Raw genomic sequence first — 57671 nt, forward strand, 5'->3', positions numbered from 1 at the left:
CACTATACGCATAAACCCTGCTAAAAGTGCTGCGTTGTCGTTCTGCAATGGTAACAATGCGTAATATTAAGCCCAGGTAAATCAGCATCAGCAAAGTGCTGCCCCAAAAACCAAAATTTTCGCCAACGGATGTAAATATAAAATCTGTATGTTGCTCGGGTACAAAATCTCCCTGTGTTTGCGTGCCTTTTAAAAAACCTTTACCTGCCAAACCTCCTGAGCCAATAGCAATTTTTGACTGCTTTACATTGTAATTCTGCTGATCATTCTTCTTTTGCTTTGCCTTTTCATCGGCTGTATTAACCAGTTCTCCAGTGTTTTTACCGGCAAAAGGGTTATCAACGCCCACCATACTAAATATACGGTCGGCCTGGTATTTTTTAAATATATGTTTAAATGTAAATGGAACAATAACCCCTACAAACAAAATACAAAAAGCCCAACAGCCAATGATCATCAGCAACAATCCATTGTTACGCCTTATTTGTTTTTTATTTATAAAAAGTGCCAGCACGCCCAATGCGCTGAAAGCAATCAGCAATGTTTTAGTACTTAACAATAGCGAGGCTACTAACAATACTGCCATCGCAGCGCCGACTATCAGGTATCCCGGCGGCAATCCTTCGCGGTACATAGGGATCAGAAAAGAAAAATATACGAGTGCCAATCCGGTTTCTCCCTGCAGTATTGACAGTGCTGCCGGCGTAAAAGAAATTGCAGCAGCCACCAGCTGTGCCGCCGGCCTGGTAAAATTAGTTTCCGTCATCGACAGAAATTTTGCCAGTGCCAAAGCCGTAAATATTTTACATAATTCAACCGGCTGCAGATTCATAAAACCCAATGGTATCCAGCTTTTGGATCCTTTAATCTCCTTTCCTACAACAAAGGTGGCCAATATCAATGCAATACCTATCAGGTAAGATAAATTGGCAGTGGCGGTAAATAACTTACTGTCGGTTAACAAAATAAAAGAAGCGAGTATTATACAGGCACCAAAATAAAACAATTGCTTACTATAGTTTTTTTTAAACCCTAAAAAACTTTGCAATACTCCGTCTCCATTCCGGTATTCTACAGAAAAGATACACAACAGACCTATGGCCACCAACGTGGCGTACAGCCATATCAACAACCAGTCAACTCCTTTTCCTATTTCCGGACTTTTCTGATACATTTCATTTTAATTTTTTACGGTGTCTTTCGGCTCCGGCTTTCTTTTTTCGTTGGGCAAAACTGCATCTGTATTCATTCCCGGGAAATTATTGTTGCTGTCTTTTTTAGGCAATTCTTTTTTTGTGGTACTGTCAGCATCTTTCTTGATTTTATCCAATAAATCTGATTCATCGTCCTGCTCCAGTTCCATGGTATCTTTTATCCCTTTAAGATAGCCTTTTGCAACCATGTAAGCTGAATCTTTCAAATGCCGCAATGAGTCCTGGGTTTTTATAGCAGCATAAATGCGGGCAGGTATCAAATTAAGGTTGGACAACTGTTCAACTTGTGCCAGCCTTGCTGTGCCAGTAATAGAGTCTTTTAAATATTTTTCAATCATCAACCCGACAATTGGCGCTGCATAAGTGCCCCCAAATTTTCCGCTGTTTTCTACAACACACATTATAGCAATTTTGGGATTATCTCTTGGGGCAAAGCCACAAAAGAACGCATGGTTAGGTTGTTTCACCAAACCAATATAATTTTCAACTGTACCCGTTTTACCACAAATGCTAATTCCTTCTACTTTGGCGCCTAAACCTGTACCTCTTTCAACCACCCCCTCCATTCCATCATGAACTGCCTCGAAAACACTATCTGGAATATCAATGGCGTTGTGCTTTTCTTTAAAGGTCGCCAACATATTAAATTTGTCACCTCCTTCAATGGAATCAACTACATGAGGAGTTTTATACCACCCTTTATTGGCAATGTATGCCATCTCGTTGGCAACCTGTAAGGGAGTAACATTTACCTCGCCCTGCCCAATACTCACAGAAACAAAATTGCAATAGTTCCATCTTCCTTCTCCATATCTTTTTGGACTGTTGAAATAATCCGCCGTTGGAATAAATCCCTTTTTTTCTGCGGGCACATCTACACCCAATCTATGTCCCAGACCAAAGGCATACATATACCTGTCCCAGTTGGAAAGACTGCTGTCGATAGTTGGGTATTTGGGATTGTTGATCACTTTTTGCATAACTGTGGCGAAATAAGTATTATCGGACACAGTTATAGCCCCGCGCAGATCAAAAACACCTTTGTCTAAGCATTTTGGCTTCCCTGTTCCGCAACCATAAAAGGCTCCGGAGCAGGCTACTTTGAAATGGGTATTGATAACACCTTCATGCAGACCTATCAATGCCTGAAGCGTTTTAAAAGTTGAACCCGGGGAATAGGTTGCCCCCACAGTTCTGTTTAACAATGGAAGGGCCGGGTTCAAAAAAAGTTCCGAAAAATGCTTCCGCCTCTCACTGCCTGAAAGAAATTTCGGCTTGTAAGTTGGAGCACTTACCATTGCCAATATACCTCCGGTTCTGGGGTCGAGGGCTACGATAGAACCTAGTTTATTTTGCATCAGTTTTTCGCCCAGTTCCTGCAATTCAATGTCAATGGATGTATGCATATTCTGGCCTGCAATTGCTGCTGTGTCAAACTTTCCATTCTCTAATTTTTCCGTCAGACGGTTTTTATTATCTCTTTTCCAATATTCAATGCCTCTTACTCCCATCAATACTTTTTCATAACTGCGTTCAATGCCCGTCATACCGGCATAATCGCCGGATACATATCCTTCATCCTTATGTTTTTTTAAAAAATTAGTATCTACTTCTGCCGTATATCCCAGCACATTGGCGGCGGCATCGTACGGATAACTTCTTACAGACCGTTCCTGCAAATAAAAAGCCGGGGCGAATTTGTACATCACCTCATTGAGCATAGCCATCTTGGAATCGCTTAACAGCGGTTCAAAAACAGATGGCCGGGTTCTGCCATTTTTAATAATTAGCTCCACAACTCTTTTGTTAAACTGGGCTGTATCTATATCCAATATTCTGCACATGGCTAAAGTGTCAACGCCTTTTAATTTATTAGGTGCCAGCATTAAATCATAAATGGTAGTATTTTGTAACAGTACGTTATTATGGCGATCGTATACTATTCCCCTGTCAGGATAAACTACCTTGCGGAATTTTCCCTGGTCATCGGCCATAATTTTGTATTTGGATGAAATCACCTGCAGGGAAAAAAGCCTTGCGATGATCACCACAAACATAACAGCAAAGGTCAAGCGAATTACGTTCTGGCGGGACTGGTTAAAAACAGACAATTTTTATGGTTTAATTTATTCTTAATTGAATTTAAATGCCGGCGTACTTAACCAAATTTAAACTATAGTAGGGCCATTTAAACAAACCTGAAGCATTATAATTCAAATAGTGTTGGTACGGAATTTTTGTTTTCTTGAAAACAGCAATTCAGCGATTATAATAAGTAGCAGGCTGATGAGTGTAGAAAACAATGTTTTTACGATAAATTCCCAGAAATTCCCAAATTGCAGGGCTTCAAGCATAAAAAGCCAGCTATTATGCAGCAGGGTTAGTACGCCGGCATATACTATATAGGGTATAAAACCGCCCATGCTTTTCAGCGATGGTTCTTCGTAGTTGGTATCTGCGCCTTCATGCGGCAACATAATATTTATTATAAAGGGCCGCACATAGGCTATCAGTACACAGGCTGACGCGTGAAAACCGGGATTATGCCGGAAACTGTCCAATGCAAAACCAAGTAAAAAAGCCAGCACCATTTGCAGGGTGCGGCTGAAATTAAAGGGCATCCAGAAGATAAATAAAATGTAGATATAGGGCGTTACCATGTAACTTAAATGCACCCTGTCCAGCACAAAAAATTGTACCAGTATCAGTAAAATAAAACGTAGAATATTTTTAACCAGAGTACTCATCGATGCCGCCGCTGCAATTAATTATTAATTTTAGATTTTGCTTTTTCCACCAATTTATTAATCTCTTCCCGCTGATAATTATCAATAGCATATACGTGCTGAAGATTATAAAAATTGGCTGTTGATTTTATTTTGATGATGTAGTTATTGGAACTTTTTTCCGGTAATACCTCTTCCACTGTGCCAATCATTAATCCATAAGGAAAAGTAGTAGTGATGCCGCTTGTAACCACTGTATCTCCTTTGGCTACTTTTGCACTCTTTCTTACATTGATCATGGACAGATAATTTGGTTCCTTTCCATCCCAAACTATGGTACCACCTCCCTGCGGATCATTCTTTAGCAACGCATTGATGCGGCTGTCTTTATGCAGCATGCTCATAACTACGGCGAAATTGTCACTTACATCCGTTACAATTCCCACTACGCCATTGTTTGTATCTATTACGCCTTCGTCTTTTTTTAGTTGCTGTGCGGCACCCCGTCCTAAAACAATAAAATTACTTTGTGACGTAACAGAATTTGATACTACCTTGGCCGCCTGGTAAGCCCATTTACGGTGATTGCCAAGTGTGTCATATGGAATTGAATCAGTTACGACTTTTACTGAGGTATCCGGTGTTTCAAAATCTGCTTTAGCCGTATTGCGTAGCCGCTCATTTTCTTTTACCAGTTGCTGATTTGCTTTCTTTAACTGCAGATAATAATCTACTTTATTGTATTGTTCATTTACCCGGCCTGTTACTTCATTTACGTACACAGAAGCTATCGCATTGTGGTAACGGTTATAATGAACAATTAAATAAATGCAAAACACCTGTAGCAACAGGAAGAAAATGAAATTAAAATACCTGCGAATGAAAAGAAAGATATTACGCATGAAGCAGTCCTCCAAATCTCTCAAAGGGAGAGCAACTTGAGTATATGATATGTAGCACAGTTTTCAAAACAAAAGAACTTAACGCACGAACAATAAAGAAGATAATTCAGGCAAAAAGCTGTGCCGTGGCTATCGCATTACAAAAGGATATTTATCATAATTTTTTAGTGCGATGCCTGTGCCTCTTACCACACTTTTCAGCGGATCGTCTGCGACGTGTACCGGTAATTTTATTTTCGCGGCAATGCGTTTATCCAGCCCACGCAGTAAAGCGCCGCCACCTGTAAGATAAAGGCCACGACGGTAAATATCGGCAGCCAGTTCCGGAGGTGTTGTTTCCAATGCCTTTAGTATAGCCTCTTCTATTTTAAAAATACTTTTATCTAACGCTTCAGCCACTTCCTGAAAGCTTACCATCACCTGCTTTGGAATACCTGTTACCAAATCACGTCCGTTTACAGGGATGTCATCCGGTGGATTTTCGAGATCTTTCATTGCTGCACCCACCTGTATCTTAATCTGTTCTGCAGTACGTTCGCCAATCAGCAGGCTATGGTAACGGCGGAGCGCTTCCATAATATCAGCTGTAAATTCATCACCAGCAATACGAATGCTTTGATCACACACTATACCCGCCAATGCAATTACAGTAATACCGGTAGTACCACCGCCAATGTCAATGATCATATTTCCAACAGGTTCTTCCACATCTATGCCAATACCCAACGCAGCCGCCATTGGTTCGTGCAAAAGATAAACTTCTTTGGCCCCGGCTTGTTCAGCACTATCACGCACCGCACGCTTTTCAACTTCAGTAATACTGCTGGGTATACAAATCATCATGCGCCAGCTGGGCGCAAACAGTGGTTTCTTGGGATAGATCATTTTAATCATTTCCCGTATCATTAATTCCGCAGCATTAAAATCGGCAATTACACCATCTTTTAACGGTCGTACCGTCCGTATACTTTCATGGGTTTTTTCATGCATCATCAATGCCTTTTTACCCACCGCTAAAATATTTTTAGGATTGTTTCTGTCTAGGGCAACAATGGAAGGCTCGTTTACAACAACTTCATCGTTAAAGATTATCAGGGTATTTGCAGTGCCCAAATCCATGGCAATTTCCTGTGTGAAAAAATTAAAAAGACCCATAAATTATTTTAGAGAAAAAAGAATGTGAGATAATGAACGCAAAGTTGAACTAATTTATTTGAATTAACAATGACAAATACTTTATTTTCAAACAATTTACAGAATGGTTTTAACTAATCACCAAAGGATGAAAACCGTGCCTGCAAAGTGTCCTGCTAATTTTTTTAGTTGTTGTTATAAACCTCTCCGCCCGGGTTACTTTACCTGATAGTTTTATTACAAGAATGATAATAGATACGGTACAGATTACCTGAATTCAAATCCAATATCTTCCCTGAAATACATGCCATCAAAATGTATCTGCTCCAGCATATAATTCGATTGCTCTGCAGCCTCAACAAGATTGTTTCCAAAGGAAGTTACGGCTAAAACTCTTCCACCGCTGGTTACTACCTGATCACCATTCAGCCTGGTTCCGGCATGAAATATCATTGTGTTATCGAGCCTTGTATCATCAAGACCATTTATCACTTTGCCTGTTTCATGATCATTGGGATATCCCCCGCTAACCGCCATCACTGTTACCGCACTTTGTTTACTGGTAATGATTTCGATCTCGTTTAACCGTTGTTGTGCGGTAGCGGATAAAACTGCTATCAGGTCATTTTCAATCCGCGGAATAATTACTTCAGTTTCCGGATCTCCCAGGCGGCAGTTGTATTCTATCACGAAAGGTTCTCCCTTTACATTAATCAGGCCAATAAAAACAAATCCTTTATAATCGAGTGCTTCTTTTTGCAAACCTTCAATGGTAGGCCTGATAATTTTTTCGGTAACAGTCTTCATGTAAGCAGCATCAGCAAATGGCACCGGACTTACAGCACCCATACCACCGGTATTAGGACCGGTATCCCCAACGCCAATTTTTTTATAGTCTTTGGCCTCAGGCAGTACAACGAAATTTATACCATCAGTCAGTACAAAAACGCTTAGTTCAATACCATCCAGAAATTGTTCTATTACCACCCTTTTACCAGCTTCGCCAAATTTTGACTGCTGTATCATTAACTGAAATTCTGCCAGGGCCTCGATGTGGTTATTGCAAATAAGTACCCCTTTTCCGGCTGCAAGCCCATCTGCCTTTAAAACAATTGGTAAGGGATGATTGCGGATATAAGCAATACCTTCCTCATATGAAGTGGAATCAAATTCCTTGTATGCAGCCGTTGGAATATGATGCCGCTGCATAAATGCCTTTGCAAATGCCTTACTGCCTTCAAGCTGTGCAGCTTCTTTTGAAGGGCCAATCACTTCAATATGTGCGGTATCAGTGCGGTTTTTAAAATAATCGTAAATGCCTTTTACCAATGGCTCTTCCGGTCCTACTATCACCATCGCTACGTTATTGGCAAGGCAAAAAGCGGCCTGTGCTTCAAAATCAGTTACGGCAATTGGCACATTTGTTCCAAACTGTGGCGTACCTGCATTGCCGGGAGCAATAAATAACTTATCACAAAGCGAACTTTTGTTTATTTTCCAGGCCAATGTATGCTCTCTTCCCCCACCGCCCACTAATAATATATTCATGTAATTAATTTAAATGTTGGTGAAATCTATGGGCTGCGAATTTAAAGCAGCCACCACTGTAAACCATAATTTTTTTAATCGCCATGGTACTGCGAATTTTATTTTTAGAGAAATAATTGCACGGCTTGTCTTACTTAAAAGAAATTAGCTACTTTGAGCGATAAAAATCAATGTTCACCAGCAAAAAAAATATATGACTGAACAGGTAAAAACCACAGGCCACCCAAAAGGATTGTATGTACTGTTTGCAACAGAAATGTGGGAGCGCTTCAACTTCTATGGTATGAGGGCAATGCTTGTACTGTTTATGACCAAGGCTTTACTTTTTGATGATCATTTTTCATCCAACCTTTATGGTAGTTATATCGGTTTTATTTATCTATCTCCTTTATTGGGTGGGTATATTGCCGATCGTTTCTGGGGTAATAAAAGATCCATTTTGGTTGGTGGGCTAGTGATGGCAATAGGTGAGTTGATTTTATTTTTTTGCGGGTCTGTTTATGCTTCTTCACCGGGCTTGTCGCAGGTTCTTTTTTATTCCGGATTGGGCTTTATGATTGCTGGTAATGGCTTTTTTAAACCAAATATTTCTTCGCTGGTTGGACAGCTTTACCTGGAAGGTGATAATCGTAAAGATGCTGCATATACTATTTTTTACATGGGCATTAATGTTGGAGGAATGGTAGGACCACTCATTTGCGGACTGGTGGGACAGACCGGCAATCCGGCAGATTTTAGATGGGCTTTTTTGGTTGGATGTGTAGCAATGTTATTGAGCCTGCTGATCCAAAAATTGTTTCATGATAAATATGTAAAATCTCCGGATGGAAATATTCTTGGATTAACCCCGGGAACTACAAAGGTGGTTGAAGACCCTTTAACACATGTTGATCACAAGTTGGCTAAAAAACCATCAGCTACCTGGCTTAACCCAGCTTTTATTGCAATAGGTACTTTGCTATTTGCTGCAGTTATGATTGGCGCCATGTATCTTGATACAAAGTGGAGCTATCTTTTCTATCTTCTTTCGGCTAGTTTTCTATTTATTATTATCCTCATTTTTTCTGATAAGAATCTTACGGCTCATGAAAAGCAGCGGATATGGGTAATGGTAATTATAGCAGTCTTTGTTGTTTTCTTTTGGGGTGCTTACGAGCAAACCGGTGCTTCATTGGTATTTTTTGCAGATCGGCAAACCAATCTCAATTTATGGCCTGGCTACTCAATGCCTTCCAGCTACTTTCAGTCTTTTAACTCTGCTTTCATCATTATATTAGCGCCCATTTTAGCGTGGATCTGGCTGAAAATGGGAAAAAAACAACCCTCTACTCCTGCTAAAATGGGCTTAGGTCTTATTTTACTTGCTTCCGGTTATTTATGGATCGCTTATGGCGTAAAAGATGTGCAAGCCAATGTACAGGTGAGTATGATTTGGCTTACAGGCATGTACCTGTTACACACGTTAGGCGAGTTGTGTCTCTCACCGATCGGTCTTTCATTGTTCAATAAATTGTCGCCGCTTCGTTTTGCTTCACTGTTGATGGCAGTATGGTTTTTGGGGAATGCAGGTGGTAATAAACTGGCTGGTGTTTTAAGTTCACTCTATCCCTCAGAAGGAAAAACAACTTCTTTTCTTGGATACCAGATTTCAAATCTTTATGAGTTTTTTATGTTGTTTGTTGTAATGGCCGGAATAGCGGGCATCATTCTTCTTTTGTTATCTAACCGCCTAAAGAAAATGATGTCCTTGATTGAAGAGTAATCTTAAAAAAGTTTTATCATGAGCGATCAAAAAGTATTTAAACCTTTTGTGAGTGCCGATACCAACATGAAAGAGTTTACTGTAAAGGCGTTGGTAATGGGCAGCATTTTCGGAATTTTATTTGGTGCTGCCAATGTGTACCTGGCATTGAATGCAGGACTAACCGTATCTGCTTCCATCCCAATAGCAGTGCTGGCGATAACACTTGGCAAGCGCTTGTTCAAAACAACTATTCTGGAGAACAATATCATTCAAACAACTGGCTCAGCCGGCGAAAGTATCGCATCCGGCGTTGTGTTTACGCTGCCGGGGTTTTTATTTTTATCGGCAAAAGATTCTGCTCAGTACTTCGATTATGTCATTATCCTGGTGCTGGCCATTCTGGGCGGTCTGCTTGGAACGTTAATGATGATACCGCTTCGCCGCTCATTAATTGTAAAAGAACATGACACGCTGCCTTATCCCGAAGGAACCGCATGTGCGGCGGTTTTAAAAGCCGGGGAAAAGGGCGGTGCGGTTGCCAGAACAGCTTTTTATGGCTTAGGCGTTGCATTTGTTTATGCCCTGCTGCAAAGAGCATTAAAAGTAGTTGCTGAAACGGCTTCATTTGCAACAAAGGCTACCAATAAAATTTTCCCATCAGCAAATGTAGCTGCAGATATTACTCCTGAATACCTCGGTGTGGGTTATATCATTGGTTTTAGAATCGCAGGCATTTTAGTGGCCGGAGGGGTATTAAGCTGGCTGGTATTTATTCCCCTGTTATCTTCATTAATTCCCGACCAGGTAATTGCCTTACAGCAGATAAAATTGGGGTTCATGATCGATCTTACTCATGCAACCAAACACTATGGCAATTGGGATCCGGTTACAAACACCTTTGCAGATAAAGCAGATGCCATTTATCGGGCATATATACGGCAAATAGGTGCCGGCGCTGTAGCTGCCGGAGGCATGATTACACTAATAAAAACTATACCCACCATTATTTCTTCTTTTAAAGAAAGCATTGCGTCTGCAAAAAATAAAACTACCGGCGTTGTAAACAGAACTGACAAAGATTTGAATGTAAAAGTCGTTTTGTTCGGTAGCATCGCCCTGGTTGTTTTAATGGCTGTACTGCCAATTATTCCCGGCAATAATATTTTTAATAAGGCATTGGTTGGCGTACTGGTAATTGTATTCGGCGCTTTTTTTGTAACCGTGTCTTCCCGCATTGTTGGTTTAATAGGATCATCTAACAATCCAATTTCCGGAATGACAATAGCAACAGTGATGATTACCTGCTTAATTTTTATAGCTGTAGGATGGAGCGGACAATCTTACGAACCAATGGCTCTTATTGTTGGTGGAATGGTTTGTATTGCAGCCGCAAACGCTGGCGCCACCTCGCAGGATTTAAAAACAGGTTATCTCGTAGGCTCCACACCCAAATACCAGCAACTGGCTCTTTTTATAGGTGCTATCGTTTCATCTATTGTAATTGGCATCACCATAAAAGTACTCGATACACCAAGTACTGCAATGGCTGCACAAGGCATTACCCATGCCATCGGAAGCAAATACAATGCGCCGCAAGCCACGCTGATGGCTACATTGGTTAAAGGCATATTGTCTTTCAACCTTGATTGGAATTTTGTATTGGTCGGAGCAGCATTGGCATTGGTGATGGAATTGTGCGGTGTTAAGTCGTTGAATTTTGCGATCGGTGTTTATCTTCCTTTGTCAACTACGTTGCCGATATTTATTGGTGGTGCCATTCGGGGTATGGTTGATAAAGTAAAAGAAAAACAAAAAAACACTTTAAAAGAAGGTGAAGAAGATTTGCAAACAGGCAATTTGTTTGCCACAGGTTTGGTTGCAGGGGGATCTTTAATGGGCGTAATTTTTGCTTTTTTAGGCGTGAACGAAGCCATTGCTGCCGGTATGGACAAAATAAGTCTGCAGGGCTGGCTGATAAAAACATTCAATGAAAATGGTTATTACCTGCTGGGTGCTTTTTTGTTTGGCTTGATGGGCTGGATGTTGTATAAAACTGCGATGAAAAAAAGTGAAATTGAGATGGAGTAGTGACTGACACGATCTTCACAAGCCTTATGCAAGCGCACAAATGTTGATATCTAACGACGTGCAAAAGCATAATTTATAATCTTAATTAATATATTTACCTGGAACTTTTTTAACCAAACTTTAATCATGAAAAAAATTAGCTTTTACCTCTTATCAGGCGTTATGTTTTTTGCATCCTGTACTAAAGTCGATAATCAAAAGCCTGCAGCCATTAATGGCGAAGCTGTGGCAATTGCATCACCATTACAGGGGCGTACCTGTGGTTCAATGGAAGTTTTGCAAGCAAACCTTGCAGCAGATCCGGGATTGCGCAAACGTATGGATGACATTGAAAACTTTACCAGCAGAATAATGGCCAGCCCTGATGCGGCCAGGTTGCTTGCAGATGGAACCATTGAAATTCCCGTGGTAGTAAATGTATTGTATAGCTCTGCGGCTGAAAATATTTCTGATGCGCAAATTAACTCCCAGATTACTGTTTTGAATGCAGATTTTAAAGCGATGAATTCGGATTATGGTAATACACCGACATTATTTCAAAGTGTACTTTCTGGCAATGTGGGAGTAAGTTTTGTATTGGATAAAATCATTCGTAAAGCAACTACGAAAGCAAGCTGGAGAACGGATGATGCAATGAAAAAAAGCAAACGTGGCGGTATTGATCCTACCAACCCAACCACTGAATTAAATTTATGGAGCTGCAACCTCAGCGGCGGTATTTTAGGTTATGCGCAATTTCCTGGTGGCAGCACAGCAACCGATGGCGTTGTAATAGACAACAATGCTTTTGGCAATACCGGCACTGTTACTGCACCTTATGATAAGGGAAGAACGGCTACCCACGAAGTAGGGCACTGGATGAATTTGCGCCATATTTGGGGCGATGCCAATTGCGGCAGCGATTTAGTAAATGATACGCCGACCCACAATGCAGCCAATTTTGGTTGCCCTGCGTATCCACATTACAGTACCTGTACAGGCACACCTGTTGAAATGACTATGAACTATATGGATTATACTGATGATGCCTGTATGTACATGTTTTCTGCAGGACAAAAAACCAGGATGCAGGCTGTATTTGCAACTGGAGGACCAAGGGCCGGCTTTAGAGTACTTTGATAAATCTTACTGTCATAAAAAAGGAGTTTGCTAATGGCAAGCTCCTTTTTTATGATTTACATTTCGTCTTACCGAATTATGGCATTGCCATAATATGCATGCAGTACAGGTGGCAATTCAATGCCAGCATCGGTTTGATTGTTTTCCAGCAGGCAAGCCACAATTCTTGGCAGCGCCAGGGAAGAGCCGTTTAAAGAATGCAGCAATTGAGTTTTACCTTCGGCATTTTTGTATCTTATCTTCATCCTGTTGGTTTGAAAACTTTCAAAATTACTTACAGAACTTACTTCCAGCCATTTTTGCTGGGCAGCGCTGAATACCTCAAAATCGTAGGTGAGTGCACTGGTAAAACTCATATCGCCGCCGCATAAACGCAGTATGCGATAAGGCAACTGTAAATGGTTCAATAATGTTTCCACGTGCTGTACCATTTCTTCCAGTACCTCGTAGCTTTTATCCGGGTTTACCAGTTGGATGATCTCTACCTTATCGAACTGATGTACCCGGTTGAGGCCACGTACGTCGCTGCCGAAACTGCCTGCCTCTCTTCTAAAGCAAGGTGTATAAGCCGTCATTTTTACCGGCACATCTGCCTCCTTTACTATTTCATCACGGTAAATATTTGTTACCGGTACTTCAGCGGTTGGTATCAGGTAAAACCCGTCGGCCGTAGCGTGGTACATTTGTCCTTCTTTGTCAGGCAACTGACCTGTACCATATGCACTGGCTTCATTTACCATGAGCGGAGGCAAATATTCTGTATATCCTGCAGTAGTATTGTAGTCTAAGAAATATTGTATCAGGGCACGTTGCAGTTTAGCTCCCTTTCCTTTGTACAAGGGAAAACCGCTGCCGGTTATTTTAGCGCCTGTTTCAAAATCAACCAGGTCGTATTTTTTTATCAGTTCCCAGTGCGGTACTGCATTTGCCGGCAGCGAAGGTTTTGAACCGCCTTCCCGTACGATTTCATTTTCTTCCGGCGTTTTGCCAAGTGGTACGGATACGTGCGGCAGGTTAGGAAATAATATAATCGTCTCCTGTAATTGTTTTTCGGCTTGGCTCAACGATTCGCTGAGTTGCTGCAGCGTAGATTTATGCTGGATTACTTCCTGCTTTTTCTGTTCGGCCTGCTCCTTTTCACCTTTGCCCATCAACAGGCCAATGGCTTTGCTGGCCGCATTCATTTCTGCCTGTAATGTTTCAGATTCAACCTTCAGTTTGCGGACCTGTTCATCCAGTGCTATCACTTTATCTACCAGCAATACATCGCCAAAATGTTTAACGCTAAGCCGTTCTTTCACCAATGCTGCGTTCTGACGTATAAATCCAATCTGTAACATGTTTAAATTTTTGCCAAAGATAGAACACTGGTGATACCGATTAAGTGGATAAGTAGAGATTTTTAGTGACTGGTTATAATAAGATTTTACAAATTTGTCTTCAATTGATTTGTTCGGATAATGTTTACCGGTGTAAATCAGCTTAACAGTGTTATCCTGGGTTCATCACCAATCGCATTTTTAAATTTATATTTGCCGGATGGAACACGCAAAAGAGGATTTACAGGTAAGGTGGTTAAAGCTCCGTATTTTTTTAAAAGAAAAATTTGCCATTAAGCCGGATATGGACGGCATACTTTTTTTGATTGGCGTGCAGGAACTTGGCACAGGCAAACAGGTATACACCAAAGAACAAAAGCAAGACCTGATGCACATTGCCGTTTGCACAGTTTTGTCGCAGAGTGGTTATTATGTGATGGAAGGATTGGATGACGAAGGCTGGCCGCATTTTAAACAATTAAAGCCATTGCCTGAATTCAATGTTTTTGAACAGGAGAATTTTTTAAAGGACCATGTTTTACTTTACTTTGAACAGATTTATAAAAAAGAAGATTAATAATGAAGTTATTTTTAAGGCTAAGTTTGATGATGGTATTATGTGCCGCTGTTTGTTTGTCTTATGCGCAGAACAAAAAGAAACCGGTTAAAAAACTCCCTGTTCGTACAACAAAAACAGTTGCTGCCGTTGCAAAAAAAACTATAACCGACAGTGTAAAAATTGCGATGCCTGTAAGAATTAAAATAACCACCAGCGTGGGTGAGATTATAGTTAAACTGTCGGATAAAACACCCTTACACCGGGATAATTTTGTAAAACTGGTGAACAGCCATTTTTACGACAGCCTGCTTTTTCACCGTATTATTGCTGGTTTTATGATACAGGGCGGCGACCCGACAAGTAAAAATGCGGCGCCGGGCATATTGCTTGGCAACGGCGGTGCGGGATACACCATACCGGCTGAATTTGATTCTACGCTGTATCATAAAAAAGGCGCATTGGCGGCAGCCAGGGATAATAACCCCCAAAAAGCAAGTAGTGGTTGCCAGTTCTATATTGTACAGGGAAGAAAATATAGCAACAGTGAACTGGACGTAATTGAAATGCAGAAAGGCATTTATTTTTCACCTGCTAAACGAATGACCTACTCAATGAATGGTGGTACGCCCAATTTAGACATGAACTACACAGTTTTTGGAGAAGTGGAAAGCGGGATAGAAGTAGTAGATGAAATTGCACAATCGCCAAAGGATGGTAATAACCGCCCGCTTACCAATATCAGCATGAAAATGGAAGTGATAAAAGAAGATGGAAAATGATTTAATTTGCAGACCTGAAAAAGGTATCAAGTATCAAGTATCAAGTATCAAGTATCAAGTATCAAGTATCAAGTATCAAGTATCAAGTATCAAGTATCAAGTATCAAGTATCAAGTATCAATTTCAAGTATCAATTTCAACACCTAAAATATACATCATGAATGTTCCTTCAAATCTCCGCTACACAAAAGACCATGAGTGGATTTCGTTAGAAAATAATATTGCCACCATTGGTATTACAGATTTTGCACAGGGCGAACTGGGTGATATTGTGTACGTAGATATTGCTACAAAGGGAAAGGCATTGGCCGCCGAAGAAGTTTTTGGTACCGTGGAAGCCGTGAAAACCGTGAGCGATCTTTTTTTGCCTGTTGCTGGAACAATCACTGAAATCAATCCCAAGCTGGAAGCAGCACCGGAACTGGTTAACAGTGATCCTTATGGTGATGGCTGGATGATAAAAATGACTGTTGATAACACCGCCGATGTGGAAGCTTTGCTGACTGCGGAAAATTATACTGCCTTGGTGGGTTAATTTATAACCCGAATTTTTCATTTATTTCTTTTCAGAAATCAGTAACTCCTTACCGATGCAGGCAGTAAATAAAGTAGCTTTCAAAAAATTTATTCCGGGTATTGTTTGGCTGGGCGTGGTATTAGGCCTGGTGATGATACCCGGAAAACAATTGCCTGAGTCAGAATTTTTATTTGAAATAGATTTTGACAAATTTGTGCATGTGGGCATTTTCGGTTTGCTGGCTGTTTTGTTCTGCTGGCCATTTTATAAAACGGATACTCCCCGAAAAAATAGGATCATTTATTTTATCGTTATTGCTTTGCTTACGAGCGCCGTGGGCTATTGCACTGAGCTAATGCAAAAATATTGGGCCGAAGGCAGAAGCTACGATTTAATGGACTGGCTGGCTGACAGCACGGGCGCCCTGGGTGCATTTATCTTTAGCAGGATTGTTTTTTTAAAGAAGTAACCCGGCTTATTTACAGTTTTTACGGAACTATCTTAATTGTAAACACACGTTAACTACGCAGGCTTCGTTCCCAATAGCTAAAAAAGTACAAGTGTGCGACGCAACAATTGATCAGGAATGCTTCCCTCTGCCCGGACAATAATTCATTTTTCCGGATTTAATTTTTATGATACAAAAAACATTCATTAATTGCTGCTTGCGGCAGTTTTTAGTACATTTGCCTATATGATGAACGTAGAGAATATGGAATACAATACCACACGTAGTTATTTAACGATGAGGGAGTATGGCCGCCATATACAAAAAATGGTCGATTATTTATTGACCATTGAGGATAAAGAGAAGCGGCAGCGCAATGCAATGAGCCTGATTGAGCTGATGGGATTTTTGAATCCGCATTTGAAAAATGTGGAGGATTTCCGTCATAAATTATGGGACCATTTGTTTTTAATCAGCGACTTTAAACTGGATGTAGAAAGCCCTTATCCAATCCCAACCAGGGAAACATTAAAGGCAAGGCCGGAACCATTAAAATATCCTAAAAGATATCCCAAGTTTAATCATCTGGGAAAAAATATTGAAGTGGTTATCAACAAAGCTTTAAAAGAAGAAAATCCTGAAAAACGCCAGGGATTTGCCAACGCCATTGCTTATTACATGAAGCTTACTTACAGCAACTGGCATAAGGAACTGGTGCATGATGATAATATTCAGTCCGAGTTGCAGAGTATTACAGGTGGTCAGCTTGAGTTTAATAACCGGCCATTTGTAAAACATCGTACCGACAACAGGCCAGACCGTGATGATTACAGAAGCACCGGTACAAGCACAGGCGGTTATCGCAAGAACTTTACAGGAAGAAACAATAACACCAACGCAGGCAGAGATAACAGGGGCAGCAATGCTGGGCGTGATAACAGAACCGGCGGCGGAAACAGTAACAGGCCGGGAGGCGGAGACAACAGAAATAATAACAGGAACTTTAAAAAGCGGTTTTAAACGCTTTCATATTGCATAAAAAAACCGCTTCAAATGAGGCGGTTTTTTTTGTGTTGATCAATTACCAATTAGTTTGCAGCAGTCATTTTTGTTTTACCGCAGCTTTTGCCTGATTTTGAACAGCAGGACTTGGTGCATTTTTTCTTTTTGCCATTGTCGGCAAATGTTACACCTGATATCATAATAAATGCGGTTGCTAACAAGAATACTTTTTTCATATTTTATTTTTTACTTCAACGTAAATGTAACAAGAATATTATTTTTAACCAAACGCGTAATGTTAAGGTTTAATCGCTTTGTAAAGTAGCAATTACGGTTACACCACCTTGTACCACCTGGTTGAGTTCTACATTTATTTTTGTCCCTATGGGCAACAGCAAATCTACCCGGCTTCCAAATTTAATAAAGCCAAATTCCTGCGCCTGGCTTACCTTTTGGCCTACCTGCAGGTAATTTACAATTCGTTTTGCCAGGGCACCTGCAATTTGTTTTACCAAAATTTCTGTATTGCCTTTTCTCAACACAACAGAGTGCCGCTCATTATCAGTGGAAGATTTAGGATGCCAGGCCACCAGGTATTTACCATTGTGATATTGATTGTACACTACCGTGCCGCTAAGCGGGTTTCGGTTAACATGCACGTTTGCCGGGCTCATAAAAATAGATACCTGCAGGCGTTTATCTTTAAAATATTCAGGGTCAACTGTTTCTTCTATAACCACTACTTTGCCGTCAGCCGGTGCTATGATGGCATTTTCATTGATGGTCAATTTACGGTTGGGAATACGAAAAAAAGAGATCAGGAAAAGCAACAGGAAAAGCGTAGCAAAAAAAATAATATACCCCAGCCAGGCATTGCTGGCGCTGAAAAAATAAAAGTAGATTAAATTAATGGCCCCGAAAATAAGTGTTCCGATGGCAATCGATTTATAGCCTTCCCTGTGAATCGTCATGCGTTAGAATTGAGACGGCAAATGTACGTTGCAGAAACACAAAATTTTACTTTTGGATAAGAAGTTTTATGAAAGACTAATATGCTCTGTCTGAATATTCAGTGAATTCAAACAAATAATTTTACATACACCCACACAAAAGGAACGGCTATCAGCAAGGAATCAAAACGGTCTAAAAAGCCGCCATGTCCGGGCATAATGGAGCCGCTGTCTTTTACATCGGCCATGCGTTTTATTTTACTTTCGAGCAAGTCGCCCATTGTGCCGAATACTGCGCAAATGCCTGCAATGATAAACCAGGTTTGTTTTGGCACCGAAGGATAGAAATATTTATCAGCCACCAATGGAAATAAAAATCCAATCACCAGCACACATAATATCGCACCGCCGCCGGTTCCTTCCCAGGTTTTTTTGGGAGATATTTTTGAAAACGGAGTTTTGCCAATCAAAGAACCCACGAGGTAAGCCATGGTATCATTTATCCAGATGGAAAAAATAATGGCTATTGGTATTATATTTCCAAAATCAGCATTTCCTTTAAATCCCTCCACATCATTCCATATATTCATTAGATCCATTAGCATTAAAATGGGCAAGGTTATATAGATTAAACCCAACAAACAATATTTCAAATATTGTTCACCATATATCTTCTTCATCAGCTTTACAAATTCGTACCAGCAGCCAAAATGAATGATAGTAAACAAAGCGATAAAACTCCATTGATTCCATAGCAAACCGGTTAGCATAACCGCTACAAAAACTACCGCCGTTAGCGCACGGGTTTTTAAAACTTCAACATTTATTGCCATTGATCAGGATTGATGAGTGTCGCCAATATTTTCTGAATTGGCTAAAAAAGGATTATTGGTATCAATATAACCGGGTATCAGCACTTCTTCTCCCGGCCGGTCAATATCATTTTTGCTTATTTTTTCAAAATATTTAAACAACCAGTACACCAATGCAATACCTACCACACCAAACCACAATGGAAAATGATCATCTATTTTTGAAGGGTCCGTTTTTGCTCCTGGCTTGGTTGAAATGAACAGCATCGTAATTGCAAAAGCATTATTAAAAAAATGCCCGATGATGTTTAACCAGATATTGCCGGTGCGGTAATACACCCAGCCGAGCACAAAGCCCAGGGCGAACCTGCTTAAAAACCCCAGGTACGATCCGTGTATTGCACTAAAAATAATGGACGTAACTATGATGGCTAAAATGGGCTTTTTAAACCAGCGGGACAATAAATTTTGCAAACCTCCCCTGAACATTGTTTCTTCAAAAACAGCCGGTAAAAAAGCGATCATTACTACAGACACCAGGTAATCCAAAAAATTATCCATCCTTGCGATAACGGCCACCTGTTTATTGTAAGCATCTTCTGCTTCTTTAAACTGCTGCAGCGTTGCCTTTGACCAGGGTATTAGTTCAGTCAGTTCCTGCAAGGCGCCAACAATTGGCAGGCTTGCAAACATAACCAGTATTACAACTCCTGCCTGCTTTACATCTACCTTATGTGTAAATCCCAGGTGCAGCCATGGCTTCCTGTGACATAACAAAGCGTAAAAAAAAGGCGGTAAAAAAAACAAAAATAAAGTGCTGATAAATTGCATCCATCTCAATGCAGTCGCATTTTCAGGTACCAGTATTTTATCCATAATTGCTGCAGAAGATCCACCTGAAAGATCTTTCAGGTGGATTTTACCAATCAATGGAATCAAACTGATAAAGCCGCCAAAAATGAGCCCCACCCCGCAGAAAACGGCTAAAATACCCAGCTGGCCCCAGTAATTATAACGTTTGGTAGCAAAATGCGCCATAGTAAATGCTTATAAGTGCGTAAATTTACAGCCTAAAAGTTTACAGTTTGCAGTTTATTACTTCCGTTACTTTATAAATCATTTTAAACAGTATCCCGGTAATCTGCAACATCAACAGCAATTAATATTTATGCCTTCTATCGGTAACATACAACTTCCGGAATTTCCTTTATTGCTTGCGCCTATGGAAGATGTAAGCGACCCGCCATTCAGGGCCGTTTGCAAAGACAAGGGTGCAGACTTAATGTATACCGAATTTATCTCTTCGGAAGGATTGATCAGGGATGCGATCAAGAGCCGGCAAAAGCTGGATATTTTTGATTACGAAAAACCGGTAGGCATTCAAATTTTTGGTGGCGACGAAGAAAGTTTGGCGATGGCTGCAAAAATAGTAGACGTAACCAACCCCGATCTGCTGGATATCAATTTTGGTTGTCCTGTAAAGAAAGTGGCAATGAAAGGCGCCGGAGCAGGTGTTTTAAAAGATGTGGACCTGATGGTTCGCCTGACTGCGGCTGTGGTAAAATCCACTTCACTGCCGGTTACGGTTAAAACACGGCTTGGCTGGGATGATGAACACCGGAATATTGAAGAAGTTGCGGAACGCCTGCAGGACGTGGGTATACAGGCGCTGGCCATACACGGCCGTACCCGTTCACAAATGTATAAGGGCAGCGCCGACTGGGAACTGATTGGAAAAGTGAAAAATAATCCGCGGATTAAGATCCCGATATTCGGCAATGGTGATATTGACAGTCCGCAAAAGGCATTGGAGTACAAAGATAAATTTGGCGTGGATGGTATTATGATTGGCCGTGCAGCAATTGGTTATCCATGGATATTTGATGAGATAAAACATTTTCTTAAAACAGGTGAAACTTTACCATCACCCACTATTGAAGACAGGGTGGAAGTATGTAAAAAGCATTTGCATAAATCGTTTGAATGGAAAGGCCCTTTGGTTGGTATATTCGAAATGCGCCGGCATTACGCCAACTATTTAAAAGGACTTCCCGGTATAAAAGACTACCGTTACCAGCTGGTAACGCTGAAAACAGTCGAAGAAATTGATGCTGTGCTGGATGAAATTGTTATAAAGTACGCCGGCTACCAGTTTGAAAAAACGCCGATAGAATTAATCAATTACCACGAAAAATGTCCGCTGTAGTTAGCACCGTGCTTCTTTCTTTTTATTGCCCGGTTTGCCCATGCTGATTGCCTTGTTGATGTATGTGATGGCATCAGGTTCCTTACAGGCTGTATCACCCATATTTACTGTAACCAACCCAATTTCTTTTGCGGCTTCTTTTGCTTTATTGCCAAGCGGAACAACATAAGATCCTGTCGCAATCACGAATTGATTCATAGTATGCTTTACCCTGTTGGCTGATGTATGAATCTTTTTTGTGACTGTTTTTAATAGCTCTTCCAGCTTTTTAATATCAAGTAAATCGTCAGGTTGTATAGCAACAAAATTGGCGAACGTTGCCCAGCCCGAAGCTGTTATCTTTTCAGTGGGTGATTCAATCCATTCCAACGCTAGCTCCCAGGCATGCTTACTTTCAGCAGCAATCCACGCAACCGTATATTCGCTGATCATAGAATAATTGGCGTTTTTAACCCAGGCAGCAAAATCTTTTTTTGTCTTTTTTGATTCATCTGCAATCAGTCCTGCAAAGTATTGGGCATCGGCATTTCCGGTAGCAAACAGGTCTACAGCGAGTGAATAATTCTTTTTAATTTTTTTCTGAATTGGTTTCATATCACCCACCTTTACGCCAAAGACAGGCTCCTTTGCACCATGGCGTATAAATGTTTTTTTGGTTTGTTCGCTGCCAAGGGTTGCCAGCGTTTTCATCACTTCATCTTTTGTCATTGGATAACTACTTAAGTTGATCAAGATAAGTTTGAAGACCCGTTGTATATTGATATGCTCTTTTTTCAGCAATAAAATCTGCTCCTAAACTGATGGCGGCTTCAATGGCCAGCGCCATTCCAAGTCCTGCCCAAAAAGATTTTTCTGTATAGTTCCGAAAGTAAAAAAAAATGCCGGCTCCTGCAAGCAACAGCGCAATTTCTGTAAAGCGGTAAATAACAAAATTTGCATTCACCTTTTGCATGCGGGGGATTTCATTGATTTTTAAGTCGCCTGGATTCATATCATAAGCGTATACATTTCTTTTACGGTCAGCATCACATCTTTTATACACTGTAAAGCCAATGGTTAAATGCATCAGCCCCACGACTAAAAAAGGGATTGCAAACCCTTTATGCCAATTGGTTTTAAGATAAAAGAAAAAAATCAATGCCAGTAGTATAGCCGTTATACCAATGATTATAAACAGCAGACTTTCGGATTTTTCTGCGTCAAAATATTTTTCAATATCCGCCTTTGTAAACATAGATTTATTTGATGGGTAAGATATACAATAAAAGGATTTATCCAATGGCTGCCAGCATCTCTGCGCCAAGCGGCGATATGGAAGGATCAAAATAATGAGTTAGCACGCCCTGTTCATCCACCAGGTATTTTGAAAAATTCCAAACAGGAGCCAGATTATTCCAGCCATTTTTATTTGCATCGCTTAGCCAGTTAAAAACCTGGTTTTGATGAGGACCTTTAATGACCTGGCTCTTTTTCATCAAAGGAAAACTTACGCCGTAATTTATTTTGCAGAAGGATGCAATCTCTTCATCAGTACCGGTTTCCTGTTGTTTAAAATCATTCGCTGGAAAAGCCAGTATCACGACTTTATCTTTAAATTTTTCATAGAGCGCTTCCAACGCTTCGTATTGCTGAGTATATCCACAATCGGATGCAGTATTCACCAGCAGAATTTTTTTTCCTTTTAAATCATTCAGCAAAAGCAACTCGTTATTGCTTTTTAGCACATTCAACGTGTAGATAGAAACTACAGGCTGCGTTTTTGTGCGATTGATTTTTATGCGATCCTTTTTAAGGCCGCTTAATTTCATCAATGCAGGGTAGAACACTTTTAGTAACTGTTGTTTAATAGTCATACTTTTTTTATTGGTACCGGGAATTACTTCATCAGCCATTTGAATATATTTAGTTTGCCTTTATAAGATGGGTATTTCATTTTAGGATCAAACCAGGTGGGTGTTTTTAAAATCCCCTTCCTGTGACTGAATGTATCAAAAGAAAATTTGCCATGATAATTGCCTGTACCGCTTGTTCCCCGCCCGCCAAAAGGCAGCTGGTGGTTGGTTAAATGCAAGGCCGCATTGTTAATACAGCCTCCACCAAAAGGAATGGCATTAATCCATTCCTTCTCTTTTTCACTGCTGCAAGTAAATATGTAAAATGCAAGGGGGTTGGGATTTTTTGCAATTATATCCCTGGCTTCCTGCATGGTTGTAAAACTTATAACCGGCAACACAGGTCCGAATATTTCTTCCTTCATAATGGGCATATCCATTGAAACCTGATCTATTAAAGAAGGTTCAATGTATAGGGCGGACCTGTCTGTTTTACCACCGGCCAGCAAATTCCCCTGCGCCAGGTAAGTCACAATCCGGTCGAATTGTTTTTCATTGATGATCCGCCCATAATCATAACTATCTTTCGCATCCTGCCCCATAAACTGAGTCAGCGCTTTTTTTAGCGCTGCTATCAATGCTTCCTTTTTCGAAGCATGTACCAGTACATAATCCGGCGTAACACACATCTGCCCTGCGTTGGAAAACTTAGCCATTGCAATGCGTTTAGCCGTAACCGTTATATCAGCATCAGCCTCTACTACGCAGGGGCTTTTACCGCCCAGTTCAAGGGTAACCGGCACTAAATTTTTGGCGGCCATCTGGTAAATAATTTTACCAACTGCAGTACTGCCTGTATAAAAAACATGGTCAAATACAAAGTTGTTCATCATCTCCGGAATTACGGTGGCGCCATCCCCTTCTGTAAATAAAACATACTGCGGGTCAAAAGTTTCAGCAATGATCTGCTTCATCAATGCCGCAGTTGCCGGGGCAAATTCAGATGCCTTTAAAACAACACAATTACCAGCAGCAATGGCCCCCGTTAGCGGAGTAAACAATAGTTGCAGCGGATAATTCCAGGGGCCAATTATTAACACCGTACCCAATGGCTCTTTTACAATAAAACTTTTTGATGGAATATTTAATAGATTGGTACCTACTGATTCCCGTTTCATCCATTTATTTAGATGATTTATAGCGTAGCTAATTTCTGATAACAAAAAGCCTGTTTCTGTTACCCAGGTTTCTTCGGGACTTTTTTTAAGGTCTTTGTAAAGTGCTTCCTGAATTGATTGTTCGTATTTTAAGATGGTTTGTTTTAACCTCGTAAGTTGTTCTTTTCTGAATGCAAATGATTTTGTAGCGCCGGTTTCAAAATATTGACGCATCTTTAAAAGATCATTTATTACTGGCATGCTGATAATTTTGCAGCAAGGTAATTAAACCATTTGTATGACGGATGAACAGTATATGCAGCAGGCTCTAAAGGAAGCCCGGAAAGCTTTTGATGAAGGCGAAGTACCAGTAGGTGCTGTAATTGTAATGAATGACCGTATTATTGCAAGAGGTTATAACCAGGTAGAAAAATTAACTGACAGCACAGCTCATGCAGAGATTATTGCATTGACCGCAGCCTTTAATTTTTTAGGCAGCAAGTATCTTCCGGAGGCTATATTGTATGTAACTGTGCAGCCTTGCCTCATGTGCAGTGGCGCTTTATACTGGAGTAAAATCGGGCGGGTTGTATATGGGGCCGAAGATGAAAAAAATGGTTACAAAAGGGTGGCGCAAGATGTCTCCCCGTTTCATCCTAAAACAACTGTCACCGGTGGCATTTTGCAAAACGAGTGCGCACAACTAATGAAAGATTTCTTCAAACAAAGACGGTAACATGCAATGGCTGATCATGTGGGCCGACTAAAATATCACGAGCTTTTTCTTTACCACTTTATCTTTTTGATTGATTGAAATAAAATAGATCCCCGGCATCAGCGATAAAAACATAGCAATTTCTTCCTGCCCGTTTGTGAGTAAACGGTTGTCCTGCCGGCATAACTTTCCTTTTGTATCCGTAATTTTTACCTGGGCTATACCGGGCTCAAAACCCTGCACCTGCAATGAAATTTTATTTTTAGCAGGATTGGGATAAATCTTCACTGACGTATGGTCTTCGGTTTTCACTATTTTTTCCGGAATGGTATTTACAACGGCAGTAGTGGGAATACTGTCGGACAATTGCAAAGACTGTGCAAAACAACAGCACGTAGAAAAGCAACAAAAAACAAACAGAAACGGTTTGAACATAGAATTTAATTATGGGGTATTGATGGGAGCAATTACCATGTCAATATTTCATAACAGTTTCTTAAAAAATGAAACGGCATTGTATTTGACATCTCGCTATAAGGCCACTAAATTTGTAAAAAATAACAGGTTACGCGTTATCTTAAATAAGTATTTACATTAAAATCAATCTATAAACAACAATTATGGCATTTACATTACCGGCACTACCATATGCGCACGACGCATTGGAGCCACATATTGACACTTTAACCATGCAGATACATCATGGAAAACATCACCAGGCTTATGTTGATAATTTGAACAAGGCGCTTGCTGGAACACCCAATGAAGGCAAGACGTTGGAAGAAATTGTAGCTGTTGCAGGAACCATCAGCGCCCCCGTTCGTAACAACGGTGGCGGTCACTGGAACCACAGTTTTTTTTGGGAAACTATGGCTCCTAACGCAGGCGGCACGCCGACCGGCGCATTGGCGGATGCGATTACCGCGGCCTTCGGATCTTTCGATGCATTTAAAGAAAAATTTGCAGCAGCAGGTGTTGGCCGTTTTGGAAGTGGCTGGGCATGGCTGATTGTTAAAGATGGCAAGCTTGAAATTTCTTCAACACCCAACCAGGATAACCCGTTGATGGATGTTGCCGAGGTAAAAGGTAAACCTGTTTTGGGAGTAGACGTTTGGGAACATGCTTATTATTTAAAGTACCAGAACAAGCGCCCTGATTATTTAGCCGCATTTTGGAATGTTATCAACTGGAAAAAAGTGGCTGAGCGTTTTGAGGCTGCTTCAAAGTAATACAGGATAATTTTTTTATAGCTGCAGTAGAAATACTGCAGCTTTTTTTTTGCGGGCATCTTAACCTGCAAGGCGAAGAAATTTCTACATAATACGGCACCAGAGATAATAATACAGCTTGTATCTTACTGGCAACATTGTTGATATAGTTATCAGGTAACTATATTGTTTCATTCTTAATTTTATTATTATGCCATTTATAACATCCAATCAAAACAATGCCGAACCTGTAAATATTTATTATGAAGATTGCGGAAAAGGTAAGCCTGCGGTTTTCATTCATGGCTGGCCTTTGAACGGCGCTATGTGGGAGTACCAGGTAACACAACTGACGCAGCAAGGTATACGTTGTATAACTTACGACCGGCGTGGTTTTGGTAAATCGGACTGGCCTTATGATGGCTATGACTATAACACAATGGCCGGAGATTTAAAAGCTTTATTAGATGAGCTGAACCTGGAAGATGTGACCCTTGTTGGATTTTCGATGGGTGGCGGTGAAATTGCAAAATATTTCTCTTTATACGGAGGCGCCCGTGTTACGAAGGTGATGTTGGTGAGTGCGGTGGTGCCTTACATGTTGCACACTTCAGACAACCCGGAAGGTGTTCCGCAGGAGCAATTTGATACAATGGCCAATGGAATAAAACAGGACCGGCCAGCCTTTATGGAAAGTTTCGGTAAAGATTTTTTCGGCGTTTCGTTGCTAAATCACCCGGTTAGCGATGCTTTTCTAGCCAATAATTTAACACAGGTGATGAAGTCTTCGCCAATAGCAACACTGCAATGTGCGCATTCATTTTCCTCAACCGACTTCCGGCAGGACGTAACAAAAATAAACGTGCCGACATTGATTATTCATGGAGACAGTGATAAAACAGTTCCGATAAAAGCTACAGGTGAAGAAAGTGCAAAATTAATTCCAAATGCAACGTTTATAGTTTATGAGGGTGAGCCACACGGTTTATGGTATACGGCTAAAGAAAGGCTGAATGAGGATCTGCGTGATTTCATTTTAATTTCTGCCGACCAGGCAGGTAGCAAATTCAGGGAAAGAGAAATTGTAAGAGAAAATAGCGAACCTTATCACGCATTTTAAAATAGCATAATGAAGCAGGGAAAATGCTTGACGCCATTTTACAGAATCATTTGTGGTTTTGTAAGATGGCTTTTTTATGGCACCGGGTCATGTCCATGTCCACCCCAGGGATTGCAACGCACAACCCTTTTTGCAGTTAACCAAAAACCTTTGAGTGGGCCATATTTTTTAAAAGCTTCTATTCCATATTGAGAACAGGTAGGCGTAAAACGGCAGCGGCTGGGCAACCAGGGAGATATGATTAACTGATATAACCTTATCATCCATATAAAAGGGGCGCTAATTATTTGCTGTACTGTCTTCATGCACCATTTTTTGAAGCCTGCTTAAAACGGTTTTTATTTTTTCTGTAATCAGTGAGTATTCCGGTATTTCCTTGCCGACGTACATCAAAAAAATAACCAGTTGTTTGTCACTTTGTTCAACTTGCAGCTGAAGATTATTTTTTTGTAACCTGTACGCTTCTTTCATCAACCGCCGGATGCGGTTACGATGGACCGCTTTTTTAAAATGTTTGGAACTTACCGTAAATCCAGCCTGTAAACTGGTGGCTGTTTTTTCCCGGTGCTGCCAAACAATCCTTATTGGAAAAACAGAAAAAAATTTTCCTTCTTTAAATAATTGATCAATTATTTTACGGCTCTTAAGCCGCTCCTGTTTGCCGAGCGTATATCGTATTGTAGATTGCAATTATAACAAAAATAAAAAAAGCCTTCCAAAAGGAAAGCTTATATTTTGATGCTTGGTATCCCCTTTCAGGAACTGGAGCGGTTTATTTTTTTCCGAAACGTTCGTCAGAAACGGTCAGTTTTGCACGACCTTTTTTGCGGCGGCTTGCCAATACCTTGCGGCCATTGGCAGTTTGCATGCGCTGACGAAATCCATGAACATGTTTTCTTCTGCGTACATGTGGTTGGTATGTTCTTTTTTTACCTGGCATTGTATTAAGTTTTTTCCTTTACAAAATTAGTTACAAAAACACTTTTTAATCTACATTCATCAGGGCACCATCCCTGCTGCTTGTGAAAGGACGGCGAAGGTAAGGTAAAATTGTGATTTGAGTAGCGTGATTTCTATTTTTTTTATACTTAAAGCACCAAATGTTCAGACTGGATGGGGTTTCCATAAAAAATGGTCGCCTTCTGGTTAAAATCGTTGGCTGAATCTGTTGTAAAGAAAACTGAATTGCCCTGCTTATTGCATTTGCTTTCAATTTCGGGATGGCGATTCAAATAATCCACCAGGCTCTTGGCAACAATATCGCCCTGTGATATAATTGAAATAGCCGGGGGCAGGTAAGCCCGTATTTTATCAATCAACAATGGATAATGCGTACATGCCAACAACACGGTATCAATTTCATTCGACTGATCGAGCAACTGATCCAGGTATTTTTTTATAAAGTAATCAGCCCCCGGAGAATTGTATTCATTGTTCTCCACCAGCGGCACCCACATGGGGCAGGCTTGCTGAAATACCTGGACAGAGGGAAAGAATTTTTCGATCTCAATCGGGTAGGATAGAGATTGAACTGTTCCCGCTGTTCCCAATACGCCTACTTTATTAGTATTTGTATAATGGCCAATTATTTCTGAAGTAGGGCGTATAACACCCAATACTCTCCTAGAAGGATCAATCAACGGCAGGTTAAGCTGCTGTATGCTGCGCAAAGCCTTGGCTGACGCAGTATTACAAGCCAATATCACCAGTGGACATCCCTGTTTAAAAAACCACTCAACACATTGCAACGTATATTGGTAAATGGTTTCAAAACTTCTTGAACCGTAGGGAGCTCTTGCATTATCGCCGAGATAAACATAATCATACCCGGGAAGTTGAGTTTTTATTTCCCTTAAAACAGTTAATCCTCCGTAGCCGCTGTCGAATACTCCAATTGGTCCTTTTACCATATACCAAAAATACAAAAGCCATCCCGTTTGCAGGATGGCTTTTGTATAATTTATAATTTAAATTAAGGCTTTGGCTTTGCTGCCGGTGCTTTTGGCGCTTCCTTATCCTTAATGTTTAATTTCTTCTTTACCAGTGGCAAAATATCATCTCCCGGAGGTCCAACAATTACTGCATTTTGGTCTAACACGTACGTATAAGCATTTTCTTTACCAACAACTTTAATCGTTTCCAAAGCTTTATTACGTATTGGCATCAATAACTCCTGTTGCTTTTCCTGTAATTTCTGCTGGGTTGCTTGCTGAAAGCCCTGTAATTTCTGGTACAATTCAATCAGGGCAGATCTTCTTAGCTCTTTAGTAGCAGAAGATAATTTGGCAGAATCCCTTACAAAAGCACTGTCTTTTTCCTGTAACTCTGAATTTAAATCAGTGTATTGCTGTTGCAATGCTGTCTGGTAATCCTGTAACTGGGTAGTAGCTGTGGCTGCTTCCGGCATTGCACCGATTAATTCTTCGGTATTGATGTAGCCGATTTTTTGTGAAAAAGCCGTATTGGTCAATCCTAAAATTGAGACAACTAATACAACTACTGCGAATAATTTTTTCATCGTTGGTTTAAATGTTTAATTGTTTTGTTTATAGTTTATTTTTTGTGGTTTTTGGCTGCATGCCAGTATTTGATTGTGATTTATTTAACACCCAGCAACTTCAATACATCGTCGCTTTTGTCAAGTTTTGGGTCGGCAAATATAACGGTAATTCCTTCACTTTTGTCTAAAATAAAATCATAAGATTTCTCCACAGCCAATTTCTGGATGGCTACATAAACCCTGTCCTGTATGGGTTTTATCAATTCCTGTCGTTTTTTAAACAAGTCGCCCTCAAAACCAAAGCGCTTTTTTTGCAGGTCCCTTACTTCCTTTTCCCTGTTAAATAATTCATCTTCTCTTTTCTTTTTTAAATCGTCACTCAACATAACCTGCTCAGCGTCATAATCCTTATACATCTTATCCAGGTCGGCCTGTTTTTTTTCAATTTCCTGCTGCCACTGGGCGCTAAACTGGTCTAACTTGGTCTGGGATTCCTTGTAATCAGGCATTTTTTCCAGTATGTATTTTGAATCAATTACTGCATATCGTTGTGCCAGGGCAACAAAAGAAAACAACAGTAAGGCACTTACAAGCGTTAATATTTTTTTCATCTTCAGACTTTTTATACAAATTAAGGGATAAAATTTAAGCTGTTAATAATTATTCAGGCTCCTGGCCCAGCATAAAGGTGAATTTGAATGCGTTTTTAACCGGTTGCCCAGCCTGTATCCTGTCTATACCAAGACCATAATCAAATCCCAACAAGCCAAACATAGGCAGAAAGAAACGCATACCCACACCAACAGAACGGCGTAACTTAAACGGATTATAATCTTTAAAATCATACCATCCATTGGCAGCTTCAAAAAAAGCAAGACCATAAATTGTACTGCTTGGATTAGTACTGAAGGGGTATCTTAATTCAACCGTATATTTATTAAAAATAGTAAAGAACTCAGAGGGCGTTACGTTATCAGGATTCACTTTCGGGTCAGAAGAATTATACACCGGGTATCCCCTGTGGGCAATGATATCATATCCCAATATGGCAAAGTTGTTACTTAAACCTGCATCTCCCAATTGAAAACGTTCAAATGGCGAAATCTGGAGTTTGGAATTATAGCGGCCTATAAAACCATATTTGGCGGAAGCCTTCAATATAAACTGTTTGTTTTTATCTGCACCACGCGCTATACCCAGTGGTACATAATAATCGCCGTTAAAGCGCCATTTATGAAACTCCGGCCATCTGTAAGGATTTTCAGTTTCGTTCACCAGGCCAAGTGCTGAGTAAGGCAATGTAAATTGTCCGCTCACCATAAAGTTCGATCCGCCCGTTGGGAAAATAGGATTGCCCTGTGTGGCACTACGTGCCAGTGCCAGTTTTAAACTGATATTGGTAGAAGTACCATTGCTAATTCCTTTAAAGATGTTAGCATAATTTTTCAGTTTGTATTGCTGCACATTTAAAGAGGTAACAAAAGAAAAATAATCATCCGGCCATTTTAATTGCTTACCTAATGATACACCCGCACCAATTGTTTTCAGGTATGAGCTGTCACCGCAACTGTTACAATATTGTCCATATGCGTTGTATGCGTTGGCATATTTCGTATTGTACAGGCTCACAGAAAAGGAATTTCTTTTTTTACCTCCGAGCCATGGTTCTGTAAACGAAAGGTTATACGACCTGTATGCACGTCCATTGGACTGCACCCTCGCACTCAATTTTTGTCCGCTACCCGATGGTAAAGGATCCCATGTTTTTTTATTAAAAATATTGTCGATGGAAAAGTTGTTGAAGGTAATCCCCAATGTACCTGTTAAACCAATACCACCACCAAAGCCGGCAGATAATTCCAACTGATCATTCGATTTTTCTTCCACACCCCAGTTGATATCCACTGTTCCATTGTCAGAATTGGGAACGATATTAGGAGTGATTTTTTCAGGGTTAAAAAAGCCTAACTGACCTAATTCCCGTTGTGTACGGATAATATCCTGACGGCTGAATTTTTCACCGGGTACTGTTCTTAATTCCCTTCTTACCACATAGTCTTTCGTTTTTTCATTGCCTGAGATTTCTACTTTGCCAATAGTGGCCTGGGGGCCTTCCTGCATACGAATTTCAAAGTTGATGGTATCATTGTAAACAGATGTTTCTATTGGATCAACTTTAAAAAACAGGTAACCATCATCCATGTATAAACTACCTATATCACCACCTTCTGCCGTTAACTGCTTACCTAAGCGTTTATTCAATAATTCAAGGTTATAAATATCTCCTTTACGGATACCCAGCAACAAATTTAAAACTGAATCGGAATATTTTGTATTTCCTCTCCACACCATATCACCGAAATAATACTTATGCCCTTCGTTTACTTTTACATACACATCCAAATTTCCTTCTGCATTGGGCACTTTAGCATCTTCTACAATATTAGCGTCTCTAAAACCCTGGGAATTGTAATAATCAAGCACGTGTTCTTTATCTTCTTCGTACTTAACCGGGTTAAACTTTGCTGAACTGAATAATTTAAAGCGGAACCAGGGATCCAGATAAGATTTTGTTTTGGAAAGGGACAGGTAACCGTAATCTTTGAGGTATTCGCCAAAAGAAATTCTATTGCTGCTGTCGCCAAAAGGGCTGGTACTTTTAGGTGGATACAAAGTAAATCTTGTCATCTCATGTGTACCCTTCATCTGCTTTTTTAATTTCAGGTCGCCGATATTATCGTTACCTGAAAAGTCAATTGAATTTACTTTGACCTTGTTGCCCTTGTCAATATTAAATTCTAAAATAACCGCATTTACCGAGGAAGGAGACTTCTCTTCCTTAACAACAGTTTTTACATTGCGATATCCTTTATCTGCAAAAAATTTCTGGATGGCATCCATAGCACTCATCTTCATATTATCGGTTACCACCCTGTCTTTTACCAATCCGCTCTTGGTGGCCAAATCATCTTTTTCCCCCTTCTTAATCCCATTGAATTTGAAATCAGCCAAACGGGGTCTTTCAGTAATTGCTATTTCTACATAGAGGTCTTTACCTTCCAGCCTGGTGAAATAAATAGCAACATCAGCTATCAGATTTTGTTTCCATAATTTGGTAATGGCTTTACTAAAAATATCTGTGCCTGGAAGCTGCACTTTATCACCCACTGCAAGACCAGAGATAGAAATAATAAGATTGCCATCAAAGCCTTTATTTCCCGTTACTGTAATTCCAGCGATCGTATATGGTTTGGGGGTTTTAGCATTTAAGATTTCCAGCAATTCGGGATTTGCAGAAACCGGGTGCGAAGTATCAGGAACTACCTGGGCAACTGCTGCATTGCCAATAAAAGCGATAAAAACTATCAATAAAAAGTTCTGGTAAATCCTGTGCATTAATTGGTTTTTTTACTATCCGGCAAATTACTTGCTATAATGAAAACTATTTGTTAAACAATCACCCTGTTTTTAACAGTGCTTTTAAATAAAAATTACAATCTTCTTACCCTTTTTAATGTGCAATATGATATATTGCTGCAGGGTTGCTTACATACCTGTTCATCCTGCAGATTTGTGGCTTCAAAATATTAAGCACTGCAGAATAAAGCATACAATTATGAAATGGGTATTTCTTCCTTGATCTGATCACCGGTTTTACCAAATCTTCTTTCCCTGTTTTGAAAATCTATAATGGCTTCATAGAGGTTGTCTTTTCTAAAATCCGGCCAACGGGTATTTGTAAAATACAATTCAGCGTAGGCAAGCTGGTATAATAAAAAATTGCTGATACGGTATTCCCCACTTGTACGAATCATTAATTCAGGATCAGGAAAACTACTGGTTGATAAGTATTGTTGTATGGTATCTTGTGTAATTTGTTCAGGCTGAAGCTTTCCTTCTTTTACGTCCGTTGCAATTTGCTTTACAGCAGCCATTAGTTCCCAGCGGCTGCTGTAACTAAGTGCCATAATGAGGTTAAGACCGGTGTTCGCACTTGTTTCTTCAAACGCTTCGTTCAATTCCTTCCTCGCATTTTCGGGTAGCATACTCATATCGCCGATAGCATGCATCTTAATATTATTCTTATTTAATGTTGGGACTTCCTTTCGGATAGTATCTACCAGTAATTCCATCAAACCGGTTACTTCGTATGCAGGTCTGTCCCAGTTTTCGGTACTGAATGCGTATAAGGTAAGGTACTCAATGCCTAATTCGGCACAGCCTTCCACGATATTCCGAACACTTTCCACCCCGTGCATATGGCCAAAAAGGCGGTCTTCGCCTTTTTCTTTTGCCCATCTTCCATTGCCGTCCATGATGATGGCGATGTGACGGGGCAATTTTTGCATGTTGATTGTATCCTTCAAACTCATATAAAATAGCATCAGCGCCAGTGACTGACTTTGGGCTGCAAAAGTAATAAAATTTAGTTGCAATAAGCGTTTTAACCGAATCTTAACGGTTAATGCTTCAGCCAAAAAAAACGCCGGAATTATCCGGCGGCAATTTTTATATTTTTTTTGGAAAACACTAATCAGGGTTTTGGACACACATAACTGCTGATGTTAAACGACAGGCCAACTTCAAAAATAATATATTGATCTTTTTGTTTGCTCCAGCCACGCTGTACGCCTTCGTTTCCGATAGGCACAGGCACTTTTTCGTAACTTCTGTCCTGCAAAAGACCGGCTGTAGACGGCTGTCCGTTTAAAGGCGGAAATTTATCCGCTCCAACATAAGTAGTACTTACATCATCCAGGTAATCGGTGGTAGTAAGGCGTTCGGCAATTTGGAAAGAGAGGTTCATGCTGCTGTTGATACTGTATTTAATACCCATACCAATTGGAATACACATAGCCGTACTTCCGTAGGGTTTTCTTACTTTACCGTCTGCACCAACATATTTTATATTCTGTCCTTCTGTGCCAAGCGGGCGTAGAAATATTTTTTTGTTGTTTAAGTATGCATAAGGATTGTAGCTAAAAATCCCCAATCCGAGTGTTACATAGGGAGTGAAGGAAAAGTCGGGGTCCCCGGGGATATATTTTAAAAAGTTAAAATCTCCGTGAACGGCAAATTCCAGAATATCAGAGTTAAAGCTTAGATTTCTGGTATTTTGAAAACTATTTTTACTGTAAATATCGCTGTAGCCAAGCTGAGCATAGTGTGCACTCACCCGCAGGCCCAGGTAATTATTGAACTGTTTTCTGTAAAAAATACCCACGGCCGGTTTCAGCCTGTTAAGTTTTGCCCTTGTGTTTAAATCGCCAAAATAATGCGCCACACCGGCTGTGAAGCCAAACTCGCCCTGCTGAACAGTACCATATTCTTTTTGAGCCATCACCCCGGATACCAGGGAAAAAAGCAACGATACAGAAAGGATGGTTTTTTTCATAATTACAAAGTAAATAATTGTTTTAAAATAAGTCAGCCTATTCCCCTGCCAGATGAAAGAAGTTTATGCAACAGCAGTTAACGACAGGAACCAAAATTAATTGCGCTTATCGAGCCCCCAGGAAAGTTTATTTCGCAGCGTTTGTAAAAAATTATTTTCATTTAACCTCACCAGGTTTATTGAGAACTCTTCTTTTTTAACAGCGAGTTGCACTTCCTTTGGCACCAATTCTCTCCTGCTATCCAGGCTGCATAAAAACCCGTCGCTTCTGCTTTCCACTTCAAACGAAATTATATTATCATCAGACACCACAATGGGCCGTATGTTTAAATTGTGTGGCGCTACCGGTGTAATTACAAAGTTGCCGCTTTCAGGAAACACTACTGGCCCGTTACAGCTTAGTGAATAACCGGTTGACCCGGTAGGCGTAGCAACAATTAAGCCATCCGCCCAGTAAGTATTTAAAAATTCTCCATTTAAGTAAGTATGAATTTTTATCATTGATGACGTATCTTTCTTATGGATAACAAACTCGTTTAAACAAAATGGCGCATTGCCAAACAAGGGAAGATCGGCATCCAGGTGAATGAGGGTTCTCTCATCAAGCACATAAGTTCTGTCCACTAATGCCTTAATGGCCGAACCTAAATCTTCTTTGCCTATTGTGGCAAGAAATCCCAGCCTGCCGTAATTAATTCCTAATACCGGTATTCCTTTATCCTGTATCAGGGTAACCGTATCCAGCAATGTGCCGTCTCCACCGAGGCTAATCATGAAATCATAACTGTCGTCCAGATCTTCCGCAGCATTGAAAGTGCCGTATTTGCCCCGCATATTTACGGCAGAATAAAACTGGTTAAAAAAATCCTGGAAAAAAACAGGCTCAACATTGTAGGTCTTCAGTTCCTCCATAAAAGTTTCAATATCCTTATGCTGGTCGTTTTCTATACCCCGGCTATATATTGCAATTTTCATTTTTTTATTTTTATCATTACCTTATGCAAACACCTGCATTGCCATACAATTAGTGACGTTGTATTTATAAAACATTGATTAGTTAGTGGTAAAATATTAGTCTGCTAATTTAATCGAAAATTATTTACTAATTTTTTAAATACGCCTCTTTGAAAACAGAAGGGGCTAATTACTACAAAAGGAAGGGGCAAAAAATCTATCTAAGATCAGCCTGTAAAAAAGGAAACCAATAGGAGGAATGGAAAGACGATACTTAAATATCCAGGTAGTTCATCAAGTGGCGATAGTTGGTATCAATATTATCTTCAAATTTTTCGTCGCCGAAAGAATAGAGCACATTATACTCATACCGCTCAAATGCAGTAACGATAGCAGAAACTTCCTGTTTGTTCAGATGGAGCGTCACAGTCAACATTCCAGAATCCGCATGCCTTGTAGTGTTGAGATTCAAAATAACGGCATCGTTGCTTTCTACAATTCTGCTTATTTGCGAAACGGAAAACTGCTGCCTTTCCATTTCCAGTACGATTATGCCACCAAATTCGCTTGATCCTGAAAAGGCGGCCATCGCCTTTAATAAATCAGGCGCAGTTATAACACCGGTTAATGCATTGGTTTTACTTATAACTGGTACAATGGAAGTTTCGTGTAGGCTGGTATAATTTACCGCATTTAAAAAGTGGACATCATCTTTTACAGAATCGTGTACAAAATGTTCCTGTAGTATTTCAATACCCGATTTTTCATCATAAGCATCCAGCAAATCGTCCTCACTGATCATCCCCAAATAAATTTCCTCATTTACCACAGGAAGGTGCGTAACTCTGTAATCATTGATAAGACGAATGGCTTTACCAACAGAATCCTGCAACTGCAGTCTAGGAATATTATTATTAATCAGTTCTGCTGTAAGCATAAAAGAGCAATTGTAGCAATACTATAACGGTAAAAAAGTTATTTTAAGTATAGGACAATTAAATTTGTTTAACTGTTGCAGCAGGCGCCTTTTGTTTTGCCAAAAAATCATCTAACACCCTGTTAAATTCTTCCGGAACTTCCATCATAGGGGCGTGCCCGCATTTGTCGATAATATGCAATTCGCTGTTTGGAATCAGGTTATTAAATTCTTTGCCTACAAAAGGGGGAGTGATACTATCGTTATTACCCCATATAAGGCAAGTGGGTTGTTTAATATCCTTTAATTCTTCGCCCAGGTTATTACGAATTGCGCTTTTCGCCAGCGCAATTATTTTTATTACCTTAATACGGTTGTTGGTTATTTCAAATACTTCGTTCACCAACTCTTCCGTTGCCATGGCAGGATCATAAAAAGTAAGCTCAGTCTTCTTTCGGATATACTCTTTGTCGCCACGCTTTGGGTAAGTATCTCCCATGCCATTTTCGAATAAACCAGAACTGCCGGTTAATATCAATGATTTTATTCTTTCCGGATGTTTTAAAATATGTACCAATGCAACGTGACCACCCAGCGAATTTCCTAATAAATGAATATTATTATAATTGCGGTGCTCTATAAACCGGAAAACAAATTTTTCCAATCCTCCTACAGAGGTGTGAAGCAAATCAAGATCCAATAATGGAAGAATAGGCACAATTACTTTGTGCGTTAAGCGAAAATGTTCAATCAGGTCTTTAAAATTACTTAATGCGCCAAATAATCCGTGCAGCAACAATAATGGTTCCCCCTCTCCAACTTCTATGTACTTAAATTTTCCGTCTTGTTTAAATTCGTAACTCATTGTTGGAACTGATAAATGCAGGTGATATAACTAACCGCTAAAATAGTGATTCGGGTTAAAATTACAGTAAATAAAATAATGCCTCAAATTAATGAGCCACTTTGGAAGACAAGCTTTCAAAATATCCCTCCAGTTGTGTAAACATATCTTTAAACACCGGGACGATTTTTCCAAAACCATCTATTACAAATGGCGCCCAGGGCTTAACGAAGGGAAATACTTTGGATGATTCCATTGCAGTTTCACTGAACAGGTGTATTTTATCTGCATAAAATAAAAACACGCTGAAAATGATGATGTATAAAACAATATATAATAGTATGCCACCAATTCTGTTAAGCCATCCCAGCATGGCCATTTCAAAAGTTTTTTCTATCAGCTTGCCGCCCATGTTTACCAATACGGCCACCACAACAAATACGATGGCAAAAGAAATAAAAGGTAGCCAGGATGCTGATATGGTTGCATTGTTTTGCAGGTAAACTGCTACAACTGATGATAATTTTAGTGCGGCAGCCAGGCCCAGTATAAATGCCACGATAGAAAAAACTGCCACAATAAAGCCCTTCTGATATCCCTTAATAACGGCTATTACAATCAATATGGCAAAAATAATGTCTATCAAAAATGTTATATTATTTGCTCAATAAATCTTTTACAATGGCGCTGATTACTTTTCCATCAGCAAGGCCTGCCAGTTGTTTACTGGCCACACCCATTACTTTGCCCATATCCGCTGGCGAACTTGCCCCGGTTTGAGCAATAATTGCAGCAACAGCTTCCTTAATTTCACTTTCAGTCATTTGCTTTGGAAGAAATTTTTCTATAACAGCAATCTCTTCCCGCTCTTTTACCGCCAGGTCTTCCCGCCCCTGTTTTTCAAAAATTTCCAGTGAATCCCGGCGCTGCTTCATCATTTTTTGTAAAAATTTCTGTTCGGTTGCAGCATCAATCTCACCGCCGGCTCCCGGGTCTGTCTTCGCCTTTATGATTTCTGCTTTAATAGCACGCAGGCCTCTTAAAACGCCTTCGTTCTTTGCTTTCATTGCATCTTTCATTTCACTCATTATCTGCTGTTCAAGATTCATATGTTTAATTGCCGGGCATCTATAAGCCGGACTTTTTTATATCGTTAACAATGATTTTATTTGATACAACCACAAACAGGTGGCGTTATTTTTTATTGCTGCTCTTTCAACTGTATTGCCCTGAATTTGTCAAAAAACTCTTTGGCAAATTTTTTCATATCATCACTCAGTTCATGCTGATGTGTAGCTCTTTTAAAAGTATCGGCCATCGTCATCAGCATCTGGTAATAAAAGTCAGCCATTTCATCCATCATCATATCCTTTGTCCAAAGGTCAATTCTTAAGGCTGTTTTATCCGCCCCATCCCAAAAAGCAATACACATCGCTTTGGCTTGCTGGGCCATATCGGCTGTACTGTCGCTGGCCGTCCAGCTTATTTGTTGTGGAATTTTATCCGGATCCAATAGTACATCAATTTTTATAGTAGACTGGTTCATACAATTTTAATCTTACCTGTTTTCCAGATTGCTTTATTTAAATGATAAATTTACGGATGCAAAGATAAAGCCTTTGTGTTTAATCATTTAGGATAGCGCATTTTTCAAAACATTGCCAAAGTAATTGACTAGCCCTGACAGCATCAAAATTTGCCGCATTTAATTTGCATTTTTCAACCAATACATTTCGGAGGGTTTCATCTTTAAAAATCAGCATCATTTTATCTGCCATATTTTCAAAAACGGCAGGTTCCGTAAATAATGCCGCGTCATCACAAATTTCATTCATCAGCAGCGAGTTACTTACAATCACTGGTACTCCGCACTGCATCGCATTAAGTACCGGAATATAGGAAGTATTTTGCCGTGTCGCATAAACAAATGAATAGGCTGCAGCAGTTAATATTCCAAGGTCTGGGCAGGTAAGGTTAGGCAGTACTTTTACCTCGTTTCTGTATTTGTATGTCTGCAAGCTTTTTTCAAACACATTATCGGGACTGTAATTAGTAGCGGCAATCAGCAGCAGCATATTGCTTTGTTGTCTCTTTTTAAAAAATGAAAATGCCTTTAATAAATTCGTGAGGTTATTGTCGCCCGTTAATTCACCGGTAAATAAAAAATATTCTCTGCCGTCAGTATATTTGTTTTTGCAAATCTCTTTTTCCGACTGGTCAAGCGGTTTAAAGTTGTTATCTCCGTTGTTATAAATCACCCGCACTTTTTCTTCATCAATTTGATATTGAGTGCAAATATTATTTTTAAAACACTGAGCACTGGTAATGATTTGTGCAGCTTTATCAAAATGAACCGTCATTTTTTTCTGTGACCTATATGAATCAGGCACCACTGAAAAATGCGGTAACACCAAACATTGCGGCACAGTGGTTCTGAAAGAACAAACAGCCTCCAGATTTACAAACAGGGAAGCTTTAACTTTTTTTAAGATAACAGGCAACCGGTAGTCATACCACATTGATTGCAGCAAACGATTCCTGTAATCACGCGCATGAATCAGGGAACAGTTTTTTAAAGAAGCCACGGGGTCACTTTTGTCTGCAGCCAGTAAAAAAAAATGGTGTTGAGGCTGATCGTGAATCAATTGATTAAAACGATCCTTTATAAAATTCACTTCATCAAATGCCGCCGCCTTTTTTATCGAATTGATATTTACTACTATGTTCATTACTGCAAAAATAGGCCTGTCAAACTTATCCTGCTAATTGTACAACTGGCTGTCAACTAATCTGCTTAACCGGTCGTTAACTTTTGTTAATAAACGCTTAACCAAAGCCCAGTCTATATTTGCCCATTGATGAAAAATCTATCATAACCCCATGCAAAAGATTTCGCTTTTTTTTATTATCACAGTGTTGTGTTTCTTCAGGGTAAGCGCACAAACCAAGGTCGACACCCTGTCGCTTTCATTCCCTGCAGCAGAAAAAATATTTTTACAAAACAACCTTTCATTGCTTGCGGCAAGGTATAATGTGGATGTAAATAAAGCACTGATCAAACAGGCAAAACTTTGGGATAACCCGGTGCTGACGACAGACCAAAACATTTATGACGGTAAGTTTTTTCAGCACAACGCCACAGCCGGGCAAGTATATGTACAGGTAATGCAACTGGTAAGAACTGCAGGTAAAAGAAATAAGGCAGCGCAGCTCGCCGCAGATAATACCACTATTTCCCAGGAACAGTTTGATGATTTGTTGCGTACGCTTCGTTACACACTGCACAATGATTTGCTGGAAGTGAGTCATTTGCTGAAAATTAAAAAAGTATATACCGGAGAAATAGATGAGGTCAATAAACTTTCTAAGGGTATGGATCTTTTATTGCAGGCGGGCAATGTTTCGGTAAAAGATAACCTGCGTATAAAAGCATTGCTGTTTAGTTTGCAAAATGAGCTGGTAAACACCGATGCCCAGTTGATTAACATTGAGAGCGAAGTAAAATTATTGCTCAACAACAACGAGCAAAAATTTATATCGCCGTTGTTTGATTATAAATTTGGAGATCTTACCACCGTAGGTATTCCTGACACCAGTGCTTTATTACAACAGGCTATTGCAAACCGTCCCGACGCCAGACTGGCACAAACCGCACTGGCTTTACAAAACCATAATCTTACATACCAGAAAGCATTGGCAAAACCTGATATCAGTATCGGAACGGAATATGATCAGCGCAGCAGTTATGCCAATAATTATGTAGGGCTGGCGGTTTCACTACCGTTAAATATTTTCAATAAAAACCAGGGCAATATTGCAGCTGCCAAATTCTCTATACAGCAACAGCAGGCAGTTACAGACCTTACAACCGAAAGAATAAAAAATGAAATTTCAAATGCGGCCAGCAAATTTGCTTTTTACCAAAGTGTAAATAACAGGCAGCAGTTAAATTTTTCTCAGCAATACGATACGCTTTTTACCAATATGCTGCAAAGCTATCAGCAACGCCAGTTAAGCCTGCTGGAGTTTATTGATTTTATGGATGCCTATAAAGACACAAAATTAAAACTGCTTGAGCAACACAATGGTTTGGTACATGCTGCGGCCGACCTTAATTATACGGTAGGCAACGACGTGATTAAACTCGATTGATTCATAAACCATCTTCAGTAAAAAGGCTAATTGATTCACAGAATAGACCCATCTTTTTAAACAGAACGCTCACAACAAAACTCATCAACATATAATGAAAATAGCCCCAATAACCACCTTGTTTTTTTTCGCTGCAATTTTATTCTCCTGTAAAGACAAGAAAGAACCCGAAGCTGATCCAAACGCAAAAATTTGTATTACCGATTCAATGGAGCAAATTATACACATTGATTCTGCGTCCAACGGCAATATAGAAAATGCATTAAAACTTTCCGGAGAGATTAGTTTCAGTGACAGCAAAGTGGTTAAAGTGTTTCCTTTCAGCAGCGGCAAGGTGATGGAAGTAAAAGTATCGCAAGGTGATAAAGTGAGTAAAGGCCAGGTGCTGGCAACAATCAAGAGTGTAGAAGTGGCTGGCAATTATAGTGATCTTTCAACTGCAGAAAATGACTATAACATTGCTAAAAGACAATTGGATAATGAGGCTTCGCTTTATAAAAACGGTATTGCAAGTGAAAGAGAATACAGTGAGGCAAAAGAAAATTACAGTAAGGCGGCTACAGCTGTTCAAAAGCTGAAAGAACAAATCAGTATCAATGGCGGCGGCCATACCAACGTAGGCGGCTCTTACGTAATAACCGCTCCTATTGCCGGTTACGTGGTTGAAAAAAAGATTAATGCGGGCGCTTTTATCCGTGCCGACAATACAGAAAATATGTTTACCATCGGGGATATCAGTGAAGTTTGGGTTTGGGCAAATGTATATGAAACAGATATTGCCAAAGTAAAAGAAGGTTATACTGCCAATGTCACCACCCTTGCGTACCCTGATAAAGTTTTTACCGGTGTTATTGATAAAGTGAGCCAGATACTGGACCCTGAGACAAAAGTGATGAAAATAAGAGTTCGTCTGAAAAATGATAACCTGCAACTGAAGCCGGAAATGTTCGCCAACATTACTGTATTAAATAAGGAAGGTCAGGATGCGATCAGTATTCCGGCTGCAGCCATTGTTTCAGAAAACGGAAACAATTATGTAGTGCTGTACCATGGTAAATGCGATTTAAAAGTACAACAGGTAGAGCTGCTTAAAATTTCCGGTGATAAAGCCTATTTGAAGTCCGGTTTGCAGGCGGGCAAAAAAGTAATCTCTGCCAACCAGATATTGCTTTACCGTGCATTGACGGAAAAATAACATCCATCCTATTACACACCGCTTTCTTAAAAGTTTTTTACACCTGTTATGAATAAGTTCATCAAACAAATAATATATTTTTCTTTACGGCATCGTATACTGGTGTTTTTTCTGACTGGCATTCTCGTGGTCATAGGGGTAATCAGTTATAAAAACACGCCCATAGAAACCTTTCCCGATGTAACCAATACACAAATTATTATCATCGCTCAATGGAGCGGCAGAAGCGCAGAGGAAGTTGAAAAATTCATCACCATCCCAATGGAAACGGTGCTGAATTCAGTGCAGAAAAAATCCAACCTGCGCACCACTTCAGCTTTCGGCCTGTCCTACATCCGCATTATTTTCGATGATGATGTAGATGATGCCTTTGCACGCCAGCAGGTAATGAGCCGTTTGAGTGGCGCAGATTTACCGGACGGTGTAAAACCAGATGTACAGCCACCTTACGGACCTACCGGTGAAATCTTCCGTTATACATTAAGCAGTGCAACCCGCTCCATTCGTGATTTAACTACTATACAGAATTGGGTACTTGACAGGCAGTTTAAAAGCGTAGCCGGTGTAGCAGATGTAAATAGTTTTGGCGGCGAAGAAAAAACTTTTGAAGTAAGTGTCAATCCTGACCTGTTATTGAAGTACAATCTTACTTCGCTGGATGTGTACAATGCCATCGCCAAAAGCAATGTGAATGTGGGCGGCGATGTGATTGAAAAAAATGGCCAGTCTTACCTGGTAAGAGGAATTGGTTTATTAAATAATGTGGATGAAATTCAAAATATCATCATCACAAAAACACATGGCGTTCCCTTGCTGATAAAGAATGTAGCCAATGTGGTGGAAGCCGGCAAACCAAGGCTGGGACAGGTTGAAAGAGCTGATAAAAACGGCAAGCAAACAGATGTGATTGAAGGCATTATTGTAATGCGCAAAGGGGAGAATCCAAGCGAAGTATTGGATAATGTAAGGGCGAAAATAAAAGATCTCAACGATAATATTTTACCGAAGGATGTAAAAATCAATACGTTTTACGATCGTACTAACCTGATGGATTTTGCGCAGGAAACGGTTATCCATAATTTAATTGAAGGTATTATCCTGGTAACACTTATCGTACTATTGTTTATGGCCGACTGGCGTACAACCGTTACCGTTAGCATCATCATTCCGCTCTCATTATTATTTGCTTTCATCTGCATGCGCATTAAAGGCATGAGCGCTAATTTACTTTCGATGGGTGCCATTGATTTTGGTATCATCATAGACGGTGCCGTGGTAATGGTGGAAGGATTATTTGTAGCCATGGACCACAAGGCCCGCGAAGTAGGCATGGAGAAGTTCAATAAACTGGCCAAACTCGGCCTCTTTAAAACTACCGGAACAGAAATGGGTAAATCCATTTTCTTTTCAAAGCTCATTATCATAACCTGCCTGATTCCCATTTTTGCTTTTCAAAAAGTAGAAGGCAAAATGTTTTCGCCACTGGCGTATACATTGGGCTTTGCATTGGTAGGCGCATTACTCTTCACGCTTACATTGGTGCCGGCGCTTTCGAGTATATTGCTGCGCAAAAATGTGCGGGAAAAGCACAACCCTATTGTGTTGTTTTTCGAAAACGGCGTTGCAAAATTATTGGCCATTGTTTACCGAAATCAAAAATTAAGCGTACTCATTGCCATCATTGTAATGGTACTTACTTTTTTCTCTGCCAAATTTTTAGGCTCAGAATTTCTACCGGATCTGAATGAAGGTGCGTTATGGGTAGAAGCCGAATTGCCTATGAGTGTTTCACTATCAGAAGCCAATCTTGTCAGCAATAAAATGGTTGACATCCTGCAAAAATTTCCCGAAGTAAAACAAACGCTTTCGCAGGTAGGTCGCACCAATGATGGTACAGATCCTAAAGGCTTTTTTAATGTACAGATACAGGTAGATCTTCAGCCACAAAAAACCTGGAAAAGAAAAATAACCGAAGACCAGCTGATAGATGAAATGGATGTTCAGTTGCGTAAATTTCCCGGCATAGTGTTTAACTATTCACAACCCATCCGCGATAATGTGGAAGAAGCAGTGGCGGGTGTAAATGCTGCCATGGCAGTTAAAATTTTTGGACCTGATTTTCTAACACTCGACAGCACCGCCAATGCCGTAATGGACGTGTTGAAAAAAGTAAAAGGCATTGAAGACCTTGGCGTGTTGCGTAACCTCGGCCAACCGGAATTTCGCATTGAACTGGATCAGCAAAAAATGGCTTTTTATGGTATCAATACCGCAGACGCCAATGCCGTAATTGAAATGGCGATCGGTGGTAAAGCCGCAACACAATTATACGAAGGCGAAAGAAAATTTGACGTAAGGCTTCGCTACCGTCAGGAGTTCAGGGCATCCCAGGAAGCCATTGAAAATTTAATGGTACCCACCAATGATGGCGCCAAAATTCCGCTGAAAGAAATATCTACTATCCGCACTTTGACCGGACCTGCATTTATTTTCCGTGATAATAACATGCGGCATATTGCAGTGAAATTTTCCGTACGCGGAAGAGATTTAGGAAGCACGATTGCTGACGCCCAACAAAAAGTAAATGAAGCAGTTCAATTAAAACAAGGTTACAAATTGAGCTGGAACGGCGAGTTTGAAAATCAGCAACGGGCTTCTGCCACCCTCGCAAGAGTAGTACCCATTTGCCTGCTGGTAATCTTCTTGATTCTTTTTGTAACATACGGCAACGCCAAGGATGCTTTTTTAACCATCATGAATGTACCCTTTGCATTGATTGGCGGTATACTGGCCTTACACATTACGGGCATTAATTTCAGCATTAGTGCAGGCATTGGTTTCATCGCTTTATTTGGTGTATGTATTCAAAACGGCGTAATCCTCATCAGTGTTTTCAGAAAAAACCTGGATGCCAAAATGCACCTGGATGATGCCATCAGGGAAGGTGTAAAATCAAGAGTTCGCCCGGTAGTAATGACGGCGCTGATGGCCATGATCGGCCTGATGCCCGCCGCTATTTCAACCGGTATCGGCAGTGAAACGCAGAAGCCTTTGGCAGTAGTGGTGATTGGCGGCCTCGTAACCTCCACCATCCTCACATTATTAATTTTACCAGTTATTTACGCACTCGAATTTAAGTTAATGCACCACAGGGAAAACAGGAAACTATTGAGAAAAATGCGGGTGGTAAGTAAGGTGGAAAAGCCAAATGAATAAAGCAAATGGCTGATTTTTAGATGTCTGATTGCTTTCTTAAATAACAGTATGCTGCTCCACAATTTACCAATGTATTTGTGGAGCAGTTTTGTAAAAACGATTGTCCGGACTAAGCATATTTGTGGATCATCGTTGCATCGCCCTCTTGTACTTTTTCAGCTTTATTATACGTCTTCAATCCGAAAAGCTTGCTGATTACGCGGTGGAAATTGGCGGCATAAGGATGGCTAATAAAATACCTGGTTGAAATTACAGTCGTCAAATAACTCTCCTTCAGGCTATGGGCAGGCGCCCTACTTCAACACTCTTAATTTCACCGTATCGATACGGGTATCACTTACATTTAAAATGTCGAACTGGTAATTTCCAATGGTGAAAGTTTGTTTCTGTTTGGGTATTTCATCCCGGTTATGAATTATAAAACCGCTCAGTGTTTCAGTATCAGCCCTGTCCGGAAATTCAAGCTCATATTTCTCCGTAATGTAATCCAGCTCAAGTCTTCCGCTGAAAATAAATTCGTTGGTGGCCAGTTGTTTTTCTACAAACTCTTCTGTATCGTGTTCATCGCGGATATCGCCGAAAATTTCTTCCAGCAAATCTTCCATAGTTACTATGCCGGCAGTTCCGCCAAATTCATCCACCACCCACGCAATACTTTTTCTGTCCCTGCTGAATTTATTCATCAGGTCAGTAGCACTCATACTTTCAGGGATTGCCGGTATTGGTAATAATATAGATCGTACATCCGATGGATTTTTAAACAGATCCAACTGGTGAATATAGCCCAGGATATTGTCAATATTTTTATCATACACCACCAGCTTACTCAGCTTTGTCTGGATAAAAATACTTTTAACCTCATCAATATTGCGGGTAATGTCTACGCCTTCAATTTCCTTACGGGGTATCAGGCATTCCCTTATTTTAATTTCGCTCAGCGACAAGGCATTTTCAAATAATTCCTTGTTGATGTCGCTGGTATCTTCTTCATCATGATGCTTGCTTTGCTGGATAAAATGTTCCAGGTCTATCTTCGTAAACACTTCTTTTTTATCACTCAGCCTTACATTAAAAATATAACGCAGCACCCATTCTGCAATGTTTACAAAAAAAGTAGAGATGGCCGAGAAGGCAGCAAAAAAGAACTGCACAATGTAGGCAATGAAACCGCTGCTTAAAATGCTTTCGTTGGTTGCCCTGAAGAATGCTTTAAATACAAATTCTACAAACAGTACAATAAGCGTTGACAAAATTGTTTCTACCAGCAGTTTGATATACTTTACATAATCAGCCAGTGCTACCGGCAGCTTTAATTCGATGTAGTGCCAGAGTGGATATAAAAATTCGCCCACCAGTAAACCATATACTACCAGTACAATGTTAACGCTCACCAGCATGGTACCAATAAAACGGGCCGGCTTGTCCGCAAAATCGCCCCAGGTTCTTCCACTGTAGGAACCTTGCTTTTTTCGCAGTTCAATTGACAGCTTGTTGGCTGATACAAAAGCAATTTCTATCCCGGAGAAAAAGCCAATGAGGAGTAAAGAAATTATAATCGCAAAAAGTGCTATCCAGTCCATATAGTAAAAATAATAACAAACATTGATTTGAACACCAAATGAATTTACCGTTCTATGAAAGCGCCGATAATGCGCTCCGCTTCGCTGCACGCATGTTCCAGTGTATCATTAACAATCTGCTCATCAAACTGGTCTTTAAAAGAAATTTCGTAGGCCGCCTTGTTTACCCTTGCTGCCAATGATTCCGGCGTTTCTGTACCGCGGCTTTCCAAACGGGTTTTTAAAGCATCCACAGAGGGTGGCACAATAAACAGGCTGATGGCGGATTCGGGATATTGCTGTTTAACATGAATGGCTCCTTTTACATCAATATCAAGGATAGGTATTTTACCAGCATCCCAAATGCGTTGCAGTTCGCTCTTTAAAGTGCCGTAATATTTTCCTTCGTATACCATCTCCCATTCAGCAAATTCGTTTTGCTGAATTTTTTGTTTAAACTCCTCGGTACTCATAAAATGGTAGTCTACACCATTTTTTTCACTGCCCCTCGCCTGCCTGGTTGCAGCCGAAACAGAAAAAGCAAGTTGAGGAAAAACACGCATTAAATGCAGTGTGATGGACGTTTTACCTGCACCCGATGGCGCAGTAATGATGATGATTTTGTTTGGGATAGCCATTTGCAAAGAAAAGAAAGAAAAGGCAATTTGCAGAGTTGAATTGTTGAGTGGTTATATTGTTGAATGGCTATATTGTTGCATTGTTCCTGGATGACTACCTATACAAAGCAGCTACCCCATTTGAAAATACCTTAAAACAATGTAACCATTCAACCATCCAACAATTTACGAATGCATCAATTAGTTAACCCTCTTAATATCCGCACCCAGCGCCTGTAACCTTGCATCTATGTTTTGATAGCCCCGGTCAATTTGTTCAATATTTTGGATAATACTTTTACCATCGGCACTCAATGCTGCAATCAGCAAAGCCACGCCAGCCCTTATATCCGGACTGCTCATGGTAATGCCTCTTAACTGCTGTTCCCTTTCCAACCCCACCACAACTGCCCGGTGAGGATCACACAAAATTACCTGGGCACCCATGTCAATTAATTTATCTACAAAAAACAAGCGACTTTCAAACATCTTCTGGTGAATCAATACACTGCCTTTGGCTTGTATGGCGGTTACCAGTACAATGCTTAGTAAATCCGGTGTAAAACCAGGCCAGGGATGATCATAGATGGTCAATATACCTCCATCCATGTATTTCTGAATTTCATACAAATCCTGCGAAGGAATATGAATATCATCGCCAATAAATTCCATCTGTATACCCAGCTGCTGGAATCTTTCCGGTATGATGCCGAGGTGTGCCAGCCCTGCGTCCTTTATGGTTACATCTCCTTGTGTCATGGCTGCAAGGCCGATAAAACTCCCTACTTCAATCATGTCCGGCAACAGGCGATGGTCAGTACCTCCAAGCTCATCTACTCCCTCAATGGTAAGCATATTGCTTGATATACCACTTATTTTAGCCCCCATGCGGTTAAGCATTTTACATAACTGCTGCAGGTACGGTTCGCAGGCTGCATTGTAAATGGTGCTAACACCTTTGGCCATCACCGCCGCCATTAAAATATTGGCAGTACCAGTTACACTTGGCTCGTCCAGCACAATGTGGGCGCCTTTTAATTCAGGTGCCGCCAGGTAAAAATATCCATCAGGATTGTATTGAAAAGCTGCACCCAGTTTTTCAAATCCCATGATGTGCGTATCCAATCTCCTTCTGCCAATTTTATCACCGCCCGGTTTGGGCAGAAAGGCTTTTTTAAACCTTGCCAGCATCGGACCGGCAAGCATTACAGAGCCCCGCAGCCTGCCGCTCTTTTTATGGTAGTCGTCACTGTTTAAATAGTCGACATTTACATCATCGGCCTGAAAAATACAGGTATCTCTGCTTACACGGTTTATTTTTACGTTCATTTCTCCCAGCAGTTCTATCAGCAGGTTTACATCAATAATGTCGGGGATATTGGTAACGGTGACCTTTTCAGCCGTAAGTAATACCGCTGAAATAATCTGCAATGCTTCGTTTTTGGCACCCTGCGGTGTAATTTCTCCCGACAGTTTTTTGCCACCCCGTACTTCGAATGAGCTCATAAATTTGTGCTGCTATAAAATGAACAATGATAAAAAAATGAAAGTAACTATTTTATATAAAAAACTCTGATTCAATTATCGAACCAGCTTTTTATTTAGAAAATTTGTTCCAGCTCTTCCAGGTGGTGAATGGTGTACGTTGGCTTTATATCGGTGCTTATCTTCAGGTGATTTACAAATACACAGTCCATGCCCGCATTGATGGCGCCCTGTATATCGGCATCCAGGTTATCCCCCAGCATGATGCTTTCGGCTAACGAAGCACCAGCTTTTTGCAAAGCGAATTCAAAAATTTCCTTTTTTGGCTTCAGGCTGTTGCTTGCTTCCGATGTGATCATGTGCGTAAAATACTTGTTAAGCCCGCTGTTGTTGATTTTGCTCCACTGTGTTTTTTCAAAACCATTGGTGATGAGGTGCAACGTGTATCCTTTGGCGGTGAGGTAGTCCATTATTTCGATGGTGTGCGGAAACAGTATTTTTTTTACAGGTAAGCGCTCCAAAAAGTGAACGCTCATATCCCTGGCCAATTGCTCGCTGCCGATTTTAAACTCCAGCATGGTACGCCACATGCGCTTCCATTTTAACTCGTCGCTGGTGATAAATCCTTTGTGGTACCTGTCCCATAAAATTTCATTGTGGTGCAGGTAGTGTTTATAAAAATCAACAAATGGATGAACGCCCTTTGCTTCCAGTTCAAAATGATCATAAACTTCTATCAACGCCTCCTTTGCGTTGGCATCAAAGTCCCATAAGGTATGGTCAAGATCGAAAAATAAATGTTTATATGCCGGCATGTGTATCCAATGGTTGAGTATTGTGCCCATCCCAAAATTGAAGACAGGCGTTTGTTATTTTAACGCTGTTATTATTTTTGCAAAGCTAATGGTAAATCAATTATGCCATTTATAAAAGGTATTGTAATCAAATGATGCAGTGTTAACAGACCGCGTTTTTAAAACCTGGTGGCTGTGCCGTAACTTCGGCCCCGATGGCTGAAGTTGAATAAAGCAATATCGTACAAGCGTGCGACGCCAATGAAGTACCACATGGCTTCTTAGCCCGGACAATTATTTTTTGAACAAACATTTTACACAGCGCAGCTGTTAACCTTTTTACCATGAATATAGTAATAACAGGAGCTTCTAAAGGAATTGGTAAAGCTGCGGCTACCGCTTTTGCCGCAGACAATCACGAACTTTTTTTATGTGCCCGCAACGAAATGGCACTTTACAATACGGTAGCCGAATTGCAGGTAAAATATCCGGACAGTATCATTAATGCAATGGTGGCAGATGTTGCCAATAAGGAAGACAATAAAAAATTTGCTGAATGGATTTTACAAAAAGCGGGTACTGCAGATGTGCTGATCAATAACGCGGGACAATTTTTGCCGGGCAGTGTATATAATGAACCGGAAGGCCTGCTGGAACAAATGATGGCGGTTAATGTATACAGTGCCTACCAGCTTACAAGACAGTTGCTGCCTGCGATGATGGCGGCCAAACAGGGACATATTTTTAACCTTTGTTCCATTGCATCTTTACAGGCCTATGCCAATGGGGGCAGTTACAGCATCAGCAAATTTGCGCTGATGGGTTTTAGTAAAAATTTACGGGAAGAGTTAAAGCCTTATAATATTAAAGTAACAGCGGTTTATCCCGGTGCCGTGATGACCGATTCGTGGGGCGATTTTGATAACAGCAAGCAACGGATTATGGAAGCCAATGATATTGCTGCCATGATTATAGCAGCCACTAAATTATCTCTGCAGGCTGTGGTGGAGGATATTGTGATCCGGCCTCAGTTGGGCGATCTTTAGTCTGGTTAAAAAAAGACAATTCCAGGTCACATTAAGGCAGCTTCATTTAACAGTTTTTTACAATCATTTCTATTTTTCTGTTACATTACAGCTTCGCTATAATTTACTTTTGTATTACCAGTTATTATGAATGCTTTATCGAAGAGATTATTACTATTGATTTTATTAGCGTGCTTTTTTTGCCAGTGCAATGTACTGGCACAGGTGCGGTTTTCGGCTTCCGTTTCGCCTGCGGTGATTGGTAAAAATGAAACTGCCGAACTGCGGCTGATGGTTGAAAATGCGCAGGATGTCCAGCAAATAATTCCCCCTTCATTTAAAGATTTTATTGTAGTAAGCGGCCCCAACCAGGAGAGCAGTGTTGAAACGGTGAATGGCGTTACCAGGCAAACAATCGGACTTACCTACGAACTGCAACCAAGAGCAAAAGGCAATTTTACCATTGGTGAAGCGGTTGCAAAAGCAGATGGCAAAACACTAAAAAGCAATGCAGTAAAATTACAGGTTACCAATGCTACATCATCTTCTGCTTCCAACCGAAACAGCGGCAACTTTCCCTTTAGTGGCCTGTCCTCTTTATACGACGACGGCATGCCGCGTGCGGATAACAGGGATTATATTTTAAAGAAGGGAGAAAATGTGCAGGAGAAGGTGGCTAAAAATATTTTTATTAAAGTAGATGCAGATAAAACAAGCTGTTATGTTGGTGAACCGGTGGTAGTAAATTATAAATTGTATACCCGGTTAAAATCGGAAAGTAATATCACCAAAAATCCTTCCTTCAATGGCTTTTCTGTTGTTGACCTGAGCCAGCCCGGCCGGCCGTATTATGCCACCGAAAAATTGAATGGCAAAGAATATAATGTGTATACGCTGCGCAAGTCGCAATTGTATCCGTTGCAGGCCGGCGCCATGGAAGCAGAAATTGCGGAAGTAGAAAACACCATTCATTTTGTGAAGGAAGATTATTTTAAAAGCCGCCGCGGAAGCACTGATGTGTTGCTGGAAGATTTGGGTTTTGCCGGCTTACCGGCTGATGCCATGCAGGATGAAAAAGTTACGCTGCAAAGCAAGCCGCTGATCATTAATGTGAAGCCATTACCAGATACGAACAAGCCTGCTTCTTTTAACGGTGCTGTTGGTAGTTTTACTTTGGATGCCGGTGTAGAAAAATCAACTTTTTCAACGGATGATGCCGGCAAATTTCAGTTTACCATTACTGGTCGTGGCAATATGAATTTACTGAACGCACCGGAAATTATATGGCCTGATGGTATAGAAAGCTACGAACCAAGGGTGGTAGAATCCCTAAATAAACTGGACGTACCAATCAGCGGAAGCAAGGGTTTTGAATATTCATTCACAGTTAAAAAAGCAGGAACCTATACGTTGCCCGCAGTTGAATACAGTTACTTTGATCCGGTACAACACAGTTATAAAATAATCAGCACCAAACCTGTAACCATTACCGTTACGGCAGGAACCGGGAAGAACAATACTGCAAAATATGTTGCTGATGACCGCAGTACCAACGAGCGTGTTTCGGCTACTATTTTCAGCAACCGGCTTTGGATTATTATTCCGGTAGCTCTCTTGATTTTTGCAGGTTTGTTTTTTTGGGTTAAGAAAGAAAACAGCAAAGAACATGTAGTAGCAGTTAACCGTAAAGCGGAACAAGAAGCAATTAAATTAGCTGAAACAAAAAAAGAGGAACAACTACCTGCCAATCCTTTGGCACATACAGAATATCACCTGGTGCAACAGAACAGCAGACCATTTTATGAAACACTGAATACCGAAATGCGCCGGTTTTTAGCCAGCCGCCTGGCTGTTCCCGTAGAAACAATCAATAAAAAAAGAATTGCTGAGGAACTGGATAAAAAAGGTATTGGTGTCGGTACAAGCCTGCAGGTACAACAATTACTGGATGATATAGAGTGGCAATTGTATACGCCTTTTACAGATGAAAATAAAATGCAGGAAATGTACCAGACAGCTACTAACATCATTCGTGCTTTTGATACAGTCTAATCAAGGTCAAACCTCTGTAAACTTATATCCCACGCCTCTTACAGAATGAAAGTATTTTGGATTGCGGCTGTCTTCTTCAAAATATTTCCGGAAGCTTAAGATAAAATTATCAATGGTACGGGTGGTGGGATATACATTGTAGCCCCATACCGCCTGTAAAATTTTTTCCCTGGTTACCACTTCATTTTTATTTTCAATCAGCAGCTTTAGCAGCATGATTTCTTTTTTTGTTAACTCAATCACTTCACCATCTTTGGTAATGCATTCCAGGGCTTTAAAGTCTACCTGGTTTTTACCGAATTTATAAATTTGTTCCAGCGGTTTTCTGATTGCCAGGCGCTTGCTTTTTGCCACCAGTTTATTTACCCGCAACAATAATTCTTCCAGGTTAAACGGTTTGGTTAAATAATCATCGGCGCCTTTTTTTAAACCGAGTACCCGGTCAGCACTGCTGTTTTTGGCACTTAATATTAAAATGGGAATATCATTGTTTTGCAAACGGATGCTTTCACAAACACTGATGCCATCCAGCTCCGGTAACATCACGTCCAGTATCATCAAATCAAAATGTTCCTGCTGTACCGCTTTCAATGCTTCCAGCCCGTCAGAAGCACAGGTTACTTCATAGTCTTCCAGTTCCAGATTCAGCTTTAAAGCTTCCTGCAGATTTTCTTCATCTTCCACCAGTAAAATCGAAATCTTATTTTCTGCCATCTTAATTTGTTTATTGTTTATACCTGCAATAGCTATTGCCTGAAAAGAATGGTAAAATTACAGCCAGCGGGTACATTATCCGTCAATAAGACTGTTGCATTGTGTTGCTGGGCAATTTTTTTTGTAAGATACAAACCCAGCCCGGTTCCCTTGGCGCCCTTTGTTGCCTGGTTACCGGTGCGGTAATATTTATCAAACACTTTTTTCTTTTCAGTATCATCAATTCCTTTTCCTTCATCCTTCACCGAAAAACTGATTTCCTTATTTTGTTCTTTCAACAAGATGTATACCGGCGTCTCTTTGGGGGAATATTTGATGGCATTATCAATCAGGTTATTTACGCCCATTTGCAACAACAGGCGATCGCCCATTATAAATATATTTTCGCCAATGCTGGCTTTAATCTGCCGTTGCGGGTAGCGGATGATACAATCCTGCACGCACTCGTTTACCAATTCTGTTAAGTTAATATCTTCCTTTGTTATACTGTATCCGCCGGCTTCTATCTGCGATGCCAGCAGCATATTGTTACAAAGCGCATTGAGGCGGTTGGTTTCCTGTATGGTATTCTGCAACAGTCTTTGCTGTTGTGTTTCGTCCAGCTTTCGTCTTTGCAGGGTTTCTAAATTTAACTTGGTTACGGCAATAGGCGTTTTTAATTCATGCGTAATGGCCATCATAAAATTTTGTTGCTGCTGAGTTGAGATCAGCTGCTGCCTTACCGCACGGTAAATAAAAACGGCGCTGGCCAGTATCAGCAACAAAAAAATACTGCCTTCTCCAATGTATTGAATTGTCTTTCTTTTTTCTGCTGCATTCAATTGCTGAATGGCATCATAATAACCGGGACTGTCCTTTTTCAGCTGCTCTGTTTCAAATTGTATCATCTGGTGGTTCTGCCTGTTGAGGGCAATAAACCAATACATCAGGGCCGATACAATATAGATCAGTAGTACCCAGTACACCGCAAAAATCAGCCGTAAACGTTTTGTTTTAAAAGAGGGAAATGTCATTATAATATCATGCTGTTATTAAGTTGACTTTGATGGTAGTTGGGCAAGCTATATAAATACTTCTTTGGATAAGGTAACACGAAAAAATTTATTTACAACCATTATCGACGAAGCAATCTACTGCACTTTTTCAATCCGGATTCCGGCATTCATAATGTTCGGCAAAGGATTTTCCCGCATGATTTGACCAACCTGGAACCTGTAAGTGCCGGGCTTGTTGAACTTTACCGGGGAGCTGGTAATTAATTTTCTTACTTCCCAGATATCATCCATGCCTGTCCCTTCCCAGCCCCGTGCATCCGAGCCCAGTTGCAATTCAAATTGCTGGGTTCGCATTTTATCTCCCGGCGACTGGGTGCCTACTTTAAGCCAGATATTGTTGTACCGGTAAGCATCCGTATGGCGTAATACAATGTAGATATTGTACGAAGCGGTAGTGTCCTGTATGGTAAAATCAAAAACAGGTTCTAAACTAAATGCCCATTGGTTGTTGGGTATCACCACATTTTTTTCAAACACATCCATCCTTTTGCAGGCGGTGAGCCACATACTTGCAACAAGAATGGTGGCAAATAAAAAACGATGATTTGTAACGGGTAAATATGCCTTTATGCTCACAAGAAAAATTTATACAAAAATAAAACTCTTTAGCGATTAGCCACTGCCTCTATCGCCGAAGGATCCAAATGATATTACAACACATTCAGCACCTGTTCTTTTGCTTTTTCCAACTCATCTTTCATTGTTACCACGCACTTCTGAATGCCGGCATCATACGCCTTACTGCCGGTGGTGTTAATTTCACGGCCAATTTCCTGTATCACGAACGATAATTTTTTACCTTTTGCTTCATCCTTGTCTGCCAGCAGGCTTATAAAATATTCGCAGTGTTGTTTTAACCGAACCTGCTCTTCGTGGATATCAATTTTTTCGATGTAGTAAATCAGTTCCTGTTCCAGCCTGTTGCCATCATAATTTTCCTTGCCTACATGTTCTTCCAGCAGCTGTACTATTTCTTCGCGGATGCGTTTCATGCGGTTGGGTTCCAGCAGTACGATGGCTTCTTCCTGTGCATTGATATTGGTGATGCGTTTAATAAGATCTTTCTCCAGGCTGGCACCTTCTTCTTCCCGGTGCTTATTTAATTCTGTGAGGGCTGTTTGCAACACTTTTTTAAAGTCTTCAAAATCGGTATCATTCAACATGTCGTTGGTGGGAGTTACCACCTCAGGGAGGCGCAACAAGGCACTTAAAACAGAATTGGTATCAATACTTAGTTCACCTGCCAACTCTTCAATCTGGCGGTAATAAGCCTTGATTAAATCAGTATTGATGTTGACGGGTTTGGAAGTACCATTTTGTTTGATGGTGATTACACAATCAATGGTGCCTCTTACCAATTGTTCCTGCAAAATATTGCGTATTTCAAATTCATACGGACGAAGCAATGGCGGCAGCCGCAATTGCATTTCAAACTGTTTGCCATTCAATGACTTTATTTCTACCAAAAATGTTTTATCATTTACTGTTTGTTCTGCCCGGCCAAAGCCAGTCATTGATTTAAGCATAGTGCGGTTATTATTTTATAAGTTGCAATGTTGTAATAAAGAGGCTACAAGTTATAGGAATAAACTCATTTGTTTACTTTAAGCGGATCATTTTTACCATTAAAGAGAAAATGGTATGCTTCGCCGGAAGTTAGTATGCGCATTTCTCCGGGCTGCAGGGCATCAATGCTGCACTTTTCTATGCGGTAGCGAATCAATCGCAAGGTGGGAAATCCAACTGCCGCTGTCATCTTTCTTACCTGCCTGTTTTTACCTTCTGTAAGAATCATTTTTATCCAGCTGGTGGGTATGTTTTTTCTAAAGCGGATAGGTGGATTTCTATCAGGTACAACAGGTGCAGTTTTAAACGGTGACACCTTGCATTTTTTGGTACGGTATGTCTTTCCATCCACATTGATGTCTACACCCATTTGTAAATCATGCATGGCTTCATCCGTTATTGTACCATCTACCTGCACCCAATATTCCCGTTCGTGTGCAAAGGCTGGATTGAGTAATTGATGATTGAGTTTTTTATCGTTGGTAAGTACCAGCAAACCCTCACTGTCGTAATCCAGTCTTCCTGCTGAATAC

At 40.4% G+C, this 57671-nt stretch carries 58 protein-coding genes (1 of these 58 running past the window's edge); 17 read left to right on the forward strand and 41 right to left on the reverse strand.

Going from position 1 to position 57671, the window contains the following annotated elements:
* The 6 genes from rodA to purD all read right to left on the reverse strand — a co-directional run.
* On the reverse strand, window positions 1–1174 hold a 1174-nt coding region (rodA, locus tag JWR61_RS25715; protein WP_301930532.1), incomplete at its 3' end, for a rod shape-determining protein RodA.
* Window positions 1175–1180: 6 nt separating this feature from the next.
* Window positions 1181–3325, reverse strand: coding sequence for a penicillin-binding protein 2 (locus tag JWR61_RS25720; RefSeq protein ID WP_301930533.1), 2145 nt, complete (start codon window positions 3323–3325; stop codon window positions 1181–1183).
* A 102-nt stretch (window positions 3326–3427) separates the two neighbouring features.
* The gene (locus JWR61_RS25725) at window positions 3428–3961 is read right to left on the reverse strand and encodes a rod shape-determining protein MreD (RefSeq protein WP_301930534.1); all 534 of its coding nucleotides are present in this window, start codon (window positions 3959–3961) and stop codon (window positions 3428–3430) included.
* Between the two features lie 17 nt (window positions 3962–3978).
* Window positions 3979–4842 (reverse strand): rod shape-determining protein MreC, encoded by an 864-nt coding sequence (gene mreC, locus JWR61_RS25730; protein ID WP_301930535.1) that lies wholly within the window; start codon window positions 4840–4842, stop codon window positions 3979–3981.
* A gap of 129 nt (window positions 4843–4971) precedes the next feature.
* A complete protein-coding gene (locus JWR61_RS25735; RefSeq protein WP_290339851.1) occupies window positions 4972–5997 on the reverse strand; it encodes a rod shape-determining protein in 1026 nt (341 codons plus the stop codon).
* A gap of 246 nt (window positions 5998–6243) precedes the next feature.
* Window positions 6244–7524 carry a phosphoribosylamine--glycine ligase gene (gene purD / locus JWR61_RS25740; protein ID WP_301930536.1) on the reverse strand — a complete coding sequence of 427 codons (1281 nt, stop codon included), beginning with the start codon at window positions 7522–7524 and terminating at the stop codon, window positions 6244–6246.
* A 193-nt stretch (window positions 7525–7717) separates the two neighbouring features.
* Between purD and JWR61_RS25745 the strand changes: the two genes are divergently transcribed.
* From JWR61_RS25745 to JWR61_RS25755, 3 genes are all read left to right on the forward strand, one after another.
* On the forward strand, window positions 7718–9286 hold the full coding sequence (locus JWR61_RS25745) for a peptide MFS transporter (RefSeq protein ID WP_301930537.1): 1569 nt from the start codon (window positions 7718–7720) through the stop codon (window positions 9284–9286).
* A gap of 18 nt (window positions 9287–9304) precedes the next feature.
* The gene (locus tag JWR61_RS25750; RefSeq protein ID WP_301930538.1) at window positions 9305–11356 is read left to right on the forward strand and encodes an OPT family oligopeptide transporter; all 2052 of its coding nucleotides are present in this window, start codon (window positions 9305–9307) and stop codon (window positions 11354–11356) included.
* Between the two features lie 126 nt (window positions 11357–11482).
* Window positions 11483–12475 (forward strand): zinc metalloprotease, encoded by a 993-nt coding sequence (locus tag JWR61_RS25755; protein WP_301930539.1) that lies wholly within the window; start codon window positions 11483–11485, stop codon window positions 12473–12475.
* A 68-nt stretch (window positions 12476–12543) separates the two neighbouring features.
* Here JWR61_RS25755 and serS read toward each other — a convergent pair whose 3' ends face one another.
* Window positions 12544–13815, reverse strand: coding sequence for a serine--tRNA ligase (gene serS / locus JWR61_RS25760; protein WP_301930540.1), 1272 nt, complete (start codon window positions 13813–13815; stop codon window positions 12544–12546).
* A gap of 199 nt (window positions 13816–14014) precedes the next feature.
* Between serS and JWR61_RS25765 the strand changes: the two genes are divergently transcribed.
* The 5 genes from JWR61_RS25765 (at window position 14015) to JWR61_RS25785 (ending at window position 17117) form a co-directional block, all read left to right on the forward strand.
* The gene (locus JWR61_RS25765; protein ID WP_290339843.1) at window positions 14015–14371 is read left to right on the forward strand and encodes a hypothetical protein; all 357 of its coding nucleotides are present in this window, start codon (window positions 14015–14017) and stop codon (window positions 14369–14371) included.
* A 2-nt stretch (window positions 14372–14373) separates the two neighbouring features.
* The gene (locus tag JWR61_RS25770) at window positions 14374–15132 is read left to right on the forward strand and encodes a peptidylprolyl isomerase (RefSeq protein WP_301930541.1); all 759 of its coding nucleotides are present in this window, start codon (window positions 14374–14376) and stop codon (window positions 15130–15132) included.
* Window positions 15133–15289: 157 nt separating this feature from the next.
* The gene (gcvH, locus tag JWR61_RS25775) at window positions 15290–15667 is read left to right on the forward strand and encodes a glycine cleavage system protein GcvH (protein ID WP_290339841.1); all 378 of its coding nucleotides are present in this window, start codon (window positions 15290–15292) and stop codon (window positions 15665–15667) included.
* Between the two features lie 19 nt (window positions 15668–15686).
* Window positions 15687–16118 carry a VanZ family protein gene (locus tag JWR61_RS25780; protein ID WP_301930652.1) on the forward strand — a complete coding sequence of 144 codons (432 nt, stop codon included), beginning with the start codon at window positions 15687–15689 and terminating at the stop codon, window positions 16116–16118.
* A 225-nt stretch (window positions 16119–16343) separates the two neighbouring features.
* A complete protein-coding gene (locus JWR61_RS25785; RefSeq protein WP_301930542.1) occupies window positions 16344–17117 on the forward strand; it encodes a DUF4290 domain-containing protein in 774 nt (257 codons plus the stop codon).
* A gap of 68 nt (window positions 17118–17185) precedes the next feature.
* Here JWR61_RS25785 and JWR61_RS25790 read toward each other — a convergent pair whose 3' ends face one another.
* The 4 genes from JWR61_RS25790 to JWR61_RS25805 form a co-directional block, all read right to left on the reverse strand.
* Window positions 17186–17335: a hypothetical protein gene (locus tag JWR61_RS25790; RefSeq protein ID WP_301930543.1), complete on the reverse strand. Its 150-nt coding sequence runs from the start codon at window positions 17333–17335 to the stop codon at window positions 17186–17188.
* 69 nt (window positions 17336–17404) lie between these two features.
* Window positions 17405–18070: a phosphatidylserine decarboxylase family protein gene (locus JWR61_RS25795; protein ID WP_301930544.1), complete on the reverse strand. Its 666-nt coding sequence runs from the start codon at window positions 18068–18070 to the stop codon at window positions 17405–17407.
* A 107-nt stretch (window positions 18071–18177) separates the two neighbouring features.
* Window positions 18178–18882: a phosphatidate cytidylyltransferase gene (locus tag JWR61_RS25800; RefSeq protein ID WP_301930545.1), complete on the reverse strand. Its 705-nt coding sequence runs from the start codon at window positions 18880–18882 to the stop codon at window positions 18178–18180.
* A gap of 3 nt (window positions 18883–18885) precedes the next feature.
* Entirely contained in the window at window positions 18886–19899 is a 1014-nt protein-coding gene (locus tag JWR61_RS25805) for a CPBP family intramembrane glutamic endopeptidase (protein WP_301930546.1), read from the reverse strand.
* 130 nt (window positions 19900–20029) lie between these two features.
* Between JWR61_RS25805 and dusB the strand changes: the two genes are divergently transcribed.
* Window positions 20030–21067: a tRNA dihydrouridine synthase DusB gene (gene dusB / locus JWR61_RS25810; RefSeq protein WP_301930547.1), complete on the forward strand. Its 1038-nt coding sequence runs from the start codon at window positions 20030–20032 to the stop codon at window positions 21065–21067.
* On the opposite strand, the gene JWR61_RS25815 is transcribed toward dusB, so the two are convergent.
* Genes JWR61_RS25815 through JWR61_RS25830 form a run of 4 tightly spaced genes read right to left on the reverse strand, consistent with a single transcriptional unit; the run spans window position 21068 to window position 24317 of the window.
* On the reverse strand, window positions 21068–21775 hold the full coding sequence (locus tag JWR61_RS25815; protein ID WP_301930548.1) for a DNA alkylation repair protein: 708 nt from the start codon (window positions 21773–21775) through the stop codon (window positions 21068–21070). It lies immediately after the preceding gene.
* A gap of 7 nt (window positions 21776–21782) precedes the next feature.
* Window positions 21783–22301, reverse strand: coding sequence for a hypothetical protein (locus tag JWR61_RS25820; protein WP_301930549.1), 519 nt, complete (start codon window positions 22299–22301; stop codon window positions 21783–21785).
* Window positions 22302–22338: 37 nt separating this feature from the next.
* Window positions 22339–22959 (reverse strand): glutathione peroxidase, encoded by a 621-nt coding sequence (locus JWR61_RS25825; protein WP_301930550.1) that lies wholly within the window; start codon window positions 22957–22959, stop codon window positions 22339–22341.
* Entirely contained in the window at window positions 22944–24317 is a 1374-nt protein-coding gene (locus JWR61_RS25830; RefSeq protein ID WP_301930551.1) for an aldehyde dehydrogenase, read from the reverse strand. Before JWR61_RS25830 ends, JWR61_RS25825 begins: the two co-directional genes overlap by 16 nt.
* Window positions 24318–24354: 37 nt before the next feature.
* On the opposite strand from JWR61_RS25830, the gene JWR61_RS25835 reads away from it, so the two are divergent.
* Window positions 24355–24792, forward strand: a complete 438-nt coding sequence (locus JWR61_RS25835; protein WP_301930552.1) for a nucleoside deaminase — start codon at window positions 24355–24357, stop codon at window positions 24790–24792.
* Between the two features lie 27 nt (window positions 24793–24819).
* Here the strand turns inward: JWR61_RS25835 and JWR61_RS25840 are convergent, their stop codons facing one another.
* On the reverse strand, window positions 24820–25206 hold the full coding sequence (locus tag JWR61_RS25840) for a T9SS type A sorting domain-containing protein (RefSeq protein WP_301930553.1): 387 nt from the start codon (window positions 25204–25206) through the stop codon (window positions 24820–24822).
* A gap of 185 nt (window positions 25207–25391) precedes the next feature.
* Between JWR61_RS25840 and JWR61_RS25845 the strand changes: the two genes are divergently transcribed.
* On the forward strand, window positions 25392–26000 hold the full coding sequence (locus JWR61_RS25845) for a superoxide dismutase (protein WP_301930554.1): 609 nt from the start codon (window positions 25392–25394) through the stop codon (window positions 25998–26000).
* A gap of 190 nt (window positions 26001–26190) precedes the next feature.
* Window positions 26191–27099 (forward strand): alpha/beta fold hydrolase, encoded by a 909-nt coding sequence (locus JWR61_RS25850; protein ID WP_301930555.1) that lies wholly within the window; start codon window positions 26191–26193, stop codon window positions 27097–27099.
* Window positions 27100–27173: 74 nt separating this feature from the next.
* On the opposite strand, the gene yidD is transcribed toward JWR61_RS25850, so the two are convergent.
* From yidD to JWR61_RS25930, 16 genes are all read right to left on the reverse strand, one after another.
* Window positions 27174–27404, reverse strand: a complete 231-nt coding sequence (yidD, locus tag JWR61_RS25855) for a membrane protein insertion efficiency factor YidD (protein ID WP_301930556.1) — start codon at window positions 27402–27404, stop codon at window positions 27174–27176.
* Window positions 27379–27789, reverse strand: a complete 411-nt coding sequence (rnpA, locus tag JWR61_RS25860) for a ribonuclease P protein component (protein WP_301930557.1) — start codon at window positions 27787–27789, stop codon at window positions 27379–27381. The genes yidD and rnpA overlap by 26 nt, the downstream gene beginning before the upstream one ends.
* Window positions 27790–27871: 82 nt before the next feature.
* Window positions 27872–28039: a 50S ribosomal protein L34 gene (rpmH, locus tag JWR61_RS25865; RefSeq protein WP_290339823.1), complete on the reverse strand. Its 168-nt coding sequence runs from the start codon at window positions 28037–28039 to the stop codon at window positions 27872–27874.
* Between the two features lie 148 nt (window positions 28040–28187).
* Entirely contained in the window at window positions 28188–29009 is an 822-nt protein-coding gene (murI, locus tag JWR61_RS25870; protein WP_301930558.1) for a glutamate racemase, read from the reverse strand.
* 62 nt (window positions 29010–29071) lie between these two features.
* On the reverse strand, window positions 29072–29617 hold the full coding sequence (locus JWR61_RS25875; RefSeq protein WP_290339821.1) for an OmpH family outer membrane protein: 546 nt from the start codon (window positions 29615–29617) through the stop codon (window positions 29072–29074).
* A gap of 80 nt (window positions 29618–29697) precedes the next feature.
* On the reverse strand, window positions 29698–30210 hold the full coding sequence (locus JWR61_RS25880) for an OmpH family outer membrane protein (protein ID WP_290339820.1): 513 nt from the start codon (window positions 30208–30210) through the stop codon (window positions 29698–29700).
* Between the two features lie 49 nt (window positions 30211–30259).
* Window positions 30260–32995, reverse strand: a complete 2736-nt coding sequence (locus JWR61_RS25885; RefSeq protein WP_301930559.1) for an outer membrane protein assembly factor — start codon at window positions 32993–32995, stop codon at window positions 30260–30262.
* Between the two features lie 218 nt (window positions 32996–33213).
* A complete protein-coding gene (locus JWR61_RS25890; RefSeq protein WP_353960502.1) occupies window positions 33214–33972 on the reverse strand; it encodes an isoprenyl transferase in 759 nt (252 codons plus the stop codon).
* Window positions 33973–34133: 161 nt separating this feature from the next.
* Window positions 34134–34994, reverse strand: coding sequence for a DUF6089 family protein (locus JWR61_RS25895; RefSeq protein WP_301930561.1), 861 nt, complete (start codon window positions 34992–34994; stop codon window positions 34134–34136).
* Between the two features lie 96 nt (window positions 34995–35090).
* Window positions 35091–35969 carry an NAD kinase gene (locus JWR61_RS25900; protein ID WP_290339816.1) on the reverse strand — a complete coding sequence of 293 codons (879 nt, stop codon included), beginning with the start codon at window positions 35967–35969 and terminating at the stop codon, window positions 35091–35093.
* Between the two features lie 253 nt (window positions 35970–36222).
* Window positions 36223–36885 carry a CBS domain-containing protein gene (locus JWR61_RS25905; RefSeq protein WP_301930562.1) on the reverse strand — a complete coding sequence of 221 codons (663 nt, stop codon included), beginning with the start codon at window positions 36883–36885 and terminating at the stop codon, window positions 36223–36225.
* 58 nt (window positions 36886–36943) lie between these two features.
* Complete coding sequence (locus JWR61_RS25910) at window positions 36944–37729, reverse strand: alpha/beta fold hydrolase (protein WP_290339814.1); 786 nt, start codon at window positions 37727–37729, stop codon at window positions 36944–36946.
* Window positions 37730–37817: 88 nt separating this feature from the next.
* Window positions 37818–38354: a CvpA family protein gene (locus JWR61_RS25915; RefSeq protein WP_290339813.1), complete on the reverse strand. Its 537-nt coding sequence runs from the start codon at window positions 38352–38354 to the stop codon at window positions 37818–37820.
* 10 nt (window positions 38355–38364) lie between these two features.
* Complete coding sequence (locus tag JWR61_RS25920) at window positions 38365–38817, reverse strand: GatB/YqeY domain-containing protein (RefSeq protein ID WP_290339812.1); 453 nt, start codon at window positions 38815–38817, stop codon at window positions 38365–38367.
* Window positions 38818–38909: 92 nt separating this feature from the next.
* Window positions 38910–39254, reverse strand: a complete 345-nt coding sequence (gene gldC / locus JWR61_RS25925; RefSeq protein ID WP_301930563.1) for a gliding motility protein GldC — start codon at window positions 39252–39254, stop codon at window positions 38910–38912.
* A gap of 79 nt (window positions 39255–39333) precedes the next feature.
* On the reverse strand, window positions 39334–40437 hold the full coding sequence (locus tag JWR61_RS25930; protein WP_301930564.1) for a glycosyltransferase: 1104 nt from the start codon (window positions 40435–40437) through the stop codon (window positions 39334–39336).
* Window positions 40438–40588: 151 nt separating this feature from the next.
* On the opposite strand from JWR61_RS25930, the gene JWR61_RS25935 reads away from it, so the two are divergent.
* The 3 genes from JWR61_RS25935 (at window position 40589) to JWR61_RS25945 (ending at window position 46271) form a co-directional block, all read left to right on the forward strand.
* A complete protein-coding gene (locus JWR61_RS25935; RefSeq protein WP_301930565.1) occupies window positions 40589–41860 on the forward strand; it encodes a TolC family protein in 1272 nt (423 codons plus the stop codon).
* Between the two features lie 94 nt (window positions 41861–41954).
* A complete protein-coding gene (locus tag JWR61_RS25940; RefSeq protein ID WP_301930566.1) occupies window positions 41955–43055 on the forward strand; it encodes an efflux RND transporter periplasmic adaptor subunit in 1101 nt (366 codons plus the stop codon).
* 48 nt (window positions 43056–43103) lie between these two features.
* Entirely contained in the window at window positions 43104–46271 is a 3168-nt protein-coding gene (locus JWR61_RS25945) for an efflux RND transporter permease subunit (protein ID WP_301930567.1), read from the forward strand.
* Between the two features lie 293 nt (window positions 46272–46564).
* Here the strand turns inward: JWR61_RS25945 and JWR61_RS25950 are convergent, their stop codons facing one another.
* The 4 genes from JWR61_RS25950 to JWR61_RS25965 form a co-directional block, all read right to left on the reverse strand.
* A complete protein-coding gene (locus tag JWR61_RS25950; protein WP_290339805.1) occupies window positions 46565–47851 on the reverse strand; it encodes a hemolysin family protein in 1287 nt (428 codons plus the stop codon).
* Window positions 47852–47895: 44 nt separating this feature from the next.
* Window positions 47896–48468 (reverse strand): guanylate kinase, encoded by a 573-nt coding sequence (gmk, locus tag JWR61_RS25955; protein ID WP_301930568.1) that lies wholly within the window; start codon window positions 48466–48468, stop codon window positions 47896–47898.
* 180 nt (window positions 48469–48648) lie between these two features.
* On the reverse strand, window positions 48649–49953 hold the full coding sequence (gene murA, locus JWR61_RS25960) for a UDP-N-acetylglucosamine 1-carboxyvinyltransferase (RefSeq protein WP_301930569.1): 1305 nt from the start codon (window positions 49951–49953) through the stop codon (window positions 48649–48651).
* A 95-nt stretch (window positions 49954–50048) separates the two neighbouring features.
* Window positions 50049–50747 (reverse strand): YjjG family noncanonical pyrimidine nucleotidase, encoded by a 699-nt coding sequence (locus tag JWR61_RS25965; protein ID WP_301930570.1) that lies wholly within the window; start codon window positions 50745–50747, stop codon window positions 50049–50051.
* A gap of 323 nt (window positions 50748–51070) precedes the next feature.
* Here JWR61_RS25965 and JWR61_RS25970 point away from each other — a divergent pair, with 323 nt between their 5' ends.
* The gene (locus JWR61_RS25970) at window positions 51071–51772 is read left to right on the forward strand and encodes an SDR family oxidoreductase (RefSeq protein WP_301930571.1); all 702 of its coding nucleotides are present in this window, start codon (window positions 51071–51073) and stop codon (window positions 51770–51772) included.
* A 126-nt stretch (window positions 51773–51898) separates the two neighbouring features.
* A complete protein-coding gene (locus JWR61_RS25975) occupies window positions 51899–53803 on the forward strand; it encodes a BatD family protein (RefSeq protein ID WP_301930572.1) in 1905 nt (634 codons plus the stop codon).
* Window positions 53804–53809: 6 nt separating this feature from the next.
* Here the strand turns inward: JWR61_RS25975 and JWR61_RS25980 are convergent, their stop codons facing one another.
* The 5 genes from JWR61_RS25980 to JWR61_RS26000 all read right to left on the reverse strand — a co-directional run.
* Entirely contained in the window at window positions 53810–54517 is a 708-nt protein-coding gene (locus tag JWR61_RS25980) for a response regulator transcription factor (RefSeq protein ID WP_290339798.1), read from the reverse strand.
* A 32-nt stretch (window positions 54518–54549) separates the two neighbouring features.
* Complete coding sequence (locus tag JWR61_RS25985; protein ID WP_301930573.1) at window positions 54550–55530, reverse strand: sensor histidine kinase KdpD; 981 nt, start codon at window positions 55528–55530, stop codon at window positions 54550–54552.
* A gap of 117 nt (window positions 55531–55647) precedes the next feature.
* Window positions 55648–56148 carry a gliding motility lipoprotein GldH gene (locus JWR61_RS25990; RefSeq protein ID WP_290339796.1) on the reverse strand — a complete coding sequence of 167 codons (501 nt, stop codon included), beginning with the start codon at window positions 56146–56148 and terminating at the stop codon, window positions 55648–55650.
* Between the two features lie 74 nt (window positions 56149–56222).
* Window positions 56223–57098: a YicC/YloC family endoribonuclease gene (locus JWR61_RS25995; protein WP_290339795.1), complete on the reverse strand. Its 876-nt coding sequence runs from the start codon at window positions 57096–57098 to the stop codon at window positions 56223–56225.
* 65 nt (window positions 57099–57163) lie between these two features.
* Window positions 57164–57671 carry the 3' portion of a pseudouridine synthase gene (locus JWR61_RS26000; RefSeq protein WP_301930574.1) on the reverse strand. 107 nt of this gene lie beyond the right edge of the window, so the window shows 508 of its 615 coding nt (coding positions 108–615); its start codon lies beyond the right edge, outside the window; the stop codon is at window positions 57164–57166.

This window comes from Ferruginibacter sp. (assembly GCF_028288465.1).
In the GTDB taxonomy this organism is placed as follows: Bacteria; Bacteroidota; Bacteroidia; order Chitinophagales; family Chitinophagaceae; genus Ferruginibacter.

What these genes read in the sequence shown, in the direction of transcription:
- JWR61_RS25725 (WP_301930534.1), bottom strand. Translation starts at nt 3,961, where the DNA reads ATGAGTACTCTGGTTAAAAATATTCTACGTTTTATTTTACTGATACTG.
- mreC (WP_301930535.1), bottom strand. Translation starts at nt 4,842, where the DNA reads ATGCGTAATATCTTTCTTTTCATTCGCAGGTATTTTAATTTCATTTTC.
- JWR61_RS25735 (WP_290339851.1), bottom strand. Translation starts at nt 5,997, where the DNA reads ATGGGTCTTTTTAATTTTTTCACACAGGAAATTGCCATGGATTTGGGC.
- purD (WP_301930536.1), bottom strand. Translation starts at nt 7,524, where the DNA reads ATGAATATATTATTAGTGGGCGGTGGGGGAAGAGAGCATACATTGGCC.
- JWR61_RS25745 (WP_301930537.1), top strand. Translation starts at nt 7,718, where the DNA reads ATGACTGAACAGGTAAAAACCACAGGCCACCCAAAAGGATTGTATGTA.
- JWR61_RS25750 (WP_301930538.1), top strand. Translation starts at nt 9,305, where the DNA reads ATGAGCGATCAAAAAGTATTTAAACCTTTTGTGAGTGCCGATACCAAC.
- JWR61_RS25755 (WP_301930539.1), top strand. Translation starts at nt 11,483, where the DNA reads ATGAAAAAAATTAGCTTTTACCTCTTATCAGGCGTTATGTTTTTTGCA.
- serS (WP_301930540.1), bottom strand. Translation starts at nt 13,815, where the DNA reads ATGTTACAGATTGGATTTATACGTCAGAACGCAGCATTGGTGAAAGAA.
- JWR61_RS25765 (WP_290339843.1), top strand. Translation starts at nt 14,015, where the DNA reads ATGGAACACGCAAAAGAGGATTTACAGGTAAGGTGGTTAAAGCTCCGT.
- JWR61_RS25770 (WP_301930541.1), top strand. Translation starts at nt 14,374, where the DNA reads ATGAAGTTATTTTTAAGGCTAAGTTTGATGATGGTATTATGTGCCGCT.
- gcvH (WP_290339841.1), top strand. Translation starts at nt 15,290, where the DNA reads ATGAATGTTCCTTCAAATCTCCGCTACACAAAAGACCATGAGTGGATT.
- JWR61_RS25785 (WP_301930542.1), top strand. Translation starts at nt 16,344, where the DNA reads ATGATGAACGTAGAGAATATGGAATACAATACCACACGTAGTTATTTA.
- JWR61_RS25790 (WP_301930543.1), bottom strand. Translation starts at nt 17,335, where the DNA reads ATGAAAAAAGTATTCTTGTTAGCAACCGCATTTATTATGATATCAGGT.
- JWR61_RS25795 (WP_301930544.1), bottom strand. Translation starts at nt 18,070, where the DNA reads ATGACGATTCACAGGGAAGGCTATAAATCGATTGCCATCGGAACACTT.
- JWR61_RS25800 (WP_301930545.1), bottom strand. Translation starts at nt 18,882, where the DNA reads ATGGCAATAAATGTTGAAGTTTTAAAAACCCGTGCGCTAACGGCGGTA.
- JWR61_RS25805 (WP_301930546.1), bottom strand. Translation starts at nt 19,899, where the DNA reads ATGGCGCATTTTGCTACCAAACGTTATAATTACTGGGGCCAGCTGGGT.
- dusB (WP_301930547.1), top strand. Translation starts at nt 20,030, where the DNA reads ATGCCTTCTATCGGTAACATACAACTTCCGGAATTTCCTTTATTGCTT.
- JWR61_RS25815 (WP_301930548.1), bottom strand. Translation starts at nt 21,775, where the DNA reads ATGACAAAAGATGAAGTGATGAAAACGCTGGCAACCCTTGGCAGCGAA.
- JWR61_RS25820 (WP_301930549.1), bottom strand. Translation starts at nt 22,301, where the DNA reads ATGTTTACAAAGGCGGATATTGAAAAATATTTTGACGCAGAAAAATCC.
- JWR61_RS25825 (WP_301930550.1), bottom strand. Translation starts at nt 22,959, where the DNA reads ATGGCTGATGAAGTAATTCCCGGTACCAATAAAAAAAGTATGACTATT.
- JWR61_RS25830 (WP_301930551.1), bottom strand. Translation starts at nt 24,317, where the DNA reads ATGCCAGTAATAAATGATCTTTTAAAGATGCGTCAATATTTTGAAACC.
- JWR61_RS25835 (WP_301930552.1), top strand. Translation starts at nt 24,355, where the DNA reads ATGACGGATGAACAGTATATGCAGCAGGCTCTAAAGGAAGCCCGGAAA.
- JWR61_RS25840 (WP_301930553.1), bottom strand. Translation starts at nt 25,206, where the DNA reads ATGTTCAAACCGTTTCTGTTTGTTTTTTGTTGCTTTTCTACGTGCTGT.
- JWR61_RS25845 (WP_301930554.1), top strand. Translation starts at nt 25,392, where the DNA reads ATGGCATTTACATTACCGGCACTACCATATGCGCACGACGCATTGGAG.
- JWR61_RS25850 (WP_301930555.1), top strand. Translation starts at nt 26,191, where the DNA reads ATGCCATTTATAACATCCAATCAAAACAATGCCGAACCTGTAAATATT.
- yidD (WP_301930556.1), bottom strand. Translation starts at nt 27,404, where the DNA reads ATGAAGACAGTACAGCAAATAATTAGCGCCCCTTTTATATGGATGATA.
- rpmH (WP_290339823.1), bottom strand. Translation starts at nt 28,039, where the DNA reads ATGCCAGGTAAAAAAAGAACATACCAACCACATGTACGCAGAAGAAAA.
- murI (WP_301930558.1), bottom strand. Translation starts at nt 29,009, where the DNA reads ATGGTAAAAGGACCAATTGGAGTATTCGACAGCGGCTACGGAGGATTA.
- JWR61_RS25875 (WP_290339821.1), bottom strand. Translation starts at nt 29,617, where the DNA reads ATGAAAAAATTATTCGCAGTAGTTGTATTAGTTGTCTCAATTTTAGGA.
- JWR61_RS25880 (WP_290339820.1), bottom strand. Translation starts at nt 30,210, where the DNA reads ATGAAAAAAATATTAACGCTTGTAAGTGCCTTACTGTTGTTTTCTTTT.
- JWR61_RS25885 (WP_301930559.1), bottom strand. Translation starts at nt 32,995, where the DNA reads ATGCACAGGATTTACCAGAACTTTTTATTGATAGTTTTTATCGCTTTT.
- JWR61_RS25890 (WP_353960502.1), bottom strand. Translation starts at nt 33,972, where the DNA reads ATGAGTTTGAAGGATACAATCAACATGCAAAAATTGCCCCGTCACATC.
- JWR61_RS25895 (WP_301930561.1), bottom strand. Translation starts at nt 34,994, where the DNA reads ATGAAAAAAACCATCCTTTCTGTATCGTTGCTTTTTTCCCTGGTATCC.
- JWR61_RS25900 (WP_290339816.1), bottom strand. Translation starts at nt 35,969, where the DNA reads ATGAAAATTGCAATATATAGCCGGGGTATAGAAAACGACCAGCATAAG.
- JWR61_RS25905 (WP_301930562.1), bottom strand. Translation starts at nt 36,885, where the DNA reads ATGCTTACAGCAGAACTGATTAATAATAATATTCCTAGACTGCAGTTG.
- JWR61_RS25910 (WP_290339814.1), bottom strand. Translation starts at nt 37,729, where the DNA reads ATGAGTTACGAATTTAAACAAGACGGAAAATTTAAGTACATAGAAGTT.
- JWR61_RS25920 (WP_290339812.1), bottom strand. Translation starts at nt 38,817, where the DNA reads ATGAATCTTGAACAGCAGATAATGAGTGAAATGAAAGATGCAATGAAA.
- gldC (WP_301930563.1), bottom strand. Translation starts at nt 39,254, where the DNA reads ATGAACCAGTCTACTATAAAAATTGATGTACTATTGGATCCGGATAAA.
- JWR61_RS25930 (WP_301930564.1), bottom strand. Translation starts at nt 40,437, where the DNA reads ATGAACATAGTAGTAAATATCAATTCGATAAAAAAGGCGGCGGCATTT.
- JWR61_RS25935 (WP_301930565.1), top strand. Translation starts at nt 40,589, where the DNA reads ATGCAAAAGATTTCGCTTTTTTTTATTATCACAGTGTTGTGTTTCTTC.
- JWR61_RS25940 (WP_301930566.1), top strand. Translation starts at nt 41,955, where the DNA reads ATGAAAATAGCCCCAATAACCACCTTGTTTTTTTTCGCTGCAATTTTA.
- JWR61_RS25945 (WP_301930567.1), top strand. Translation starts at nt 43,104, where the DNA reads ATGAATAAGTTCATCAAACAAATAATATATTTTTCTTTACGGCATCGT.
- JWR61_RS25950 (WP_290339805.1), bottom strand. Translation starts at nt 47,851, where the DNA reads ATGGACTGGATAGCACTTTTTGCGATTATAATTTCTTTACTCCTCATT.
- gmk (WP_301930568.1), bottom strand. Translation starts at nt 48,468, where the DNA reads ATGGCTATCCCAAACAAAATCATCATCATTACTGCGCCATCGGGTGCA.
- murA (WP_301930569.1), bottom strand. Translation starts at nt 49,953, where the DNA reads ATGAGCTCATTCGAAGTACGGGGTGGCAAAAAACTGTCGGGAGAAATT.
- JWR61_RS25965 (WP_301930570.1), bottom strand. Translation starts at nt 50,747, where the DNA reads ATGCCGGCATATAAACATTTATTTTTCGATCTTGACCATACCTTATGG.
- JWR61_RS25970 (WP_301930571.1), top strand. Translation starts at nt 51,071, where the DNA reads ATGAATATAGTAATAACAGGAGCTTCTAAAGGAATTGGTAAAGCTGCG.
- JWR61_RS25975 (WP_301930572.1), top strand. Translation starts at nt 51,899, where the DNA reads ATGAATGCTTTATCGAAGAGATTATTACTATTGATTTTATTAGCGTGC.
- JWR61_RS25980 (WP_290339798.1), bottom strand. Translation starts at nt 54,517, where the DNA reads ATGGCAGAAAATAAGATTTCGATTTTACTGGTGGAAGATGAAGAAAAT.
- JWR61_RS25985 (WP_301930573.1), bottom strand. Translation starts at nt 55,530, where the DNA reads ATGACATTTCCCTCTTTTAAAACAAAACGTTTACGGCTGATTTTTGCG.
- JWR61_RS25995 (WP_290339795.1), bottom strand. Translation starts at nt 57,098, where the DNA reads ATGCTTAAATCAATGACTGGCTTTGGCCGGGCAGAACAAACAGTAAAT.